42 protein-coding genes, 1 tRNA gene and 2 pseudogenes are annotated in these 57,671 nt (G+C 50.0%); 25 read left to right on the top strand and 20 right to left on the bottom strand.

What is annotated here, in order from left to right; translation table 11 throughout:
- Window positions 1-134: 134 nt before the first annotated feature.
- Window positions 135-2,099, bottom strand: a pseudogene (ftsH, locus tag NATSA_RS06640) (ATP-dependent zinc metalloprotease FtsH); the annotation flags it as partial.
- A 380-nt stretch (window positions 2,100-2,479) separates the two neighbouring features.
- On the opposite strand from ftsH, the gene NATSA_RS06635 reads away from it, so the two are divergent.
- Window positions 2,480-2,561 (top strand) — tRNA-Leu (locus tag NATSA_RS06635).
- A gap of 197 nt (window positions 2,562-2,758) precedes the next feature.
- Here the strand turns inward: NATSA_RS06635 and NATSA_RS06630 are convergent.
- Entirely contained in the window at window positions 2,759-2,923 is a 165-nt protein-coding gene (locus NATSA_RS06630; RefSeq protein ID WP_210511229.1) for a hypothetical protein, read from the bottom strand.
- Between the two features lie 888 nt (window positions 2,924-3,811).
- On the opposite strand from NATSA_RS06630, the gene NATSA_RS06625 reads away from it, so the two are divergent.
- The 5 genes from NATSA_RS06625 (at window position 3,812) to NATSA_RS06605 (ending at window position 6,592) form a co-directional block, all read left to right on the top strand.
- A complete protein-coding gene (locus NATSA_RS06625) occupies window positions 3,812-3,991 on the top strand; it encodes a hypothetical protein (protein WP_210511228.1) in 180 nt (59 codons plus the stop codon).
- Window positions 3,984-4,397 (top strand): type II toxin-antitoxin system VapC family toxin, encoded by a 414-nt coding sequence (locus NATSA_RS06620; protein ID WP_210511227.1) that lies wholly within the window; start codon window positions 3,984-3,986, stop codon window positions 4,395-4,397. Before NATSA_RS06625 ends, NATSA_RS06620 begins: the two co-directional genes overlap by 8 nt.
- A gap of 171 nt (window positions 4,398-4,568) precedes the next feature.
- Window positions 4,569-4,808 (top strand): FitA-like ribbon-helix-helix domain-containing protein, encoded by a 240-nt coding sequence (locus NATSA_RS06615; protein ID WP_210511226.1) that lies wholly within the window; start codon window positions 4,569-4,571, stop codon window positions 4,806-4,808.
- Window positions 4,805-5,209, top strand: a complete 405-nt coding sequence (locus NATSA_RS06610; protein WP_210511225.1) for a type II toxin-antitoxin system VapC family toxin — start codon at window positions 4,805-4,807, stop codon at window positions 5,207-5,209. Before NATSA_RS06615 ends, NATSA_RS06610 begins: the two co-directional genes overlap by 4 nt.
- 486 nt (window positions 5,210-5,695) lie before the next feature.
- Window positions 5,696-6,592 (top strand): fasciclin domain-containing protein, encoded by an 897-nt coding sequence (locus tag NATSA_RS06605; RefSeq protein WP_210511224.1) that lies wholly within the window; start codon window positions 5,696-5,698, stop codon window positions 6,590-6,592.
- A gap of 169 nt (window positions 6,593-6,761) precedes the next feature.
- Here the strand turns inward: NATSA_RS06605 and NATSA_RS06600 are convergent, their stop codons facing one another.
- The 3 genes from NATSA_RS06600 to NATSA_RS06590 all read right to left on the bottom strand — a co-directional run bounded on the left by NATSA_RS06600 (window position 6,762) and on the right by NATSA_RS06590 (window position 10,126).
- A complete protein-coding gene (locus tag NATSA_RS06600; RefSeq protein WP_210511223.1) occupies window positions 6,762-7,280 on the bottom strand; it encodes a cupin domain-containing protein in 519 nt (172 codons plus the stop codon).
- Window positions 7,281-7,388: 108 nt separating this feature from the next.
- Window positions 7,389-8,801, bottom strand: coding sequence for a phosphohexomutase domain-containing protein (locus NATSA_RS06595; protein ID WP_210511222.1), 1,413 nt, complete (start codon window positions 8,799-8,801; stop codon window positions 7,389-7,391).
- Between the two features lie 86 nt (window positions 8,802-8,887).
- Window positions 8,888-10,126: an ROK family transcriptional regulator gene (locus NATSA_RS06590; protein WP_210511221.1), complete on the bottom strand. Its 1,239-nt coding sequence runs from the start codon at window positions 10,124-10,126 to the stop codon at window positions 8,888-8,890.
- Window positions 10,127-10,779: 653 nt separating this feature from the next.
- Here NATSA_RS06590 and NATSA_RS06585 point away from each other — a divergent pair.
- Window positions 10,780-11,853, top strand: coding sequence for a LacI family DNA-binding transcriptional regulator (locus tag NATSA_RS06585; protein WP_210511220.1), 1,074 nt, complete (start codon window positions 10,780-10,782; stop codon window positions 11,851-11,853).
- On the opposite strand, the gene NATSA_RS06580 is transcribed toward NATSA_RS06585, so the two are convergent.
- Window positions 11,788-12,729, bottom strand: a complete 942-nt coding sequence (locus NATSA_RS06580; protein WP_210511219.1) for an endonuclease/exonuclease/phosphatase family protein — start codon at window positions 12,727-12,729, stop codon at window positions 11,788-11,790. The genes NATSA_RS06585 and NATSA_RS06580 overlap by 66 nt on opposite strands.
- A gap of 485 nt (window positions 12,730-13,214) precedes the next feature.
- Here NATSA_RS06580 and NATSA_RS06575 point away from each other — a divergent pair, with 485 nt between their 5' ends.
- From NATSA_RS06575 to bglX, 6 genes are all read left to right on the top strand, one after another.
- Window positions 13,215-16,226, top strand: a complete 3,012-nt coding sequence (locus NATSA_RS06575) for a SusC/RagA family TonB-linked outer membrane protein (RefSeq protein WP_210511218.1) — start codon at window positions 13,215-13,217, stop codon at window positions 16,224-16,226.
- Window positions 16,227-16,276: 50 nt separating this feature from the next.
- The gene (locus tag NATSA_RS06570) at window positions 16,277-18,124 is read left to right on the top strand and encodes a RagB/SusD family nutrient uptake outer membrane protein (protein ID WP_210511217.1); all 1,848 of its coding nucleotides are present in this window, start codon (window positions 16,277-16,279) and stop codon (window positions 18,122-18,124) included.
- A 40-nt stretch (window positions 18,125-18,164) separates the two neighbouring features.
- Window positions 18,165-19,592 (top strand): glucoamylase family protein, encoded by a 1,428-nt coding sequence (locus tag NATSA_RS06565; RefSeq protein WP_210511216.1) that lies wholly within the window; start codon window positions 18,165-18,167, stop codon window positions 19,590-19,592.
- 72 nt (window positions 19,593-19,664) lie between these two features.
- On the top strand, window positions 19,665-20,294 hold the full coding sequence (locus NATSA_RS06560; RefSeq protein ID WP_210511215.1) for a hypothetical protein: 630 nt from the start codon (window positions 19,665-19,667) through the stop codon (window positions 20,292-20,294).
- 12 nt (window positions 20,295-20,306) lie between these two features.
- On the top strand, window positions 20,307-22,058 hold the full coding sequence (locus tag NATSA_RS06555) for a metallophosphoesterase family protein (RefSeq protein WP_210511214.1): 1,752 nt from the start codon (window positions 20,307-20,309) through the stop codon (window positions 22,056-22,058).
- A gap of 53 nt (window positions 22,059-22,111) precedes the next feature.
- Complete coding sequence (bglX, locus tag NATSA_RS06550) at window positions 22,112-24,460, top strand: beta-glucosidase BglX (protein WP_210511213.1); 2,349 nt, start codon at window positions 22,112-22,114, stop codon at window positions 24,458-24,460.
- Window positions 24,461-24,858: 398 nt separating this feature from the next.
- On the opposite strand, the gene NATSA_RS06545 is transcribed toward bglX, so the two are convergent.
- A complete protein-coding gene (locus NATSA_RS06545) occupies window positions 24,859-26,214 on the bottom strand; it encodes a glucoamylase family protein (RefSeq protein ID WP_210511212.1) in 1,356 nt (451 codons plus the stop codon).
- A gap of 84 nt (window positions 26,215-26,298) precedes the next feature.
- On the bottom strand, window positions 26,299-26,454 hold the full coding sequence (locus tag NATSA_RS06540) for a hypothetical protein (RefSeq protein ID WP_210511211.1): 156 nt from the start codon (window positions 26,452-26,454) through the stop codon (window positions 26,299-26,301).
- A gap of 138 nt (window positions 26,455-26,592) precedes the next feature.
- On the opposite strand from NATSA_RS06540, the gene NATSA_RS06535 reads away from it, so the two are divergent.
- The 8 genes from NATSA_RS06535 (at window position 26,593) to NATSA_RS06500 (ending at window position 37,900) form a co-directional block, all read left to right on the top strand.
- Entirely contained in the window at window positions 26,593-27,468 is an 876-nt protein-coding gene (locus tag NATSA_RS06535; RefSeq protein ID WP_210511210.1) for a T9SS type A sorting domain-containing protein, read from the top strand.
- A 212-nt stretch (window positions 27,469-27,680) separates the two neighbouring features.
- Window positions 27,681-30,410: an endonuclease/exonuclease/phosphatase family protein gene (locus tag NATSA_RS06530; protein ID WP_210511209.1), complete on the top strand. Its 2,730-nt coding sequence runs from the start codon at window positions 27,681-27,683 to the stop codon at window positions 30,408-30,410.
- A gap of 69 nt (window positions 30,411-30,479) precedes the next feature.
- Window positions 30,480-33,170: an endonuclease/exonuclease/phosphatase family protein gene (locus NATSA_RS06525; RefSeq protein WP_210511208.1), complete on the top strand. Its 2,691-nt coding sequence runs from the start codon at window positions 30,480-30,482 to the stop codon at window positions 33,168-33,170.
- A gap of 9 nt (window positions 33,171-33,179) precedes the next feature.
- Window positions 33,180-33,515: a MoaD/ThiS family protein gene (locus tag NATSA_RS06520; RefSeq protein ID WP_210511207.1), complete on the top strand. Its 336-nt coding sequence runs from the start codon at window positions 33,180-33,182 to the stop codon at window positions 33,513-33,515.
- On the top strand, window positions 33,442-33,621 hold the full coding sequence (locus NATSA_RS15750) for a Mut7-C RNAse domain-containing protein (RefSeq protein ID WP_210511415.1): 180 nt from the start codon (window positions 33,442-33,444) through the stop codon (window positions 33,619-33,621). Before NATSA_RS06520 ends, NATSA_RS15750 begins: the two co-directional genes overlap by 74 nt.
- Window positions 33,622-33,709: 88 nt before the next feature.
- Window positions 33,710-34,150 (top strand): hypothetical protein, encoded by a 441-nt coding sequence (locus NATSA_RS06510; protein ID WP_210511206.1) that lies wholly within the window; start codon window positions 33,710-33,712, stop codon window positions 34,148-34,150.
- Window positions 34,151-34,232: 82 nt separating this feature from the next.
- Window positions 34,233-36,443, top strand: coding sequence for an AMP-dependent synthetase/ligase (locus tag NATSA_RS06505; protein ID WP_210511205.1), 2,211 nt, complete (start codon window positions 34,233-34,235; stop codon window positions 36,441-36,443).
- A gap of 305 nt (window positions 36,444-36,748) precedes the next feature.
- Window positions 36,749-37,900 carry a transporter substrate-binding domain-containing protein gene (locus NATSA_RS06500; protein WP_210511204.1) on the top strand — a complete coding sequence of 384 codons (1,152 nt, stop codon included), beginning with the start codon at window positions 36,749-36,751 and terminating at the stop codon, window positions 37,898-37,900.
- A gap of 6 nt (window positions 37,901-37,906) precedes the next feature.
- On the opposite strand, the gene NATSA_RS06495 is transcribed toward NATSA_RS06500, so the two are convergent.
- Window positions 37,907-39,214, bottom strand: coding sequence for a purple acid phosphatase family protein (locus tag NATSA_RS06495; RefSeq protein ID WP_210511203.1), 1,308 nt, complete (start codon window positions 39,212-39,214; stop codon window positions 37,907-37,909).
- 355 nt (window positions 39,215-39,569) lie between these two features.
- On the opposite strand from NATSA_RS06495, the gene NATSA_RS06490 reads away from it, so the two are divergent.
- A complete protein-coding gene (locus NATSA_RS06490) occupies window positions 39,570-41,276 on the top strand; it encodes a capsule assembly Wzi family protein (protein ID WP_210511202.1) in 1,707 nt (568 codons plus the stop codon).
- Window positions 41,277-41,361: 85 nt separating this feature from the next.
- Here NATSA_RS06490 and NATSA_RS06485 read toward each other — a convergent pair whose 3' ends face one another.
- From NATSA_RS06485 to NATSA_RS06475, 3 genes are all read right to left on the bottom strand, one after another.
- Window positions 41,362-41,868, bottom strand: a complete 507-nt coding sequence (locus NATSA_RS06485) for a hypothetical protein (protein ID WP_210511201.1) — start codon at window positions 41,866-41,868, stop codon at window positions 41,362-41,364.
- A 537-nt stretch (window positions 41,869-42,405) separates the two neighbouring features.
- Window positions 42,406-43,662: an outer membrane beta-barrel protein gene (locus tag NATSA_RS06480; protein ID WP_210511200.1), complete on the bottom strand. Its 1,257-nt coding sequence runs from the start codon at window positions 43,660-43,662 to the stop codon at window positions 42,406-42,408.
- Window positions 43,663-44,116: 454 nt separating this feature from the next.
- Entirely contained in the window at window positions 44,117-45,976 is a 1,860-nt protein-coding gene (locus tag NATSA_RS06475) for a polysaccharide biosynthesis protein (protein ID WP_210511199.1), read from the bottom strand.
- Window positions 45,977-46,692: 716 nt separating this feature from the next.
- On the opposite strand from NATSA_RS06475, the gene NATSA_RS06470 reads away from it, so the two are divergent.
- The gene (locus NATSA_RS06470; RefSeq protein WP_210511198.1) at window positions 46,693-47,904 is read left to right on the top strand and encodes a hypothetical protein; all 1,212 of its coding nucleotides are present in this window, start codon (window positions 46,693-46,695) and stop codon (window positions 47,902-47,904) included.
- Between the two features lie 224 nt (window positions 47,905-48,128).
- Window positions 48,129-48,800, top strand: a complete 672-nt coding sequence (locus NATSA_RS06465; RefSeq protein ID WP_210511197.1) for a porin family protein — start codon at window positions 48,129-48,131, stop codon at window positions 48,798-48,800.
- Here NATSA_RS06465 and NATSA_RS06460 read toward each other — a convergent pair.
- From NATSA_RS06460 to NATSA_RS06425, 8 genes are all read right to left on the bottom strand, one after another.
- A complete protein-coding gene (locus NATSA_RS06460) occupies window positions 48,797-50,368 on the bottom strand; it encodes a capsule assembly Wzi family protein (protein WP_210511196.1) in 1,572 nt (523 codons plus the stop codon). The two genes, NATSA_RS06465 and NATSA_RS06460, sit on opposite strands and share 4 nt — an antisense overlap.
- Window positions 50,352-51,269: a D-2-hydroxyacid dehydrogenase gene (locus NATSA_RS06455; protein WP_210511195.1), complete on the bottom strand. Its 918-nt coding sequence runs from the start codon at window positions 51,267-51,269 to the stop codon at window positions 50,352-50,354. Before NATSA_RS06455 ends, NATSA_RS06460 begins: the two co-directional genes overlap by 17 nt.
- Window positions 51,270-51,285: 16 nt before the next feature.
- Window positions 51,286-52,110, bottom strand: coding sequence for an aldolase/citrate lyase family protein (locus NATSA_RS06450; protein ID WP_210511194.1), 825 nt, complete (start codon window positions 52,108-52,110; stop codon window positions 51,286-51,288).
- 151 nt (window positions 52,111-52,261) lie between these two features.
- Window positions 52,262-52,918 (bottom strand): sugar transferase, encoded by a 657-nt coding sequence (locus NATSA_RS06445; RefSeq protein WP_210511193.1) that lies wholly within the window; start codon window positions 52,916-52,918, stop codon window positions 52,262-52,264.
- A 21-nt stretch (window positions 52,919-52,939) separates the two neighbouring features.
- Window positions 52,940-54,088: a glycosyltransferase family 4 protein gene (locus NATSA_RS06440; RefSeq protein ID WP_210511192.1), complete on the bottom strand. Its 1,149-nt coding sequence runs from the start codon at window positions 54,086-54,088 to the stop codon at window positions 52,940-52,942.
- On the bottom strand, window positions 54,081-55,190 hold the full coding sequence (locus NATSA_RS06435; RefSeq protein ID WP_210511191.1) for a glycosyltransferase: 1,110 nt from the start codon (window positions 55,188-55,190) through the stop codon (window positions 54,081-54,083). The genes NATSA_RS06440 and NATSA_RS06435 overlap by 8 nt, the downstream gene beginning before the upstream one ends.
- A 271-nt stretch (window positions 55,191-55,461) precedes the next feature.
- Entirely contained in the window at window positions 55,462-56,205 is a 744-nt protein-coding gene (locus NATSA_RS06430) for a hypothetical protein (protein ID WP_210511190.1), read from the bottom strand.
- 303 nt (window positions 56,206-56,508) lie between these two features.
- Window positions 56,509-57,102 (bottom strand): polysaccharide deacetylase family protein, encoded by a 594-nt coding sequence (locus NATSA_RS06425; RefSeq protein WP_210511189.1) that lies wholly within the window; start codon window positions 57,100-57,102, stop codon window positions 56,509-56,511.
- A 109-nt stretch (window positions 57,103-57,211) separates the two neighbouring features.
- On the opposite strand from NATSA_RS06425, the pseudogene NATSA_RS06420 reads away from it, so the two are divergent.
- Window positions 57,212-57,671 (top strand): annotated as a pseudogene (locus tag NATSA_RS06420) (helix-turn-helix domain-containing protein); the annotation flags it as partial.

Genomic DNA, 57,671 nt, shown 5'->3' with positions numbered 1-57,671 from the left:
ATCAGATAAATCACTCAGGATTTATTGTCCTTGTTGCTTCCGCTGTTTTTCTCAGATGTCCAGGAGGCCTCAGACTGATTTTCGTTATTTTCAGATTCATCGTCGCTTTCATTATCAGCGTTATCTTCATCAGATTTGATCTGTCCGTCGGTCTTCCCATCACGGGCTGACTGGTCTGAAGATTTTGTCACGGAAGTTTCTTCGGAACGGTCATCCTTTTTATCTCTTCCCGATCCGTTTTGTCCTCCGATGCTTCCGGCGACCGTTGTTTTGGCAGGTGCTTTCGGCTTTTTGCCTACAAGTTTGAGTATTTCGTCTCCGTAGACCTCTTCGCGGTCCAGAAGCATTTCTGCCAGGGTGTCAAAGGCTTTTTTGTGCTTTTTCAGCAATTCTTCAGCGCGGTTATAAGCCTCTTCCAAAATCGCATTAACTGCCTTGTCAGCCTCACGTGCCGTTTCATCACTGTACTCTCTCTGAGAACCCATTTGCTCACCAAGAAATACTTCTTCGCGCTGGCCGCCCAGTGCCGTATACCGGAACTGGTCACTCATACCCCAGTCAAGTACCATTTTCCGTGCCAGTTTGGTGACCTGTTTGAGATCATTTTCTGCCCCGCTCGTAGCGGTGTTGAAGATCATCCGTTCGGCGGCCCGGCCTCCCATAATTACGGCAAGGCGATCCAGAAGATGCTCCTTACGGTACAGGTACTGATCTCTTTCCGGAAGCTGTTGTGTGACCCCCATTGCCTGTCCGCGCGGAATGATGGTAACTTTGTGGACAGGGTCGGTATTATCCAGAACGGCAGCCACGATGGCATGTCCGGCTTCGTGATAGGCCAGCATTCTGCGCTCTTCTTCTTCGAGAACAACGCCTTTGCGCTCCAGGCCCATGATGATTTTATCCCGTGCAAGGTCGATATCACGCTGTGTAATTTTATCCCGGTTGTCGCGGGCCGTCAGCATGGCAGCTTCGTTTAGCAGGTTCTCCAGGTCAGCCCCGCTGAACCCGGGAGTACCTCTTGACACATTTTCGAAATCGACATCGTCTGCCATCGGTTTATTGCGTGCATGAATCTGCAGAATCTTGACACGGTCTTCCTGGGACGGGAGACCGACCTCAACCCTCCGGTTGAATCGGCCGGGTCGCAGCAGTGCTTTATCCAGAATGTCCGGACGGTTGGTTGCAGCCATGATTATTACGCTCTCATTGGGCTCGAATCCGTCCATTTCAGAAAGCAACTGGTTGAGTGTCTGTTCACGTTCATCGTGACCACCTCCGAGACCGGCTCCGCGACGGCGTCCGATGGAGTCAAGCTCGTCTATAAATATAATAGCAGGAGCAGCTTCTTTTGCGTTTTTGAACATTTCCCGAACGCGTTTGGCGCCGACACCAACCAGCATTTCCATGAAGTCGGAACCCGTGATGCTGTAAAACGGAACACCTGCCTCACCGGCCACGGCTCTGGCCATCAGGGTTTTACCTGTTCCCGGGGCACCGTATAGCAGAACACCTTTGGGCACTTTAACCCCGAGTTTTTCAAACTTTCCGGGGTCTTTCAGGTAGGAAACGATCTCCTGAAGTTCGCGTTTGGCTTCATCGCCGCCGGCGACATCATCAAATGTGGTCTGTTTTCCGTCACCTGGTTTATGCAGTTTCGCCTGGCTTTTGCCAATCGAAAACATTCCCTGCCCCTGTGAGTTCATACGCCGGTACCAGGCAATGGCGATGATCAGAATCAGCAGGAATGGCATGGTCATAAAGAGGAAGTAAAGCCATGTATTATCGCTTTCAGGCACGGTGGTTACTTCCACTTCGCTCTGTTCGAGCAGCGCCATAAGTTCGTCATCGCCGAAAGATGGTATGTAGGTAATAAATTCGGTGTAGCTGATAGTATCCCCTTCAACAGACCTGCGCTCGGCTGCCTCTTTCAGTTTTCCTTCGATGCGTTCACCCTGGACGGTAATTTCCTTTACATTATTATCCTTAAGCTGGGCCCGGAATGTGCTGTAGTGAATCTGGTCAGGAGAGAGTTGTCCTCCATAATAGGAATACAGGATCCAGATACCGAGTATGGCGGCAATAAGGAAATAAAAAATCATAATCCGTGAAGGTCCGGCTGGTGGTGTGCCGGGAGTCTGTCGCGGAGATGATGATTGGTTCCTGTCCTGAGACTGCTGTTTGTTATTTTGCTTTTCTGACACGTACTATGATTTTAGATACGGGGTAAAATGACTAAGATAAAAAGTATGGGCCTCAAAAAGTACCGGAATTGCAAAGTATCTGATGCAGCGCTCCGCCTCTCACAGATGGAGAACAAGTCAGAATACCCTGGCCAAAACCAAGGCCTGTATGGAAATTTGAATTTATCATACTTTATTTACGTAAACATATAACGTTCTCATTCAACGATAGGTTTCCGTTCATTATTGGAAAATAGGGTTTACTTTTACTCTGTGGAATTTGTAATTTTAAAATCTATGCCAGAGTGGCGGAATTGGTAGACGCGCACGACTCAAACTCGTGTGGCTTCGGCCGTGTGGGTTCGACTCCCACCTCTGGTACACTATTAAAGCCGCATGGTGTTAATCATCAACATTTTGCGGCTTTTGTTTTTAATATTGGTGTAACTATGGTGTAACATTTTCAGGATTATTCCGTCCTGAAGGGGGTTTTCAAAAAAAGCATTTCATTATATAAAGCTGACGCTCATTAGACTTTTCCAAAACAGTATTTACTGAGTATAGTTAAGTGGACTGATTCATTCATCCTTGATGCAGCACAAAGAGGGTCCGTCTGCCCGATAGGTGACGGATATGCCGGCATAGCCGCTATCGAAGTCCATGATCCACGTGTCAGAACCAGACGGCACGGCACTTGACCAGTAGAGCCCGTCGGGAATAGAACCCGTCGGAGATCGTACCACTGACGAAGCCGCGAACGCCCGTTAGGGGCAATTTGACCGGGGCGGCTACATTGGTACATACTCCCTGCACTCAAACGATGTATTGCCCCTGTGAAACATTACCTCCAAGAGCAACCTGTATCCAATTACTGCCTGCACTAATTTCGGCCTGTCTGCTCAGCACTTTTTGACTCAGAATATTGTAGATTTCAATCGAAGCCTGCGTATACTCCGGGGCATGAAAAGGAACGGTAGTTCGGGGATTGGTCCTGATCAACCAGTGTGCCTCTTATCTCAAACTCGGATGATGAACTGATGAATAAAAAAGCCAGCAATATGATTAAAATAATATGAACCGGAACAGCTGCATGGACACGTAACTTGGGCTCCCTCTCTGCACTATTTTCACATAATGTAAGTTATTTTAAATCAGAACAGTGAATTCTGAATACTCTTTCACAAATTCACAAAATCGCATTGTTAAGGTTTCGGCTCTGTGAGCGGTCTATCAAGTAGCGACTTTACCTCCCGGATTAAAGTCAGCAGCTATGTGAAAAAGAGAAAATATGAGTATTGTGAAGTGAGGAGGCTGAAATATAAGGCAGTCCATATGAATATTTTTGACATGTAATAACCAGCTAGACGCTTGGCATATTCACAACCTTTCGATCAACTTCTGTAAATCGAGTATTCCGTTCTTACCGCGTTTTTCTCCCAATTCATTTACGCTCATATCAAGCTTGCATCATTAGATCCTTCTTTTTTGCCTGTAAATGGCTAAATACACTTCCTCTCCCATTTTATCTCTGTTTGCCTCTCCCGCCTTTTTTGGTCGGGATTGGTCATCATACTTATGATTTTTCGTTTCCGTTAGCTAAATTAGCAGTAGTAAACCAACTCATTTGCTATATGACTACCAAAGACAAAGTAAAAAAAGAGATTGATCGGCTTTCTGAGCACGATGTGCAAAAAGTGTATCTTTATCTTGATACACTGAAAAAGCAACAAAAGGATAACCGCAATATTCGTGCACTTCATTTAAAAGGGAAACTCGATCAGGTCAACCTTCGCTCTGCCGCTTATGAATAGGGTTTTGGTGGATACCAATATCCTGATTTTCGCCATTGATCAGGACTCCAGGTTTTTTCATCAAGCCCGGAAAATACTGGATCATCCCGAATTTGTCCTCACTACCACTTCTAAAAACCTTTCCGAGTTCCTAGCCGTTGTCACCAAACCAAATGGATATGGCCTGAGCAGTGACGTTGCCTCTGATATTCTTGGAGAAATCATCAATAACTTGCAAATCCTCTTCCCGAACCAAGAGTCCTTGGATCTTTTCAAAGAGCTCTTGTACCGTTATCGGCCAACAGGGCTAAAAGTTCACGACTTTGAAATCATAAGTATCGGCCTGGCAAATGGAGTCCGTCATTTTGCGACTTTTAACTCCAAGGATTTCCAGATCTTTGATGAAATTAAACTTGTTGAGCTTTAATTATAAGTACGCGTGCAACATGCGCATCAACCGGGCGTGTGGGGCTTTTTCGCCCCATGATAACCGGTTGCCCACGCCGGTTATGCGTTTGCCGTTATATGGCTACACCCCTTGCAATATTTCCTCCTCTTTTTTAGTTTCATATTTACACCATAGCGAAACCTAAAGACGATGCCAAGTATAACCGTCAAGAATATACCCGAGTCTATTTACAACAAACTGAAGCAACAGGCAGAAGCTCAACATCGCAGCATGAATAGCGAAATTATCACTTGTTTGGAGCGATCTGTGGAGCCGAAGCGTGTTTCTCCCGATGAAATTCTTCGTCAAGCCCGGATGATGAGGAAAAAAGTTAGAGGAAGTTTGTCTGCTGAAGAGATCCAGGATGCCATTGATCAAGGCAGGCCATGATTGTTGTTGACACAAACATCCTCGCCCATTTTTGGTTGCCATCAGATCATACGGAACTTTGCGAACAGTTATTTCAGTGGGATCCGGAATGGGTTGCTCCTATTCTGTGGAAAAGTGAATTCAGGAATGTTGTCATTCTTTACATGAGGAAGAAATTAATCGATCTGCCGGAAGCAATACAAATAACTGAAAAAGCAGAAAATCAAATGAAAGAACGGGAGTTTCACGTAAACTCAGTTCAAGTTTATGATCTGGCAGATAAATCTGATTGTTCTTCCTACGACTGTGAATTCATCAGTCTTGCAGAGGAGCTGGATATCAAACTGATAAGCATGGACAAGCAGATCCTTCGTTTGTTTCCTGAGCGATCTGCTAAACCTTTAGATGTCTTAGGCTCTTAATATCGCCACATAACAGACGGTTACTCTTAGCCAAGAATCAAGAATCCGGCAAAATATCTTATTATCAGGCATACCTCTGTTAAAGGGTGATTCCCCTGTTTTATTTCATAATTAGGTGCTTGTCCGGCGAAGTTACTCTGTCTGGATGATGATCACCCTTTGGCAATGGTGACCGGGCATGAACTCCTGGCGCTCTCGATGGTAATATTCACCCAGCATGTCATCTTTACGTGTGAGCGAAAAGACAACTTATCCCAACAACTTGCGCAATAACACCCGGCCTTTTTTTCTGTTCATGTTGCGAGGATGCCTTGTAGCTCACTGGATCACATAAGGATAAATTCACATTTCCAATTTTGTGTCTGCTGCGCTGATCTCAGAAAAGTAAAAAAAAACATCTGCCGGGGAACGATGTACACATTTTTTCTCTTCTGTGTCCTGTTCATATACGTTAGCAATTCTAACAGACAACAAACCCCTGTAATTATGAAATTGAGCAATATATCTTTACTTGCACTGTTCCTGGCGGCGGCCCTGATTCCGGCAGCCTGCTCTGATGATTCAACGACCCAGTCAGATACCCGCGATCCTTCCATTGCAGATGTTGTGGTGGATGATGACGAATTCTCAACTCTTCTGAATGCTCTTCAATCAACCGGACTTGATGGCGTTCTGGACGAAGACGGTGATTATACTGTTTTTGCACCGACCGATAAAGCTTTTGAAGCACTTCCGGAAGGTACACTTGAGTCGCTTTCATCCGACCAGCTGGAAGAAATTCTTCTGTATCATGTTCTGGGAAATGAAGTGTTCTCAGGCCAGCTGGATGCAGAACAGTCCGTCGAAACATTATCCGAAGAGGACATCTTCATTGTGGCCGGCGGATCAGGAGTCACAGTCAATGGAACCGCATCGGTTACCAGCGCTGATATTGAAGCGCGGAACGGTGTCATTCATGTGATTGACAACGTTATTCTGCCGGATGCCTACGGAACCATAGTGGATAACGCAGTCAAGCGCTACTTCCTGTCATCACTTGTCGAGGCAGTGATTGATGCAGACCTTGCAGAAACGCTTTCCGGGGACGGACCATTTACCGTCTTTGCTCCGACCAATGAAGCATTTGCAGAAATCGAGGATGTCGCTGCGGGGCTTTCGGTGGAAGAGTTGACAGAAGTTCTTCTCTATCACGCAGTTGACGCACAGGTGTTTTCTTCCGACCTGCAGCCGACCCAGGAAGTGACTACTCTCAGCGGTGAATCCATCACCGTAGAAGTTGCTGACGGAGCTGCGACAATCAATGGCAGTTCAAATATTTCAACCGTTGATATCGAAGGTGTGAATGGTGTGATTCATATCATAGACGAAGTGCTGCTGCCGTAAAGATTATCATTTGAAATAGATTGTGCGGAATAATTTCCGGCCTTCTGACAACAGTGACGCCACATCATGATAGCTGCATCGGTATGATCGTACTGGTGCAGCTTTTTTTTTTATATAATACGACTTCTTTTACCATCAAAAGAAAATGCAACCATCCGCCGGATGGGCATTACCGGCCGAAATCATCCTGTACGCGCACTATGTCATTTTCATCGGAAGGATGTGACGGGTCGGTGTGACGCCAGATCTCTGCAACTATCCCCCACTGATCCACTCCTATCAGTCTGTGACGCTGTCCTTTTTCGAGCTCAACCACCGTTCCTTCCGGCAGAAGACGGGGTTCGGTTTCATCATCATTGTCACTTACTGCAACAGCTGCGGCCCCGCCAATTACTTTCCATATTTCAGACCGGCGGTGATGATATTGCCATGAGAGCCGCTGGCCCGGGGCTACCATCAGAAATTTGGGACTCAGTTTCCGGTATCCCTCGAAATCAGAAAGACTCAGGTGCGGGAAAAACGTGCTGATAAATTCGGATGTCTGGCTCTCCTCAATTACAAAAAATCCGCCCCACGGACGCTGGTCATCTTCATCGGCGATGGTAAAACCACACGAGTCCACATAATTACGTACGGCTTCAAATACCTCTTTTCTGGATGTATATAAGTCGAAATTCAGTTTCTGCATATCATAAGCTGGTTAAAATTATTGCGGAATTACAAAAATCCGGCACCTCATATAAAAAAGCAGTCGTTGTACGGGAGTCCCATATCCCCTCCTGTTTGCTTTCTGAACTTATTCGAATTGTTTAATGATTGCTGCGATCTGATCCCGCTTTTTCTCCATTAATCCGAAGTTTTCGCGGGATTCCACATTGAGTCTGAGCAAGGGCTCGGTGTTGGAAGCTCTGAGATTAAAACGCCAGTCGGAAAATTCCATTGATAGTCCGTCTGTATAGGAAACGACGGGTGCCGGACTGCCGGAGCTGTTGCTTTCGGCCCCCTCTTCCTGCCGGACCGAGCGCTCTACTTCCCCGAGAACACGGTCAGCCCGCTCTGCAATGGTGTAGTTGATTTCACCGCTTACAGGATACCGCCGGATGGCTTCATCAACAAGTTCCGAGAATTTTTTACCGGATGTACTGAGCAGTTCCAGAATAAGAAGGAAAGGCAGAATTCCGGTGTCGCAGTACCAGAAATTTCTGAAGTAGTGATGTGCTGACATTTCTCCCCCGTATTCGGCTTTTTCCTGGCGCATCCGCTCTTTAATAAACGCATGACCGGTCTTGCTTTCGACAGGTTTGCCGCCGTGGTGTTTAACTATATCGATGGTGTTCCAGGTCAGCCGTGGATCGTGAATGATTTTGGCTCCCGGATTCTTTTTCAGTACCTGTCCGGCCAGCAATCCGACTATATAATATCCCTCAATAAAGCGGCCGTTTTCATCGAAAAAGAAACACCGGTCGAAATCGCCATCGAAAGCCACACCGATATCAGCTTTATGTGATATTACAGCGCCGGCGGTATCGGCGCGTCTGTCGGGAAGAAGCGGATTGGGCACACCATTTGGAAAATTGCCATCGGGGTTTGAAAAAAGATGTGTAAGCCGGCAGGGCAACTGTTTGGAAAGGGCATTTACGGTTGGTCCGGCAGCCCCGTTTCCGGAATTTACGGCAACATGCAGGTTCTGGTTGATCCGCACGGAAAGCTGATCAAGAGTATAGGACAAAAATGTTCTGGTGATATCGGTTCGGTTATAATCGCCTTTTTTTTCTGGTGTTTCAGCTTCCACATGCTCGTAAGGTCCGTCACCAGCAACCCGTTTTTTGATTTCGTTCATTCCGGTATCAGCGCCAAGCGGGACCGCATCCTCGAGCACCATTTTGCATCCGTTATACTCTTTGGGATTATGACTGGCCGTGATCATAATTCCGCCTCCGGTCCGGTAATATCCGGTGGCGAAATAGACCATTTCTGTGCCGCACAGGCCAATGTCCATCACATTTACACCTGATTCGCGGAATCCTCCGGCAAGTGCTGCTGACAACTCCTCGCTCGAAAGCCTCGCATCGTGACCGATTACGACGGTTTTTGGCTTGATGACAGAGGCATATGCTTTTCCAAGTGAACGCATGAAATCCGCATTGACAGAGTCGGGCACGATTCCCCGAATATCATATGCTTTGAATGCAGAAACGTCTCTTGTCATAAAATGATGATTTCTGGGTTATGGCGATTCAATTATGATTGAGATTCAGGGATTATGCCTCCCGGACAGGCCTCCTGATTGGTATGTCAGGCAGGATTCGGTCCGAAGTAGTCGGAATGCGGAGTTTCCTGCTTCATGAGGAGTTCGGGAACGGGTGCCAGCGATGTGTAAAGCGGCAGCGTTGCTACTCCAAGGGCAGCGGCATCAATGCCGGAAGAAGCAATTTTCAGCTCTGGCCTGGTTAACTTTCTGGGAATCTTGTGAGGCGGAAGCGCATCCGTTATTCGCTTTTTAAGCCAGCCAAGCACGTTTTCCGGAAGTCTACCTCCCAGAAAAATAACTTCGGGATCGATCAGGTACTCAACAGCTGCAAGAAGCGGGATGAGTTGTCCGGCCCCGGTGTCGAGCCATTCCATGAATATGGCATTTCCCTCATCGAACAAGGCGGCCAGGTCTTCCTGCGATGCGGCATCATGTCCGGCATCAGAAAGTTTTTTCTTCAGCTTCGGCATGTTGAAGTATCCTCCCAGGTGGTCATGTTCATGGGAGCCATCAGAACCGGTCTGAAGGGAAGTCGGAAAATAGCCCAGTTCGCCGGCATTTCCGGTGTGTCCTGAGTAGAGCTGCCCGCGGATGACAAGCCCGCCGCCGAGTCCCGCGCCGAAATAGAGATAAAAAAAGGAATTGATTCCGCGTCCGTTGCCGTACCAGTGCTCTCCGATGGCAGCAGCAGACGCGTTGTTTTCAATGATGACGGGCATATTCAGCCGCTCCCTGAGCTTTTTAAATACGGGTGCATGATGCCATCCCGGCAGAGCATCAGGGTTGAAAAGTTCCTGAGATTCACCGTCGCCGGTGGGTCTGTTCAGAGGTCCGGGAAGCCCTACTCCCACACCCCAGACTTTTTTCCGGCTTACTTTTTTATAAGAGACGGCCTTGTCAACGGCATCGGTCATCAAATCGATGGCTTCCTCCGGGGAAGGAAAATCCAGTTCCCTTGATGTCTCATAGATAATCTCGCCATTCAGGTTGAGCATCACGGTAGTAAGGTGGTCTTTGTCAAAATCAATGCCAATGGAATAGGCGGCGTCTGCATTGATTTTCAGAAGAAGAGCCGGTGCTCCGCGTCCGCCTGTATGCCTGGAATCTTCGAGCACCAGGCCGGAAGACATCAGTTTTTTTGTGATATTGGTGACGGTCTGAACAGTAAGATGTGTCTTTCGTGCAATATCCATTCTCGACAGTGGTCCGTAAAGACGGATCATTTCAAGAACAATGCGGTTATTGTATGAATTGGCATACTGCAGGTTGGTTCCGAACAACATATTGGTACCAGGCGGTTTGATAATAATGTGGTAACATAAACAACGGCAAAGAATAGTTTCTAATGTAAGGAAATAATTGTCATTTATCCTTAATGAATCGTCTTTCTTCGGTCAGGAATCGCCTTAAGTGCAAATTGCTGCATTCGGCTGATCACGCGGGAGGAGGGTATGAATGCGCTGCCCGGAAAAAAAAATCGCGAAGAGGGGTCAGCCTCTTCGCGAACATTACAGGGACATGTAATTGTTATGATCTAAAACAGTTTCAAATAAACAAGCAGAGACACTTGTGATTTGAGTTGGTTTAAAGGTAAAGAATCGATTGTACTAATTGCAAGTATTTTTTAAAAAAAATTGATTTAATATAGGTTAACTCAATGAATATCAGCTCCCCGTAAGTATTTTTATGTGCTATTTGTGCTGATTTGGTTTTAAAACCGGGTTTTACCCGGGTTTTCCAATGTCCAAAATCAACGCAATAAGTACCAGGAACTGCTTATTGTTGAAATATAAGACATATTTTCAGATTTATTAAATTAAATTCAGTTAATTTCTTCGGGCTTCGGAAATCATGCATTTTTTAACAAATTATGAATCCAGTTGCATAAATATTATTTTTGCATTAATTCATTGAATAGTTTGAGTAACTTGTTGCCATGAAACCAACATTAAAGCAGATTGCGGAACGGACCGGTTATTCGATTTCGACCATTTCGCGATCACTGGCTGATTCACCAAGTATCAGCAAGAAAACAAGAGAAGATGTACAGCGGGCTGCTTCAGATCTGGGTTATCGTCCGGCAGTCAAAAAAAAGCCTCAGCGCAAAAAGAAAAAGAAGCTTCATTTTGCATTGCTCTCAGACTTTCGTATTGGTGAATTTTATGCATCACTTTTTTGCGGATATCGGGATGCGTCTTATAAGGAAGATGTCCGGATATCATTGCTGAGTGTAAAAGACCAGCGTGAAGAATGTGTCCGTTTCATTCAGCAGGTCCACCGGGAAAACAATTATGACGGCTTTATTCTTTTCTTCCCTGCACTGGAGCGTGATCACTATGAAGAGATTCTCAACGTTCTTCCCAAAGGTTATCCGATTGTTTCCAATGCCCTGATTGACAATCCGAATGTTGCTACGGTAACATTTGACAGTTACAGTGGCGGACACCTTGCCGCTTCCCATCTGCATGAGAAGGGCTTTACGCGTCTTGGCATCATTGACGGTCCTGTAAACAGGCCGGAGAGCAGGTTTCGTTCTAATGGCTTTCTGGACTATATACACCAGCAGCCCGGGCTGGAACTCAGCTGGCGTATCAGCGGGGATTACGATTTTGAGTCCGGTGTAAAAGCGTTCCGGGAGTTTGACCAACATTTTGAAAAGCGTGTTTTTCCTGCTGATGCGATTTTTGCCACCAATGATTCCATGGCAATTGGCTTTCTCGAGTCGGCCAGGTCGTCAGGTGTGCACATTCCGGGAGATATAGCCATTCTTGGTTATGACAACCTCCCGTCGGTGTTGCACCGTTCTCCGGAATTATCCTCCATCGATACAGATTTCATCGAACTGGGCATCTCTTCCATCAAGGCACTCAAAAACAAGATCCGCAAACAGGGCTACAAGCACGGCACACTGAGCCTGGTCCCGGTACAGTTGATTGAGCGCGCATCAACGGGCTTCATCCGCAAGAGTGACCTCCACAAGCACCGGGAAATGGTCAGAGGGGAATCGTAAGCCGTCGAGCAGATACGTATCGGTCAGCACACCGTACCGATGAACATCGAAATGACCGGTGACGAACAGATAGTCAATTCGCCGGTCCGGTTCCCTGTTTATATCAAAACCGTTGAATGTTCCTTCAGGGCCGTGGGGTGACAATTTGCTGATATCGTACACATCTTTCAGCAAACCATGTTCGGTTACCTTTTCATAAGCCCGGTTACCGGGAACAGCGTTCAGGTCGCCCATAAACACCACAGGTGTACCTTCTTCCACGTTTTCATCAATATGTTCGAGAACCATGCGGCTGCTGTTTTCCCTGGCTTCCTGGCTTTCGTGATCGAAGTGCACATTATAAGCGTAGAATTCGATTCCCGAATCAATATGCAGAAACCTGCCCCAGGTACATATCCGGTGGAAATTTACTCCCCAGTCCTTTGAAGGCCGGTCGGGTGTTTTAGAGAGCCAGAAGGTTTCATCTTCAAGAGCCCGGAATTTTTCAGGGTCATAAAAAATAGCGCTGTGCTCCCCTTCTGTGTCACCGTCATCCCGTCCGTCTCCCACATATTCATGACCGAGCATCTCACGCAGGTCCCGGAGCTGATTGTGCTCTCCTTCCTGAGAGCCCCAGAATGCAATATTATGGAACCGGATTATACGTGCCACGTGCTCCCGGCGCTGTTCCCAGCTGTCTGAATGCTCCGGCGGTGTATAATAGAAAATATTGTAAGTCGCCATATTGAAATGTGCCCGGCCGGAATGATCGTCAGGCAAATCCCGCGCCGTTCCGGACGGCAGCAGAAAACCTGAAAGCAGAATTGCGGCTGAAAGAAATGCCGGTATGCAGTAAAGACCAAAATTCAGGTGATCAGTTAGTTTGTTGTTGCGCATGGTTCCTTTTTCAGGTTTTTGTTTAACCGGACGGATGGCTGTTCAGATCCAAATTATTCAAGAACAGCTGAGTCGCCCTTCTGACGGTTGTTTTTTCAGCTGCAGAACAGCTGCAGTTATTATGCAATTAATGAAAAAATACACACTATTGCATGAATTTTCTTCTTGACATTGCATGGCGGTTCAGATAAGTTACCTTTTGCATGAGCAATCCGGCAACAGATCTTCTCTGCATTTAACATTGTGAGATGACTTTATAAGCAAAACCGCTTTTTTATTCCTGCATAAATGAATTATATGATGCCTGCCTTTAGATATACCAATTATTACAAGGAACACCGGGAGGTATTACACCAGAAGAAATATCTGCTTTCGTCTGATATATAATTTATTATTTGCATTGTTTTTTGCACTAATATAATCAGCTGGTTCCATCATGTGCCGGCAAATGCAGCAACTTCACCTGAACCATAACCAGAGCTACTATGAACCATCGACTACTATCACGTAACGTGTTCTGCAGTCTCAGCCTCACCCTTATTATGATATTCAGTACTTCGCTGGCAATGGCCCAGCACGATGTACGGGGGTTGGTGACCGATGCAGAAACCGAAGAACCCCTTCAGGGTGTCAATATTATTGTGGCAGGAACACAAATCGGAACCACCACCAACGATGAAGGCCGGTATGAGCTCAGGGCTCCTGAGGATGATGCCACACTTCAGTTTTCCTATCTTGGTTTTGAATCCAAGGAAGTACCTATAGAGGGCCGTGAGGAAATAAATGTAGCATTGACTCCGGTCGAAATAGTCGGCGAAGAGATGGTGGTTGTCGGATACGGGGTACAGCGCCGCCGTGACGTTACCGGCTCCATATCCCGCGTCGACGGAGAACGCCTCAGCCGGATACCCACCCAGTCGGTGGATCAGGCGCTGCAGGGTGTGGCATCAGGACTGCAGGTGACAGCCTCTTCCGGTGCTCCGGGGGCCAGTTCCGTTATCCGGATCCGTGGTATCGGCACGCTGAACGAGGCATCTCCCCTGTTCGTAGTTGACGGAATGATTATGGATAACATCAACTTCCTTAACCCCAACGACATCGAATCGGTGGACGTACTCAAGGATGCATCGGCCACGGCCATCTATGGAGCCCGGGGAGCCAACGGTGTTATTCTGATCACCACGAAAAGCGGCCAGGTAGACCGCCCCACCGAATTTGATCTTAATTACTATTACGGTTGGCAGGAAGTTGCCCGGACCGTGCCCGTAACCAACGCCCGCGAATATGCCATTCTGGCAAATGAAGCAGCCGAAAACGAGGGACGCTCGCTGCCTTTTGATGATCCGTCCGAGTTTGGAGAGGGAACGGACTGGCAGAATGAGATCTTCCGTGTTGCTCCCATTCAGAATCTGCACCTGCGTGTTTCCGGCGGAACCGAGCGCACCGCATATAATATCAGCGCCTCCTATTCCGGTCAGGAAGGGATCATTTATGAAAACTATCTCGACAGGTTCTCTTTCCGCCTGAACAATGACTATTACCTGACCGACAACCTTGATTTCGGGCACAACATCGCCCTTGTCTACGAGGATTATCAGGATGCGCCGGGAGTAGTGGGCAGTGCCTATCGCGGCGATCCCACCATTCCGGTATTTACCGAAGACGGAGATTACTCGCCGACAGACGAACGTGCTTCTGTAGGCAATCCGGTGGCCGACCTTGATTACAACAGTAACAATGCCAACAGCCGCTTTCGATTGTCCGGGAACGCCTATATGCATTATTCATTTCTGGATCACTTCCGTTTCCGTTCCAACCTCGGGATAGATGTCGACCGGACCGAGGGGCGCAGCTACTCTCCGATCTTCTTTGTATCCGCCATTCAGCAGAGCGAAGAGACATCTATAAATGTAAACAACAACTTCATGTACAACATCCTGTGGGAAAACACGGTGCAGTATCAGCAGACCATTGGTGACCACAGGCTGGATGTGCTCGGCGGTGTTACCATTGAGGAGTACAAGAGCGAAAGCCTGGGCGGCGGGCGCATCAACGTGCTTGGCGACGATGAATCCCTCTGGTATCTGAATGCAGCCGATGACAGTGAAGGTATGACCAACTTCAATTCGGCCGGAGACTGGGCAATGGCATCCTTTATCGGCCGGATAAACTACACTTATCTCGACCGGTATACGGCAACCGTGACCAACCGGGTCGATGGTTCTTCGCGCTTTGGCCGGGACAACCGTTACGGATGGTTCCCTTCCTTTGCGCTGGGCTGGGTCATCAGTGATGAGCCTTTCTTTCCGGAACCTGCCTGGCTCGATCAGTTCCGCTTCCGCGGAAGCTGGGGTCGGACCGGAAACGACCAGATCGGTTTGTACCCTGCTACCGCGACCATTACCGGCAACCTGAATGCGGTATTTGGTCCGGACGAGCGGATCCGGTTCGGAGCTCTGCAGACCAGTCTCGCCAATCCGCTTCTGCGATGGGAAGAGACAACGCAGTGGAACATCGGAATTGAATCCTCCTTTATTGGCGAACGGCTGACCATAGATGCGGACTACTACGATCGTGTCACCGATGATATTCTGGTGCAGGTGCCGATTCCCGGATACATCGGAGTGGTTGGAGACCCGTTTGAAAATGCTGCAAAAGTAAGCAACAGCGGCTTTGAGCTGGACATCAACTGGCAGGACAGCCGTGCCGGGTTCTTCTACAGCATCGGTGCTAATGCCACCACGGTTAAAAACGAAGTACTTTCCCTCGGACGGGGCAACGAAGAAATCTTCGGCGGCGGTGTTGGAGTCGGCGGCATGCTTGCCACAAAAACCGTTGTCGGTGAACCGATCGGTTCCTTCTTCGGATACAAAACCGACGGCATTTTCCAGAACGAAGAGGAAATTGAAGCCGGTCCCCTGCGCGGCGGCGAGGAGCCCGGTGATATCCGGTATCTCGATGTCACGGGTGACGGTGAGATCACTACCGATGACCGTGTCTTCCTCGGTTCGCCCTATCCTGATTTCATATTCTCCTTCAACGTGGAGCTGGGATGGCGCGGATTTGACCTGAGTGCCTCCTTTACCGGCCAGACCGGAAATCAGATATACAATGCAAAGAAACAGGCGCGCTTTGGTACTCCGAATTTTGAAGAGTCCGCGCTTGACCGGTGGACCGGCGAGAATACCAGCGACACCTACCCGCGGATTACCGACGGCGGGCACAACTACCAGGTTTCCGACTTCTTTATAGAAGATGGTGACTTCCTGAAACTTCAGAATCTTACGCTGGGATACTCACTGGGCACGGACATCACCGAGCAGATCGGCCTGAACACGCTGCGCGTCTATGTAAGCGGCTCAAACCTGCTTACGCTTACCGGCTACGACGGGTATACACCTGAGGTGGCCAGCCAGAGCGTAATTGCCAGCGGCATCGATGATGCTTTCTATCCGTTTGCACGCACGTTCAACGTAGGTGTAAACGCCACATTCTGATCAGAACATATCGCCGAAACCCATTTTATTCGACCTAAACGTCACTTACTATGAAAACTCTATTGAATGCTACCATACAACCGCACCGGCTGATGCGTCTGCCACTGATGGCGGCTGCGGCATTACTGGTACTGACTGTTGCCGCTTGTGACAGCTTCATCGACCGCAAGCCTCTCGGAGAACAGACCAGCGAGAACTTCTTCCTGAATGAAGAGGAAGCCATTCAGGGCACCAACGCCACTTACAACAAGCTGCGTGACTGGAATATCCACGTGTTCGACTATCTGGGTCTTACGGATATGATCTCCGATGATGCCACGAAGGGAAGCACACCGACAGATGCCGCGCATCTGCTGGAACTTGAAAATTTCACCTATGATGCCGGGCATCAGTCATTCAATGGCTGGTGGAACGGCAATTACGAGGGCATATACCGCGCCAACGTCAACATCCGGAATCTGCCGGATGTGGACATGAATCCTGAACTCCGCGACCGGCTGTTGGGTGAAAACCGGTTCCTTCGGGCCTATTTCTACTTCAATCTGGTCCGCGGCTACGGGGATGTTCCGCTGATCACCGAGCCTCTGACTCCGGAAGATTATGAACAGGAGCGCGTGCCATCGGAGCAGATCTACGAGCAGATCATCGATGACCTGGAATTTGCGGCAGAAAACCTCCCGCTGAAATCGGAATATGCCTCCGATGACCTCGGCCGCGCCACACGCGGAGCGGCGGAATCCATGCTTGCCCGGGTCTATCTTTATCTTGAAGACTATCCCAATGCGGAATCCTATGCCCGTGATGTCATCAATTCCGGGGAATATGAGCTGCTCTCGGACTACTTCACCATTTTTACGGATGACGGTGAAAACTCATCCGAATCCATTTTTGAAGTCCAGGCCACCGCAACCGAGGAAGATGCCGGTGGAAGTCAGTTCGGTCAGGTTCAGGGCGTTCGCGGCACACCGAACCTGGGCTGGGGATTCAACCGGCCCTCACGTAACCTTGATGCTGCCTTTGAGCACGGAGATCTGCGCCACCAGGCCACCATTCTCTTCCCGTGGGAGGAACTTCCCGACGGATCCGGTCAAACAGTCATCGAAAACGGAAGTATGGAAGATGAACGGTATAACAAAAAAGCCTTCGCCCCTTCGGATCATCCCGGCGGACGGGGCAACAGCCCGGTCAACATCCGCCGTTTCCGTTATTCGGACCTACTGCTCATTGCCGCTGAAGCAGCCTATCAGAACGGCAGCGATGGTGATGCCCGCAATTTCCTGAATCAGGTCCGCGAGCGTGCACGGGTCGGACAGTCGCTGACCATTGGTATCCTGCCTGAAAATGCTTCGCCCAGCATGGAAAACAACCTTGATCTTGATGATCTCGATACCCGTGTATTTGCCCGGCTGGTACATGCCGATAGTCCGGCCGATCAGGCAGGCATTGAACCATTTGATCACGGACTGGACCGCGGACGTGTTCGTGCCGATCTGGTTGATTTCATCGTATCGGTAAATGGTATTTCCATCACCGACCGGCAGTCATTTCTGGATGCCGTTGAGCAGCAAAGTGCCGGTGAAACGGTGCCGGTGGAAATCCACCGCATCCGTCACGGTGAAGACCCTGAAGAACTGACAGTGGATGTAGCAATCGCAGAACTGCTACCGGATGTCACCGCTTCCGGCGATGATCTGCTTCAGGCCATCTGGCATGAGCGCCGGGTTGAGCTGTCAATGGAACAAAAGCGCTGGTTTGATCTCATACGCCAGGGCCGCGCCGCCGATGTGATGCAGGCGCTTGACAAACCCTTCGAGGCGGGCAAGCATGAACTCTTCCCCATCCCGCAGAACGAGATAGATCTCAGCGCAGGAGCGCTTGACCAAAATCCCAACTGGTAACAGGATTAATTCACAGCGGTTCGCTGACTTATTTCTGAATATGAATATAAAAACATTGTTGCCTGTACTGGGACTGGCATTGCTGGTTGCTTTTGCCGGGTGCGACGACAACGGACGTCCGCTGATGGAGGTTCCCAATGACGAAGATCCCCCCTGGCAGCCTGATGAAGAGCAGGAAGCCTTCCTCGACATGCTCCAGGAGGATACCTTCGCCTATTTCTGGGAGCGCGCCAATCCGGACAACGGAATGATTCCGGACCGTGCTCCCGGCAATTCGGCCGCCAGTATTGCCGCAGTCGGTTTCGGCCTGACCACCTACATTGTCGGCGTGGAACGCGGCTATGTGTCGCGCCAGGCAGCTGCCGAACGGACCCTGAACACTGTCCGCTTCTTCTGGGAGGCACCGCAGGGAGAAGAACCAGGCGGCACTGCAGGGCACCGGGGTTTCTTTTATCACTTCCTGAATATGGATGACGGTTTGCGGGCCGGGCAGAACGAATTGTCGACCATCGACACCGCGCTTCTGCTGGCCGGCATGCTTACCTCGCAATCCTATTTCGACCAGGACACTCCGGTCGAGAATGAGATCCGCGAGCTGGTTGATTCGGTCTACACCAGGGTTGACTGGGAATGGATGGAGTCACGCAGCAGTCCGCCGCTGATCGGCCACGGCTGGTTTCCGGAAGAAGGGATGATCCCCCATGACTGGACGGGATATGATGAGGCGATGATTCTGTATATCCTGGCACTGGGCAAGCCGGACAGTTCGGTTGAGCCCGAAGCCTGGGATGCATATACCGAGACCTACAGCTGGATCGATTATTACGGTTATGAGCATGTCAACGCCAGTCCCCTGTTTCTGCACCAGTACTCGCACATGTTCGTTGATTTTCGCGACATTCAGGACAGTTACATGAGGCACCGCGGCATCGATTATTTTGAAAACTCCCGAAGGGCCACATTGTCGCAGCGTGAGTACGCCATTGACAATCCCAATGAATGGATCGGTTATGATGAGCATATATGGGGGCTCACTGCCTGCGATGGTCCGGGGGAGTTTACCATATCGGTCGACGGTGATCAAAGGGAGCTCTTTGGTTACCGGGCGCGCGGTGCCAGCGCGCTGTATGTTGTTGACGACGGTACCATTGCCCCTACTGCCATCGGCGGATCGGTACCTTTTGCTCCGGAAGAAACCATTACTTCCCTGCATCACATGTATAAAGAGCACGGAGAGCGGATCTACCGCGACCAGGGTTTCCGGGATTCGTTCAATTTGACTTTCAGGCCCAGTCAGCTGCCCGACGGATGGGTCAACAGTCAATATCTCGGCATCGACCAGGGGCCTATCCTGATCCAGATTGAGAACTTCCGCAGCGGGTTGATCTGGGAAATCATGCGGGAAAACGAGCATATCCGGCGGGGTCTTGAACGGGCCGGATTTACCGGCGGTTGGCTGGATGACTGAACAACCGGAACTGTCTGGTTGTCTGCTCAAAAGGTGCAGCACATAACCTTGAATTATTATCACATGTTCTTTATGAAGACATTGCTTAACATTAAATTGCCATTTCTGTACCCCGTTATTTTCATTTTTGCACTTACGTTGCCGGGCTGTGACGGTTCCGGGACGGATAGCCGGGGACCGGATGCGGAAGGTCCCGATTATCTGTTTACCATGGATTCGGATGAGGAAGTGTCGGCATACGACAATGACGGAACCGGAGCGCGTTTCGATCTCTCCGGGGAGGTCTACAGGGTCGGAGGAAAAAGCGTAAAAGTGACCCCGTCCGGTTCGGCTGATGAAACCAAACTTGCACTGCCGCTTGAAGGCAGCCGTGTGCAGCAATGGCTGGGACACGATGGCGCGGCAATCCATGTCTATCGGCCCGAAGACAACCGGCTCAACCCGGACCATTTTTTTCTGGGGATGTCCGATGAAACCGGAGGTGACTGGAGCTGGGTCGAGGGTACATTCTGGGATGAAGACAAGCTTTCCGAAGGCTGGAACAAAATCAGGTTTACCCTTCCCGATGAAATGAAGCAGATATCCGCCGAGGGTGAATACACGATCTTTTTCTTTTTCATCACTCATATGCCACCGCGCGAAGACGACATTCCCCTGCCCCTGTACGAGCCGTTTTTCATTGACAGCATTCACATGCTGTAAGAATTCCAACCTATGATTACACTTATTCTCACTCTGTTACTGATACTTGCTCCGGCCGCGTTTACAGCCAGTGCCGCCAAAGCCGGAGCTGACGGCACCGGCACATCCGCCGGAACCGGTTTGTCCGAAAGTGATGCGTCCGGCCATATAACGTCATTCGGCACGGAAAAACCGCGTCAGATTGTCCTCACATGGAAAGATGACACCCGCACGACCATGACCATTTCATGGCGGGCCGACGAGCCGTATGCCCGTACGGTCGGCATGAAACGCATCGAAAATGCCATGGAAAATGCGGGGACGGAAATCGATTTTGCTGAAAAAAGGAAGTTGCTGGCGGACAACGGATGGCGCGATGCCGGATACGAAAGTCCCGAGGATGCCTTCATTGATCTTTGCATAGGTGTGATGAACCACAGCGGACGCGGCTCCGGATTTGCATACCGGTTTCTGGTTGAAAACTGGTACACCTATTCTGAAGAAATCGGCCTGGAAGCAGAACTGATGCCCGACCGTGACGAATGGAACCGGGTTTTCGACGGTGTCGGCGACAATCACCTGCTCTACTCGTCCGAAATATCCGCATTTGAGCAGACAGAGCCGTTTCGTTCAGATCAGACTGACGGATACGCCGAACACATCCGCTCAGCGGAAGCCGAAACCTATACCTTTCCTGAAACCAGCGCCTGGCTGCACAAAGTGACGATCCGTGACCTTGAGCCCGGGCAAAACTACCGTGTCCTGATACGACGGAAGAACGACGCGGATGAAACTTCGAAATATGCGCTTGCGGAGCCGTTCCACTTCCGGACAGCACCTGCTCACAAAGATTCCGTAACGTTTATCATGGGTGCCGACACGCAAAGTGAAACCCGGGAGCGTAAAGAGATGACAGAGCTGGCGGCCGGCCTGGATCCCGAATTTGTCGCCATCGCGGGCGACCTGGTTATGAATGGCATGGCCGAATCCGAATGGGATGCCTGGTTTGACGAATGGCATGAGCTGATGGTAACCGATGAGGCCCGGCGCGTGCCGGTGCTTCCGGCATTGGGAAATCACGATGTCAGAGGCTGGGTTGCGGGTGATTTTCAGACCGATGCTGCCTTTTATGCCAACCGGTTCCACCTACCCGACCCTGAGCGGTATTATGTCGTCGAGTTCGGCGAGGGGCTGGTTCTGTTTACGCTTGATTCGGGCCACACTTCGGCCTTCAACGAGGAACTGGACTGGTTTGTCGACAGCGGCAGTTACGAGGCGGGGCACGGGCCGCATCGTGTCCGTGATTCCCATGACGGAAAGCAGAAACAGTGGCTCCGGGAGACACTTGACAGATACCAGGACCGTCCGTGGCTGCTGGGACAGTATCACATCAATGCCTTTGCCACATCGCCTCATTACTGGGAAAAGCCCCGTTACGGGCGGCGGCTGATGCATGAGCACTGGGTGCCGCTGTTCGAAGAGTACGAGGTAGATCTGATCCATGAAGGGCACGGGCACCGGCTGAAGCGGACGCACCCGGTGAAGGACGGCGAAATTAATGAAGACGGTGTGGTCTACATCGGCGAAGGCGGATGGGGCACGCACATGGGCGAGCCCGATGACATGTGGTTTGTGGCCGACAAGGGCTCGGATCATCACTTCTGGAAGATCTCTCTGGATGAAGGTTGGAACAACCTGACCGGACATCCGGTCAAATGGATTGACGGGGAGGCTGTCCGCGGTGCTTCATTCAGCCTGGAACGCCGAAACAAATTGGAAAACTGAACAAACGCGGTGCGGTGTGATTCCGTGACCGCTGAACCTAACATACTACCAAGATGAAAGAAAAAAATATACTAACTCCGCCATTATCAGTATTACTGCTGTCGCTGGCCCTGCTGATTGCAGCGTGCGGTACGACCGACACCGATCAGCTGCAGGCTCAGGATGAGACTCAGCAAAACGAAACCGTGACGGATTCCGGCGAAGAAGCGCGGCCCGGAAGAAGCAGCGATTCACCGGTTCGTTTCACCGAGCTGCGTCATCCCGAAAAAGTGGACTCTGTGCTTTCGCTGATGACGATGGAAGAGAAAGTGGGTCAGCTGAATCTGCTGAGCAGTGGGTTTGCAGAAACCGGACCGGTGCTGAGTGATGAATACCGCGACATGATCTACGAATCCAAACTGGGTGGCGTTTTCAATGCGCACACAGTGGAGCACACCCGCGAGCTGCAGCGTATTGCCGTGGAAGAAACCCGGCTGGGCATCCCGCTGCTTTTTGCTTTTGACGTAATTCACGGACACCGGACCATTTTTCCGGTTCCGCTTGGCGAGTCGGCCACATGGGATCCGGAGCTGATCAAAAAGGCGTCCCGTGTTGCGGCGAAGGAAGCCTCCGCGGCCGGCCTGCACTGGACCTTCACCCCCATGATCGATGTCTCCCCTGATCCGCGATGGGGCCGGATTGTAGAAAGCCAGGGCGAAGATCCCCTGCTGAACAAGCTGTTTGGCGTTGCGCGCATCGAAGGTTTTCAGGGTGATGACCTGTCGGATGTTCACACCATCATGGCCACGGCCAAGCATTTCGCGGCATATGGCGAACCCAATGCCGGCCGTGATTATCACACCGTGGATATCTCCGAGCGCAGGCTTCGCGAAGTCCACCTCCCCCCCTTCAAGGCGGCCGTTGAGGCGGACATCCGCACATTTATGACCGCGTTCAACGAATACGACGGTGTTCCGGCGACGGGCAGCGATTTCCTGTTCAATCAGATCCTCCGGGATGAGTGGGGTTTCGACGGCTTTGTGGTGACCGACTACACTGCTATCATGGAGATGATGCCTCATGGCTATGCCCGTGATGAAGCGCATGCCGCAGAGTTGTCCATCAATGCCAATGTCGATATGGACATGATGAGCCAGATATTTCTGAACGAACTGCCGGGACTTGTAGAAGAAGGCGTGGTCCATGAAGAGCAGGTGGACATGGCCGTAGCCCGTATTCTGGATATGAAATTCGAGCTTGGTCTTTTTGATGATCCCTACCGCTATTCCGACTACGACCGGGAGGCCGAGACCATCATGCGCGATGATTTTCTTGAGCTTGCCCTGGAAGTGGCGCAAAAGTCGATTGTACTGCTGAAAAATGATGATGATCTGCTGCCGCTTGCAAAAGATCATGACCATGTCGCTGTGATCGGTCCGCTCGGGGACAATCAGTATGACCTGCTTGGCTCATGGTCGGCAGCCGGTGAATATCCGGACAATGTGACGCTGCTTAAAGGCATTGAAGACATGGTTTCCGAAAACACAAGGGTCAGCTTTGCCGAAGGAGCGGAACTCGATCTTGAAGGTGACTCCAGAGATGGTTTTGATGAGGCGCTGGAGCTGGCGCGCAAAGCTGATGTGGTGATCATGGCTCTCGGTGAGGGGCGTCACATGAGCGGCGAGGCGGCATCACGCACTTCCATGGACCTTCCGGGAATGCAGCAGGAGCTGCTTGAAGAGATTCATGCGACCGGCACTCCGGTTGTGATGGTTTTGATGGCGGGCCGGCCGCTTGATATCCGTTGGGCCGATGAGCACATCCCGTCTATTGTCAATGCCTGGTACCTCGGAACGCGCTCAGGCGATGCGATTGCTTCTGTTCTCTTCGGAGATCACAATCCCGGCGGAAAGCTTACTTTCAGCTGGCCCCATTCGGTCGGACAAATCCCGAATTACTATTATGCAAAGAATACGGGACGTCCGAAGGATCCGGATGAACGCTATACCTCCAAGTATATTGACGCGCCCAATGCGCCGCTCTATCCGTTTGGATACGGAATCAGCTACACTGACTATGACTATGACAATCTTCAGCTCAGTACGGATGAGATTGACGATCAGGGAAGTCTGACCGTAACTGTGGATGTGACCAATACCGGTGATGTTGCCGGAGACGAGGTCGTTCAGCTGTATACACGCAAAATGGTGGCCAGTGTGACACAGCCGATACGTCAGCTTCGCGACTTTGAAAAAATATCCCTGGAGCCGGGTGAAACGCAGACGGTGACGTTTGATCTGCAGGCCGAGCAGCTTTACTACCTCGACCAGCAGCTTGATCCGGTGCTGGAGCCCGGAACCGTCAGGGTCTTTGTAGGCCCCAATGTTGAAGAGACCCTTGAGGCTGAATTTGAGGTACGCTGAAACCGTTAATTAACAGCTTCCTGATCCGATAACCCGGCTGAAATTTTTCAGCATGCCATTTTCAGCCGGGTATTTTTTCCGGCCCGGGATTACGGACAGCAAATTATAGAACAGATAAAGAAAGAGCCGCTTCGGATGATACAGGTCATATCCGGAGCGGCTCTTTTCGTTTTGCCGTTGTAAGAGATAACCGCCCGGTCAAAGACGATTACCCCGGTTCATCAAGAAGCATGTATCCCTTATCCTTTACATGTCTGTATGATGGATAAGGATCATTCAACATCCTTACAGGCCGGAAAGCAGCCATTTTGTGCTGTTTTCCGGCGCCTTGCGGGCAAATTGCATGGTAATAGAAAGCAGAAGCAGTGCGGAACAACAATTATCCCGGAATCATCGCATCAATAGCTGAATTCAAGCCTCTCAAGTCCCTCCTGCACCTCCTCACTGCTCATGAACAGATCCCAAAGAAGGCCGCTTCTGTGGTTTTCGATCATCACGACAATCGGTCCCTGGTCGATTGCCAGATAACGCTGGGGAAACCAGTCGTGCTCAAGACTGAGGGCATCATAGAATCCGTACGGACCGAAGGTTTCATCATAAAAGTTTTCATAAAGATTGCGCATCACCTTCATGGACTCTTCCGGCGTATACGGAATGGATGACAGAGCCGCGGTGGGTGTGATGACGCCGTGGTCGTCATAATGAGGGGTGTGGGCGACATATCCGTCCGGGTTGTAACTGGATGTCAGCCCCCACAGATCTTCTCCGTATCCTTTGAAGTCAAACGGGTTGTCTTTCGCATACTCATACTGGATCAGGCTGTGATAGCGGTTGTTGTCCCAGTAGTTTGCATAACGGTCTTCCAGATTTCTGGGGTCAAGACCAAGGTAGGAGTAATGTGCCCAGAAAAGGGGTCCGCCATACTGTTCGCCGCGATTATGCTGCAGTGGAAGCGAATATCCGTAGGCTTCCAGGCCTTCGGCGACGATATCACCGCCACGGGCCCATCCTTCATGATATACTTCCGGATCGATCGGATATGTAGGGGAAGAAGCGGCCAGAATATAGGTAACAAGACATTCATCATATCCGGCAATCGGATGATCCATTGCCCAGCCATGGTTTGGCGACCAGTGCCAGTAGAGTATGTTTTCCTCCCCTTCCCGTGTATGCCAGTTCCAGTTCACCTCACGCCACATGGTATCGATGCGTTCGGCGATCTGCTGTTCCCGTTCGGTTCCGTCGCGCAGATACTGCCGTACGGTCAGCAGCCCCTGAATCAAAAAGGAAGTTTCTACAATATCAGCTCCGTCGTCTTCGGGACTGAAAGCAAGTGCCTCACCGGTAGTGCCGTCCATCCAGTGTGCCCACAATCCGTTGAATCGTTCGGCTTCCTCAAGAAAGCCTACAATCCGTTCAAACCGGTCGACGCCTTCTTCTCTTGTGATGAATCCGCGTTCAATACCGGTAATGATGGCCTTGAGCCCGAAGCCGGATCCGCCGCTGGTGACGGTATTACCATTATCGTGCGGATACTCTTCGTCCAGCCAGTAACGCTCCCTTGCCATTCCGGACTGCGGTTCTGCCCCGTCCCAGAAATACTGGAACGTATAGTATTGCACGGTATCGAGCAAGGCCTCGTCGGAAAGCCGGTCTGTATTCACGCTGGAATCCGTATCGGCATGGTTGCATCCAGGTGTCAGAAAAAAAGCAGCGGCCAGTGCTGCTGCGGAGAAAAAAGTAAAATTTCGCATTAAAGCAGGATTTCGGATTGTTATAAATATTAAAATAATAGTAACAGGTAATATTACTCAGAATACATAAATGCAAATTTACTTTCAAGCAGCATTGTTGCATAAATATATTATGGCCTGCATTGGATTATCTGCGCCAATCAGTTCCTGTGTCTTTTGCGATAATTTTCTGTTCGTATAAAATGGTTTATCATGTACAAGCTTATCAGGTGGATATAAACTATGTTTTTTTGCTTGCATGAATGTCTTCTTTTCACTACACTAAAGAAGTGTTTGCAGGTAATTTTGCAAATTTTATTTGCATGCTATTTGCACATCACCACTGGAGATCCCAGACAATCATGCAATTATATCAGAAAAGAAAAAAATGGAGTGACTATGAAGATCAAATTACTGTTGTGTCTGTTCGTTGCGGCTTTTTTCGGAATGCAGCAGGCTGCGGCTCAGAATTACATTGTTATAGAGGATTTTGAAGATCCGGATGGTGTTACGATTCCGCTGAATGACATGACCGGCGGTGAAGCGGTTGAAGAAGATGATGTTTACGAGGTTGTAGAAAACCCGGATCCGAGCGATGTCAATCCCTCCGACCAGGTCCTGCAGTACACCAGAGCTCATGACGGTGTGCCCTGGGGCGGTTTCTGGAGTGAGGTTTGGGAACCGCTTGATATGGATGAAATGAAATACACCCATTATCAGGTCTGGAAACCCCGTATCAGTCCGGTAGTATTCAAGGTAGAAGGCAGTGAAGAAACGGAAGACTTCGAGTTTGAATCCATGGAAGAGCAGACCGTAACCGAAGGTTGGGAGACCATGACGTTCCACTACCCCGATGCCGCAGGTGAATACCCGGTTATCGCTGTCATGCCGGATTTTGCCGATCCCGTAGATCTGGATGAAAATATTGTTATCTATCTGGACAACATCATCCTCAGTGATTCACCGGATGATCCGATTGCCACTGCTGCCGAGCAGAACGAGCTTCCCGTTCACCTGGCGCTCAAGCAGAACTATCCCAACCCGTTCAACCCGACTACGAACATCCGGTTTGAACTGAACAGTTCGGATCACGTAACACTGAACGTGTACGATATTCAGGGCCAGCGCATTACAACGCTGATCAATAATGAATTCCGCAACCCGGGCGAACATGAAGTCCATTTCAACGCCGAAGGACTCCCGAGCGGAAAATATTTCTATCGCCTCGAAACATCCGAGCGTTCCATCACTCGTGCCATGACCCTGGTCAAGTAATCCCGGCACCATCAGCCCTATACCACGACCGCCCCGGCTCCTGTGTGACCGGGGTGGATCCGTGCCTCGTTCCTTGACTTCTGCGATGACACGGCAAACCCACTCATCGCACTCCGAGTAAAAATCAGGAAGCCTCTTCCCTGACCTTTTTGTATCCGCTGCCTGTCCTCATTTCCGGATACAAAACCGAAATCTTCTAATCCATTATTTCCATGAAACACCGCTTACTTTGCCACCCGTCCGCCATCTTCTTTGTGTTCATTACAGGTTTGCTCTTCTTTTCTCAGGCTGCCGCCCAGTTTGCCGTAACTCCTGATGAGTTCGAATTTCCGCCCCAGCAAATTGGTATCAGCTCTGAGATTCAGGAGTTTACGGTCACCAACGAAAATGATGAGCCGTTCACCCTGCATCCGGGCCAGATCGGCATCAGAGGAAAAGATGCCCTGAGTACCGAACTCTCTGTACTTTCCTATAACATTGAAACCGACGACGGAGACTGGCCGGCGCGGTTTGCCTATATCCTCGAAGAAGTCAGGGAGCTGGATGTCGATGTTATCGGACTTCAGGAGGTGATACAGCGGGCCGATCTTGACAACCAGGCTATGCAAATGGCCGATTCGCTGGGCTTCTACTATTACTTTGACTCGGTGGATGATGAAGGCCGCGACCACCGGTTCGGAAATGCGATTGTATCGCGCTATCCCATTGAAGAAACAAACTTCCGGGCCCTTGAACCACTCAATCAGTACCGCAAGGGCCTGCATGCCCGCCTGGATGTCGAAGGCAATACCGTAGACGTATACACCACCCACCTGCACCATGTCGGACTGGATCATGACATCCGGAAGACCCAGATAACAGATTTTCTGGATTTCATAGATGAAACCAACAGCGGCGGGTACATTTTTGTGACCGGTGACTTCAATGCCAATCCGGACTGGGAAGAAACCAGGCTCATGTATGATGACTTCACCGATGTCTACCCCCTGTTCCACGAAAACCACCTCGATCCCGAGCACGGGACACTCAACCCGCGGCTGGGGCATCAGCAACGGCGAATCGATTACGTCTTTTTCAACAGTGAAAGCATTGACCGGCTTGCCCCGCTGTCTGCAGAAATCATACTTGACAAGGAGCACGAAAATCCGGACATGGAGTCCGACCATTTCGGTGTATTTGCACGTTTTGAGTTGCTGTCGGATGACACCGACTTCGTCCTGCATAATCTTGAGGAGTCCGTTGAGCTGCAACCCGAAGAGCAAACGACGGTCGAGCTTTCTTTCCTCCCTCAAACCGAAGGTGTCAAAGAGATTATTTTGACAATTCAGGAGCACGATATTCCTGTCAGCGGCGAAGCTTTTGATGCCACCGTCACCGATCTGCCCTGGTCGGAGGATTTTTCCGGTGCCGATGAGTTTGAGGTTCCCTTTGGATGGAACTCCAATGCTGAAAACTGGTATGTGTTCAATTCAAGCCATGCCGGAGGTGAAGCGCCTGAGGTGCTCTTCTGGTGGGAACCTGTCAGCGAAGGGCGTTTTCATCTGCGCACCCCGCCGTTCCGGACCACCGGACTTGACAGCCTCGAACTGACGTTCCGGCATCAGGTGGACAATTTCGAAGATCCGGGCATTTATGATCTTCAGCTGGTCAGTATTGCCGATGGTGAAGAGCATCTGATAGCCGAATGGGCAGATCCTGATAATATCTCCGCAGAGGAGCTCTCATTTGAGCTCAACCGCACGGATCATGGCGTCGGAGCCGACAGGCTGTTTCTTGCCTGGGTGTTTGACGGTGCTTCTGATAACATTGTGAGGTGGAGCATTGATGATATTGTCCTGGGTGCCTTTCCTGCACTGGCCATGTCACCCGATGGCTACGACTTTGAGCGGCAGCAAATCCATACCTCCTCCGACACGATTACAGTCACTATGGAAAACATAGGCGGCGGTGTAATTGAACTGGAACCGGAGGATATCCGCATTGATGGTGACGATGCCGGCAGTTTCATGCTTGAGGGTCCGTCAGAAGCCGTTGCGCTTGCATCCGGTGAATCCATTGATGTCCGGGTTGCCTTTGTGCCTGAAGAAGAAGGACAGCTTGAGGCTATGTTATACGCCGGCAATACGTTTGCAATGCTTACCGGAGAAAGTTTTGATCCTACGATTACTGAGTTGCCCTGGGAAGAAGATTTTTCGAAGCAGGTACAGGGCGGTATTCCGGAAGGATGGGAAAGTGATACGCGAAACTGGGAGACATTCAATCTGAACAATGCCGGCGGCGAACCTCCGGAAATGGTATTCTGGTGGCAACCGGAAAAAGAAGGCCGGTTCTATCTCAAAACTCCGGAATTTGATCTTGCCGGACGGGACAGCCTGACACTTTCCTATAAATATCGCGTGCGTAATTTCGAAGATCCGGGCGAGTATACGCTCAGTGTGATAGCCATTGCCGACGGCGATGAGCACGTCATCGAAGAGTGGGTTGATCCCCCCTTCATCAATGCCACCGAATTCAGTGGTGTGATCACACGTGACGATCATGGCCTTGGCAGCGAAAGTTTCCGTCTTGCATGGGTGTTTGACGGCACCACCAACAACATGACATCATGGGACATTGATGACATCCGGCTGGCGGATGAACCGATTGAAACCCGTTCCACTGCCGATGCCGATATTCCATCCGAATTCGCGCTTGGCCAAAACTATCCGAACCCGTTCAATCCGGCCACAAACATCGCCTTTCAGGTTCCGGAAAACAGCCGGGTCACACTGGAGGTCTACGATGTGACGGGCCGCAGGATCACCACGCTGGTTGATGACCAGCTGGATGCGGGCTATCACGAGGTAACCTTTGATGGAACGCGTCTGGCCAGCGGGGTATACCTCTACCGCATGCAGGCCGGCGATTTCGTGCAGACACGCAAGTTTATGCTGGTGAAATAACCCGAACCCTAACAACAATGGCGGCTGAGATTACTTCAGCCGCCTTATCACCCCAAAAAGGATCATAATATGAAAAACAATATACTGCTTGGCGCAGTGATATTGCTTCTGATGCCAATGGCAGCCTGGAGTCAGTTTTCAATATCGCCGCCATCACATGAATTTGATTCACAACAAATTAACCTGACTTCCGAGACACAGGAATTCGTTATAACAAATGAAGGCACGGAGGCCGCCACCCTGGCTCCGGAAGACATTACCATTGCTGCACCTGCCGGTCAAACAGTATCTCTTTCGTTTCTCAGTCTCAATATCTGGTTTGATAATGAGGATTGGCCTGCACGTTTCGAACTGATACTCGATCAAATTCGGGAATTGGACCCCGATATCATTGGATTGCAGGAAGTGATCCAACGTGAAGACCTCGACAATCAGGCCATGCAGATTGCCGACTCACTGGGATATTACTACTATTTTGACTCTGTCGATGATGAAGGGAGGAGTACCCGTTTCGGAAATGCCATCGTTTCCCGCTACCCGATAGAAGAAAGCAATTTCCGTGCCCTTGAACCGCTCGATGCATACCGCAAGGCGGTGCATACACGTATTTCGGTTGATGGTAACGAACTGGACGTATACAACACACACCTTCACAACCCCGGTGATGCGACCGAAACCAGAAAGACCCAGATACAAGACATGCTTGATTTTATCGATGAAACAAGCACGTCCGACCTTGTTTTTGTCACAGGTGACTTCAATGCCAATCCCGATTGGGAAGAGATGGAAGTAATGTATGAACGTTTTATCGATATTTATCCCCTTTTCCATGAGAATCACCTGGATCCGGAACACAGCACGCTGAACTATCACCTCGGGCACTCACAGCGACGGATTGACTATGTGTTTTTTGAAGAAAAGAGCAGTGATTTTCTGACACCTGTTTCAGCAGAAATTGTACTTGATGAACCGGATGAAAATGATGTCTACCCATCCGATCATTTCGGAGTACTGGCCACTTTCGATGTCAGCTGGGATATTGGTAGTTTCGGGCTGCATAACATCCCTGAGTCTGTCGAACTGCAGCCGGACGATCAGGTCACAGTGGATGTTACATTTGAGCCGATGACCATAGGACATAAAGAAGCACTGCTGAAGGTCGCCGGCGAGGAGGTGCCGCTCAGCGGAGAAGGAATTGATGCTTCCATTACCTCGTTTCCATGGAATGAGGATTTCAGTGATACCGATGAATTAGATCTGCCTTTAGGATGGACAACCAATGCAGAGAACTGGTACGTATTCAACTCTGACTATGCCGGCGGAGAAATTCCGGAACTGGTGTTCTGGTGGGAGCCGCAGCAGGAAGGTCGCTTTTATGTGAACACACCGCCCATGCAGACGACCGGGCTGGACAGCCTCACCGTTCAGTTCCGGCACCAGGTAGACAATTTCGGGGATCCCGGAGTGTATGATCTGCAACTGGTGAGTATTGCGGGGGATGACGAGTTTCTGGTCAGGGAGTGGAGTGATCCTGAAAGCATACCGGACGAGGAGATATCGGTGCGACTGTACCGCGATGAACATGGCGTCGGCCATGATCAGCTCCGCCTTGCCTGGGTTTTCGATGGTCCCTCCGACAATATCATACGATGGGCTATTGATGATGCCGAGGTTGGTGCCGAACCGACGCTGGTAGTGACTCCGGAAGAAATTGACTTCGGTTTGCTTGAGGAAGGTGACCAGTCTGATTCCGTGGTCGTTACCTTGACCAACATCGGAGGCGGAATACTTGAGATTGCCCCGGATGACATCCGGCTCACAGGCGAGCATCCCGGTCAGTTCAATCTGAATAATATCAGCGAAACTGCACAGCTTGCCAGTAACGATTCTGCCTTTGTTTCCGTCAGATTCGCTCCCGATCAGGGAGGTGATATGATGGCCAGCCTGAATATTCGTGATGAGCAGATCCCCTTGTCCGGACAAGTATTTGACCCTGCCTCGCATATAGAACGATACATCGATCTCAATCTCATGCGCGGCGGGTCGGATGATGACAGTGAATTCAGCCGTGTCCCGAATCCGGACCCGGATGAGATCAATGACAGCGAAGAAGTTGTGCGCTTTGACAGAAGTCAGCACGGTGTGCCCTGGGGCGGCTTTTTTGCGTTTCTGCCTGTGCCGCTTGACTTAAGTGACAAAAAGTTCATCTATGTAGATGTATGGAAGCCCCGGATCAGTCCGCTCCGTTTCAAGGTTGAAGATGGCGACACTCCGGATCTTGAGATAGAAAGCATGGTTCCGCAAACCAAAACCGAACAATGGGAAACCATCGTGTTTGATTTTTCGGAAAAAGACGGTGAGTGGAATGTCATCGCCTTTATGCCGGATTTTGCCGACCCTGTGGACCTGGACGAGGATATTGTCCTCTACTTTGCCAACATCCGCCTTGGAGACGAGCCGGATATCACCAGTGCTGATGGCGGCGCCGATATTCCTTCCGAGTTCGCACTCGAACAGAACTATCCGAATCCGTTCAATCCGGCAACCAGCATTGCCTTCCAGGTTCCGGAAAACAACCGGGTCACTCTTGAGGTCTATGATGTCACCGGCCGGCGGATTACCACACTGGTTGATGATCACATGGATGCGGGTTATCATGAGGTGACCTTTGACGGAACGCGTCTGGCCAGCGGTGTCTATCTGTACCGCATGCAGGCAGGCGATTTCGTGCAGACACGCAAACTTATGCTGGTCAAATAATTTTGTACCATGGCTTCTTTGGATAAGTCCAAAAAGAATCGCCAACGGAGCCGGACACGGGTCCGGCTCCGGTTTTATGAAGAACTGAACGACTTTCTGCCTCCTCACCGCCGCAAGACCGAATTTGAACGCGACCTTCCCGAGCCTACCACAACAAAGGACCTGATTGAAGGATGCCGGGTCCCCCATACCGAAGTCGATCTTATCCTGGTCAACGGCGAACCGGTCACTTTTGATCATTTGATCGAAGACGGCGACCGGGTCAGCATCTATCCCGTATTCGAGTCGCTGGACATATCCGGTTCCACCAGACTACAGGAGCGGCCGCCTGAAGCCGCTGACTAAACGGCACTACGACACCTTTTCACAATGTACGGGTTGCGGGAAATTATACTGGAAAGGGTCCCATCGCGACCGGCTGCACCCGAAAGTGCAGTCACTTTTGTTCTGAGCCGATATTTACGCTTCACCTGTTCCGGAAAAGTCATTATGTTCCGTACGCAGATGCACAAAATATGCCCGGTAACAGACATCATCCAATGCGACCATCACCACCGCGATTTTATCAGATACGTGCCGCAGTTGACCGCAGCGAAATGGCATCCTATGTAGCCATGCTCCGGGACATTGACCGGTCCGAACAGCGGGTAAAGTGCAGTGTGTACTGCATTTTCAGCAATTACGATGACTCCCGGATGGGAGCTGACGGACCCGCAGAATCCCCGGAATCCTCAGAGACCGCTGCATCCTCAGAGACCGCTGCATCCGCAGAAACCCCGCCCTCCTCAGACACATCCGGATCACCTCCTGCGAAACATACCTCCGGTGATCCCTTTGCCGTCAGCATGCGCATTGACGGGGAAGCGGAAACCGAACTCAGAGCCGCCCGTACCGAGGAAGAACAAAAGCTCAAAGAGCGGATCGAAGCCGCGTACCGGGGAGAGCCTGCAACCATAGCCATCCGTCGCATCCGGCCCTGATTACACGCTGATTTTGTTTTCAATATGGGCCGCATCCTACTATATTGCCGTGTAAACTATTTTTAACCAGAATAATTCCGTCTTGCTTGCATCGAAACCGCAGTATGTTTCTATTACGGTCGATGCGCTCAGAATACGTATTGCAAATCGTTTTGGTATGAAAACACTTATTCAGTTCATCGAACATTATTGCGCGGAGTTTGCCGATAACCCCTACATGTGGGAAAAGCCCGGCAACAAAGCAGCCGGCAGCAGTTCACAGAGGGCAACAGGTTCCGGCGGAGCCCCGGCCGGAGGTCCGCACAAAGGTTTGAACAGAGGTTCGGACAAAGATGCTGATTCCGGTCCTGCCGGTGGAGCCCGGAAGAAGATTTCGGATGGAAGGGACTGGCCCGGCGGCGGCTATCAGCCCACCACCTATCGCGAAACCCTGGACCAGGTGTACGAGCTCGGTGCCGGACTCATGGCGCTTGGCGTTGAACCCGGTGAGCGGGTAGCTCTGCTCTCGGAAGGCCGCAATGACTGGGTGATCAGCGAGATGGCTATTCTTTTCAACGGGGCGATCAATGTTCCGCTTTCGGTCAAGCTATCTCCGGTAGAGCTTCAGTTCCGCCTGTTCCATTCCGATGCTTCGGTACTGATCATTTCGGAGGGACAGCGCCACAAAATTGCCGACATCCGCGAGAATCTTCCTGACCTGCAGCGTATTATCCTGTTGGACGGCAGCGAGAACTATCAGGAGGACGAAATCAGCAAAAAGAAAGTTACCGAGATGGGCCGAAAGCTGCTGGACCGGCGCCGCGAGGAGTTTATCAAGAGGAAGGATGCCGTCAGATGGGATGATGCCGCAAATATCTCCTACACATCCGGAACAACCGCCGATCCCAAGGGGATCATCCTGACGCACCGCAACTATACGGCCAATGTGGAGCAGGCACTTACGCTGATGCACATCCCTCCTTCCTATCGGACGCTGCTGATTCTGCCGCTGGACCATTCCTTTGCGCACACCGCCGGAATCTACTCCTTTATGGCCAAGGGGGCCAGCATCGGGATGGTAGAGTCGGGCCGAACGCCGATGGAGACCCTGCGCAACATCCCGAAAAATATCAGGGAGCTGCAGCCCGACCTGCTGCTGAGTGTTCCGGCGCTGGCCAAAAGTTTCCGGAAGAACATAGAAGCGGGAATCCGCTCAAAGGGCCCGTTCATCCAGAAACTGTTCGATGATGCCATGAAAACGGCTTACGCCTACAACCGTGAAGGCTACAACAAGAACAAAAAAGATATCCTCAGCCGCGCCAAGCTTTTTGTTTACGACAAGATCCTGTTCCGTAAAATCAGGGAGCAGTTCGGCGGCAGGCTGAAATTCTTTATCGGAGGCGGTGCGCTGCTCGACATCGAGCTGCAGCGGTTTTTTTATGCCATCGGGATGCCGATGATGCAGGGATACGGGCTTTCGGAGGCCACCCCCATCATCTCGTCCAATTCTCTGGACAAGCACAAACTGGGGTCGTCCGGTTATCTGGTCAAGCCGCTGGAGCTGAAAATTCTGGATGAGGAAGGCAATGAGCAGCCGGTCGGACAGAATGGCGAGATTGTCGTAAAGGGCGAAAACGTGATGAAAGGCTACTGGAAAAATCCGTCCGCCACGCGGGAGACCATCCGGGACGGCTGGCTGCACACCGGTGATATGGGTTATATGGATGAGGACGGTTTTCTGTATGTGCTCGGGAGATACAAAAGCCTGCTGATCGGCCATGACGGCGAGAAATACAGTCCGGAATCAATTGAAGAAACCCTGACGCAAAAATCGTCGCTGATCGAACAGGTGATGCTGCATAATAATCAGGATCCCTATACGGTCGGATTGGTGTATCCGAACATCGAGGCGATCAGGCGCCGGCTGGGAGAAAACAGTAAGCGGGACAGCAAGGGTAAAGACAGCGGGGGCGGAAAGGCTGAAAATGAGTCCGATGCACCGGAAGCGCGTGGTGCAGCCGTAAATGAAACCGATGAGGCCCTTGCGCTGATCCAGAAGGAGATCGACCGGTTCCGCGAAGGCGGCGAATTTGCCGATTATTTTCCCGACCGGTGGCTGCCCAGCGCGGTTGGGGTTCTGCCTGAGGGGTTCACCGAGGAGAACAAAATGATGAACAGTACGATGAAGATCGTGCGCGGCAAGATTACCGACCACTATGAAGACCTGATCCAGTATCTTTACATGCCTGAGGCGAAAAAGATCACGCACGAACGCAACCGCCGGGTTATGCGCGGACTGCTGGAGAATCATTAACCGCAATGCAATCATTTGGCTTGTCACGAAAAGCGGACAACCGTACCCATTAACTGAAAATAAGGCTGTCATGAGAAACCCGATAACCGTCTGCTTTATCAGAAAACCGCGCTGCCATGATAAATTGTAAATCTTCCTCCGTTAATGGAACATCGTACATTGTTGAAAAACCGGTGGTTCACTGCGCCTTGTGTAATCATGGGAAACCCGGGTTTCACAGCACGTTGTGTATTCGTGGAAAATCGCGGGTTCTTCAGAATCGCCTTCCCGGTACACACACCATGTTATTCCTGTTGACAGCGGGTATGATTGTTCTGTCCGGAATGTTCCTTGCTGCTCCCGCAACTGCACAAAATGACCGTGATGATCACATCCGGCAACTGGCATGGGGCGAAATGCACGGTGTGGCATCAGGCGGAAATACGTTACAGAACCATCAATCCGCCGATGAGCCTGTAATGGTGGGCATCCGCGTCGTTCCTCCGTTTGTGATTGCCGAAGAGGACGGCACGTACAGCGGACTGACCATCGCACTCTGGGAGCACATTGCCGGAGAGCTGGATATTGAATTTGAATATGTCGAGCGTGATATAGCGGGTCTGCTGGATGGCGTTGCAGCGGATCCCGGTGACGATACCACTCCCCTTTTCGCCGCAGCATCGGCACTTACCATTACAGCGGAACGTGAAGAGCAGGTCGATTTTACCCATCCGTTCTTCGTAAGCGGCCTGGGGATTGCCGTCCCCCATCAGCCGGCCGGACTCTGGCAGGCCGTGGTGTCCATTTTTTCAGCAGAATTTCTTTGGATAGTACTGCTGCTGATTCTGCTGCTGTTGTTCTGGGGCGTACTCGTCTGGTTGTCCGAACGACGAGTCAACCAGGATGAATTTGGCGGTTCACCCGCCGAGGGTATCGGAAGCGGATTCTGGTGGGCGGCTGTCACAATGACAACCGTTGGCTATGGCGACAAAGCTCCGAAATCTGTACCGGGCCGGCTGATCGGATTTGTCTGGATGTTCGCCGGTATCATCCTGATCTCGTTTTTCACCGCATCGATTGCATCCAGCCTGACCGTTTCACAGCTGGATACCCGTGTTTCGGGTCCGCAGGATTTGCCTCATGTCCGTGTGGGCGCACTGGAGCAATCCGCCACTATTGCCTACCTCGACGAGCAGCGCATCAGGCACCGCACATATGCATCGATTTCAGACGGGCTCCGGGCGGTTTCGGACGGGGAGCTGGACGCATTTGTCCACGATGAGCCGATCATCAGGTATTACAGCAACAGGGATTATTACGGCGAGGTGCGCGTCCTGCCCAATATTTTCAATGAGCAGTACTACGGCATCGCCATTCCGCTTGGAAGTACGCTTCGCAGTGACATCAACCGCGTGATGCTTGAGTTCATAGCTGATGAGCAGTGGCAGCAGCTGCAGCGGCGCTATCTTGGCGACTGATCCGGATTATCTCGGTATGTATACCTCATCGATATGACGGGCTTCCTCGTCAAACACATCCAGCTGGTATCCGTCGTCATCCATCTCAACCACGATAAAGTGACGGATTTCCCGGGCTTCGGCAAGGTACCAGGGCCGGTTTTCGTCCTCATCGGTACGTATTTCGCGGGTTCGCACACCCCAGGCGCCGTCGCCGATGTAATATACGCCGGTTTCGTCATGCCTGCCCTCGCGAATGGGATATGTACGCTTGTAGGTATGATCGTGATGCTCAAAAGCCACCCGTACGCCGTACTCTTCAAATACAGGAACCCAGTTTTCACGAACGGCACGGACGTTTTTTTCATTAAAGTCCCGCGCCGAGGGCCAGGCCGGAACGTGGTAAACGGGAATCAGATGGCGCACATGCTGTCTTTGATGCATTTGCTGACGCAGCCAGTCGGTTTGCTCCCCTGCCACACAGGTCGCGTGGTTGGAATCCAGAAGGAACAGGCTCAGATATTCTCCGAAATCGAGCACCCCGTAGGCATCGGGTCCGGGAAACGGGATAAAAGTTGAGAAATAGGGCGCTTCTCTTTCCACAAACCCCGGAGAGCGGGTTTCGGACACGGGGTATTGATGAACGAAACCCCGCTTGACTTCGTGATTTCCGATGGCAGCCAGATGGGGTATGGCGCGGCCGTTTTCGGTGACCATTACTTCAGACCAGACCTTGAAATACTCTAACCACCGCCACAGCTTGCGCTCCTCGCCATCGGAATATGCCAGATCACCCCCGACCACGACAAAATCATAATCACCTTCGTCAATGCTCATTGCGCTTATGGCTGTATTGCGCAGCCACTCCACGGTATGCAGCATGTCCCCCGTTGCAATAAAACGCAGCGGGCGGTCAAGCTCTTCCGGCATGGTACGGAAGTAATACGTCGGCTCCGATCCGGTGAAGCGGAACTCATAGCGGGCACCGGGCTGCAGTCCGGTGAGTTCGTGGCGCTGGAAAGTGCGGTCGGATTCCGGTATGCGCACCGTATGACCGGTTTTGGTCGTCCACTCATCAGTGCCTTTAGGACGGTATTCCAGCTGTGAACGGGAGCCCGGTTCGGAGTACCAGTCGATAGTCATTGTGGATGTGGGATCCTGCTGCCAGGAGAGCATGAACGACTCTGTTTCCATTTCGAATGATTCCGAATGGAGGCATCCGGATATCATCAGCAAGGCAAAAAAAAGGTAAACGCGCAGGTGATTGAGATTCGTTATTTCTTTTTTCATTTTTCCGGTGGTTGCGGTCAGATATGCTTCAGGAGCGATATTCATTCAACACGATTTTTATATGGCAAAATATAAATCCATGACCGTATTTAATCATAAACCTGTGCAGCCCGGCGAAAGACCGATTAAACTCATTTAAAATGGCGGATCTGCATTATTCATATTATGACAATACAAACCTTCCGTCTTCATTAACAACCAACTCAGGCTGCGGCTGCGTTCTTGACACCTGCGATTTTGTATTGCGATTTTACATAAATAACATTACATAATTTTGCCATCATTACAGGAAATGTTTCAATATTCTAATGTTCTCATCGCCGGTATAATTATTAGCTTGTAGGTTAACTGAGATATGTTTATGAATGCTATGAAATCATCAACTGTGCGAGTGTTAATTATGATGCCGGCCATACTGACTATTCTGGTGCTGGCCGGAACATATCCGGCTGTTGCATCGGAGCGTGCCGGCTCACCTCCTTCCATGATATCGGAATTCAACTGGCATGCCGAGTTTGCCTTCAGCGCTTCGACGGCGGACCAGCTTCCGCACTGGCACACATTCAACCGGGGAGGCCGGTTCGGTCCCCGTCAGACCGACGGCTGGTTTATCGGCCGGATTGACACCGACTGGACCATCCCGGAAAACAATCGGGTCCGGACAAACCCGCCTTACACGCTCGGGGCACCTTCCCATCCCGGCGGAGGTCCTGTCGCAGAAGGCGGACACATGCCCTTGCGTACCTATGACCCCGTCCATCCCGATTGGTATGATGCTGAAGGCAGATATATCAGGCCGGAAGTTCATCAGCACGAAGACGGCTCCTTTCCTGTAGAACGCGATTACGAGCCCTGGTACACATGGCGACCCGATTACCGTGTCGGTATGGAGTTTCTGGGCAAATCGGCGACCGGCGAATCAAAAGTGTATGAAATATTTGCCCAGCTGCGCTACGGTCCTTTTGAATTTACCGGAGGACGGAAATCCTATACCATCGGCTTCCAGGATGACCGCCTTTCTACCGGATCACTGGCCGTAAGTTCCAATTTTGCGCCAATGCCGCGCCTGACACTGGGCATCCCCGAATACATTCCGGTACCCTTTACTTTCGGGTTTTTCGAATTCAGGGGGCAGTACACTCATGGGTGGTTCACCGATGACCGGTTCATGGACACTCCCCGGCTGCACGAAAAATCCCTTTATGTGCGCTCCCGGAGTGACTGGCCTGTTGAGTTGCGGGGTGGTTTCACCCATTTGGCCATGTGGGGCGGTGAGCATCCCGAGCTGGGTTCTGCTCCCCGGGACTTCAAGGATTATCTCAGGGTTGTCCTTGGCCGTGGCGGATATACCGATGATCCGGCTGACGGACGCAGCACATTTCCTTCCGGATCGGTTGCAAAACACATTGGTGTTATGGAAGGCGGCCTGGCGCTGAGTTACGGAAGTGTCGACTGGGATTTCTACCGTCAGTCGTTTTTCACGGGCGGGGATCCGTTCCGGTTTTTCACCGGCAGTGACGGTTTGCAGGGTGTCCGCGTCCAGCCCCGCGACAACCCCTGGGTTCGTGCCATTTTGATAGAATATCTGAGGTTGAGTGAAGATTACTACGATCACGCCGGGTATACATCCGGTTGGGCCTACCGGGACCATGCCATGGGGACCTCCATGATTCTCCGCGGGGACAGGTCACTTATGTTCTATCCTGATATTCCGTTCGATGAAGCCCGTTTTGTGAATAACCGTGTGCGCGCATTACATATGGGCTTTGAGGGAAATATTGGCGGACCCGCAATGTTTGACACGATTTTGCCCGAAATGATGTCAGATATCATTCACAGATATCGGCTTTTGTTCACCAGAGCCTCTCATCGCGGAACCTACGAAATCGGGCTGCCGGACAATCAATTTGAACCGGAAAACGGAAGCCCGATGGCTCCGTTTGAAGAGAATCCGGTGCAGTACCACATGATGGTGGAGTTGTCGGGAAGTCTTCCGTGGGTTGATGGCCTGAGCTGGACGGGCTCTGTAAGTCTGGATACCGGAGACATGACGGATCAGGCCGGATTCCTGCTGGGAATCCGTTTTGGCGACGCTGTCGGTTTTTGATGTTCGGGTTCTGATGCTGCTGACGCTGAGACCGGCAGTCACTTTCCGGTCCGGGCCCTGCCGGTGTCAGCGTCGGTTATGGCAGCTAAAACCGGTAATGCACTCCAGTCCCGAACATAATCGTACTGAAATTGTAGTTATCCAGATTCACAACACCGAAGCCGAGTTCAATATTCCAGTAAATGGGCGGCAGATTTTCATCAAAAGCACGCCAGTCGTACTGAATGCCGGCCCCGGCCCCGAATCCCAGGGCATTGTCGCTGCTGATTCCTGAAGTACGGTAACTCCAATATCCGACCATGCCGTACCCGTAGGCATCCCAGTGCTGTTCCTCTCGGAAGGTATACAAGCCCCGGCCGGCAACGGTATTAAGATTACCAAGCAGGCCCAGTATGGCCTGGACGGAGATGGTTTCGTTGAGCGTCATCATGCCGCTGAGCCCCCATGCCGGAAAAGAGCCCTGGAAACCGACTCCGTATCGAAATTCATTCCGGGATGTCGGGCCGATCTGCTCAGCAGCGGGCTGTTCCACGGCTTCCTGCAGGCCGGGATAATCCGCACTTTCATATCCGGGATCTGAATCATTATGCATTTGCGCGTCCTGATAATTTACCACGGCGTTTCGTGTTTCCGTTGAATGCCCTGCCGTGGTTGAATCGCGGGATAGTTCACGGGATACTGCCGGATTAGTGACAAACAAAATTATAACTGCCAGTGACAATCCGGCCAACGTGCTTTTGGTGCAGATGACAACTCGCCCACAGCGCACATTCCGGTGCAAATAGAGGGATTTATGTAATGTGATCATGACCAGAGAAGCTTGATTAGGTGGGGATGGAAGCAGGAGGACCTGCCGGATGGTAATGCAAACTGCCCGGCCTGCAGAGAAGCGGATGCAGGTATAGCCGTAATGTACATCAAAATCGGCAACTTGCAAACATGTGCATGTTATTATTTTTTATTTCCTTAGATATGGTTTTTGTCATGCAGTTTGTGCATTCAACCCTGCCGGGCGCGCCAATAAAAAACCCCGGCGTCACGAAAGAAACCGGGGTTTAAATAAATAAAACTCTCTGATCTATGATAAATTCGTAATGTTCCGGCGGAACATTGCCACTTTTACTGATTATTATTGCGGTGTGCGGACAAACGAATCGTCAAACAGGTTCAGGGCGGCTTCGAGCACACCGTTGGCTGCAGGCTCATCATCGAACCGTCCGATTTGAGCTGTAAACAGTCCGCTGGGAACCTGATAAACGTAGAACTGAAGCTCATTCACGTTGATTCCCTCCTCAGCCAGTGTGTCACGCGTCTGCAACAGTGCGCGCTGAACAAGCCGCTTGTTCCAGGCGGCATATACCTGGACATAATAATAACCTTCCGGCATTTCGGTAGTCAGATAAGCCATTCCCGCTGCATTGTGGATATCATCGATGCGGCTGAGTTCATGGTCAAGTGTGGCACCAAGGTCATCAAGATCGTCCTGAAGATCGGCAAGATCATTGAGCAGACGCTCAAGCTGATTTTGGTCGGCCTTTCCTTCCAGATCGCTGACGATACTTTCTATGGTTGCATTTTGCTGATCCACCATGCTGATGACATCCTCCTGCTCTGCTTCCTGCTCGCTCATACGGGATTCCATGCCGGCTTGCCACTGCCTGGATTCATATGAAGGAGAATACCAGCGGGCGTGATTACGCTCAGAGCTGCCGAACTTGAGAGAAAAACCGGTTGAAAATCCGGCGAGCCGGTCATTTTCGAAGGTGTCACCTGTTCCCGCTCCGCCATCAATTTCGTAACCGGGATTGAAGTACCGGTACTGATAATCAAGAATCCAGTCAATACGGCTGCCCAGACGAATTTTGGCGCCGATTCCGAATCCATATGTTGCGTCTCTGGAATCATCATCTTCAACTCCATCAATTCCGGACCAGTCGCTGAAAGCCTGACCGATATGCGCCGAGATATACGGATTGAGCCAGGGGCTGCGTTCGCCGGAGCGCAGGGCATTCAGAGGATAAAAACTGACCCCGGCTGTTACGGCCTGCATGGTGAGTTCAAAGGAATCAAAGTCCTCATCATTTTCGATCATCGAATAGTCGTACCGCAGACGCAGTCCGAATCCGGGTGCTGCCATATATTCAATATCTGCTCCGAAAGAAGGATTGAGATGGCGTGTACGGGTTCCGGCATAACCGGTAAACGGGGTGGCATTCATATCTGTCCGGGCGAGAAAAGAGCCCCCGTAAAGGTTAATGCTCCACTTTCTCAGGTCGGGAGAAGAAGATTCATTTTCCTGAGCATCAACAGATTGCGGAGCTGACAGAAATACTATAGCAAGCAAAGCAGTTGAAAGCAGAAATGAAATACGGTAAGATATATTCATGGCTGTCTTTTTTATTTCAAATAGCGGTAAGTATAAAAAGCGGTATGCTCTTTTTCTCAAGATTTTAAATTGAAGAGTGCCCAACTAAGATATCACATAAAATGTAATAAATAGTTTGACAGAAACAAAAAAAGCAAAAACAATTTGAAAAAGATACTTCTATGAAATGGTGGTTGTTCATGAAAACATCTCTTAATTTGACTGATATTTCCCGGAAAGCAGCGACGAATTAAATCCAACTGACAATGGCTGTAACAGAATAAATTCAGCGCTTGCGTGACTTCAGGAAACCAGGATTTGGAATAGTTTCTGAACACGAAATGCTTAAAACAATAACCGCATTATTTTAACAGGAAGTGACTCTCTTTAATGATAACTGATTTAATTCGGATGTGGTTTCTTTAACTCTTCTATGTATCCTCTGCCATGACGTTTTGTTTACAGCAACTCAAAGCTATGCTGACTTTGTCTGCACATTCGTTGTTTCGAGGGCATACGTTGGAATCATTTTCTTCAACTGAATCCGTATTCCCTGATGGTCTCTTTCCATGGCTTTTGTAAGAAGTTCGTCGAGCAATTCCATGAATCCTTCTTCCGGAAGACCATTGCACCTGGCGGTGAATATTTTGGAGTGGTGAGTAGCTGTAGTTCCCTCCTCTGCCGTGAGCAGCTCCTCATAAAGTTTCTCACCCGGACGAATGCCTGTTGAAACGATCCGGATATCCTCGTATGGTTCGAGTCCGGAAAGGCGGATAAGATCACATGCCAGATCGATTATCCTGACGGGCTGCCCCATATCCAGCACATAGACAGATCCGTTCTGCCCCAGACCACCGGCCTGAAGCACCAGCTGTGAAGCTTCCGGAATAGTCATAAAATAACGCGTCATATTCTCATGCGTGATGGTTACCGGTCCGCCGTTCTGAATTTGCTGTTTGAACAGCGGCACCACGCTGCCCCTGCTTCCGAGCACATTTCCGAACCGGACTGAGACGAATGACTGGTTTTCCTTTGCACGCAGAGACGCCCATTCAACGACAAACTCGGCGACCCGCTTTGAGCATCCCATTATGGAAGTCGGGTTTACAGATTTGTCAGACGAAATGTTGACAAATCGCTTGACACCATATTCAAGGGCCAGTTCCGTCAGGTTCCGGGTGCCGATGACATTGTTGAAGATAGCCTGGTCGGGATTGGCTTCCATCAGCGGCACATGTTTATGGGCAGCTGCATGAAAGATGACATCAGGTCTGAAGTTTTTGAAGTGGGATTCCAGAGTATTGTAGTCCCTGACATCTGCGATCAGAGATGTAAATTGCAGGTGCGGATACTCTTTTCGGCACTCTCTTTCAAATTCAAAAATGCTGTTTTCACCCCGTCCAAGAAGCACAATATGATCCGGGTCAAACCGGGTTACCTGGCGGATGATTTCGCTTCCGATGGATCCGCCGGCGCCGGTTACCATGACAGTCCTTCCGTTGAGGTATTCTGAGATCGGCTCAATATCCAGGGTAACAGGTTTTCTTCTCAGCAAATCCTCGAGATTGACGTCCCGAAGCTGTGAAATTTCAAATTTATCCCCGAGCAGATCGAACATACTCGGGATGATTTTGTATTCGACTTCCGCTTCCTGGGCGTGTTCGACAACAGACCGGATGACATGACCCGAAACGGTGGGCAGTGCAATAATCAGCTTGTCAACGGATTGTTCCCTGACGACTTTTTTCAGATCGGCAAGGCCGCCGAATACAGGAAGCCCCATGAACCACTCTTTTTGTTTGGAAGACAGATCATCCAGAAATCCGACCACTTTGAGATGGGATTCAGGGTGGCGGAGTATGGTGCGTGCAAGCTGGGTTCCTGCTTCCCCTGCTCCGGCGATAAGTACGCGTTTAACCGGCTTCCTGGATTGCCGCACCTCAATATTCATGCTGTTTTCATGCAGCAGCCGGGCGCCGAGACGGACCGAGCTCAGCATGATGATGGCGATAAACGCTTCGATAATCGGAACACTCTGGGGAATGAAAAGCCATGACTGTACGAAGAAAGTAGACAGAAATACACAAAAAGAGACAATTCCGACAGACTCTATAATGTGAAAGAGATCCAGCACACTTATTTTGGGCCAGTTCTGCAGATGCAATCCCAGTCCGTATAAAATGACAGCCTTGATGGGAACAACCAGAGCGGTTATGAGGAGGATGCTTGAAATGTGAGCACCGATGTCACCTTCCAGCCGCAGGATATATGCAACCGGCAGGGCAAGTGACCAAACCGTTAGATCAATGATGAATTTCTTTGTCTGTTTGCTCATAACTGTCTTCGTTAAACTCCTTTTGCAAAGGGCAGCAGATACGCTGCGATGAATCTTCAGTTTTATTCTTTAGTGTCAATCAGTGGAACAAACCCGGTCGTTTTTACATTAGCATACGTGGGATTGTGTGATACCTGAACCTGATGTTTCAACCTGACTAAAAAGTCCTTTAAACCGGCAATCATGATGTTACCGCTGTGTGTCAGAATGTGATGAATAATCTGACATATCCATTGATTGCAAAGGGAATATACAACATCACGTATGCATAAGTAATTAAATTATCGTAATATACCCCTCCGTTCCTGTTAGGATTTTATAATAGTCTGCTCTCCTTGAGCCAAGATATCAGAAAGCTGTAATTCTGTCTTGTTGTTGATTTTTAAAATTATGGCTTACAGGCTGAACGTTATCCCATTTTTTATCTTAGTTATCCTGATTTCATGGTGTGATTTTTTAAGGCTATCATTAGAATATTTAAATATTTGCCAACCCCTTGCCTGCAGAACGGCTCAAATGACACTTATTTATAAGTACATGGAATTATTGAAATAATTTAATTTTTTTCCATTTGAAACTATGATTACTATTTGACTGATAGTATCCGTTTTAAAGCAACTGATAGTATCCGTTTTAAAGCAATTGTTGTACTGCAGTTCATCAGTGCAATGACTATATAACACTTCACGAAGCATCTTAATCAGGAGCGTATAACCATGAAGAAACGTAACTGCTATATAATCGCGCCTTTTCTTATGATGGCACTGTTTCTTTCAAGCTGTGATGAAAGCACCGTTGGCTCTTTTCATGAGAAAGCAGACAAGGTACCCAACTTTTCCGTGATCGAAGGCGCGGAAAATGTGACCCTGCGGGTGGACCGCAATAACGACAGGGGGTATTTTAACGTAAACCTTTCCGGTGTCAGGGCCAACAACACCATTCTGGACGGTGACTACCTTGGCTGGTGTGCCCACTGGAGCGCACCCATTGACACCAGGGGGCGGGAATACGATGACCTTTCGCTTTATTCCACTTACAATGACAAAAACTGGAACAAGCTCAACTACGTTCTGAACAAACGGTCGGAATACTTCCGGACCATTGATGGTGTCAGCTACAAGGAAATTCAGGCCGTTATCTGGACGCTTATCGATTACAAAGAGTTTGATATCGATGAAAATCAGATATTTGACGAACTCAACCGAAGCGCATTCGATGCTGTCCTTGAAGACGTCAAAAAGAACGGCGACGATTTCCGTCATACCCCCGGCAGCATTCATGCCATTTTTGCCGATGCATCGGTACATGAAACCAATGACAAGTCTACCCAGACAGTAATCATTGAAGGTACAGCATGGTCCTGGGCTGCTCCTCACAATTTGAACTCAAATTCATTCAGAGTACACGATCTTGGCCAGCGATGGGGCTGGGTCACCTACTACTGGTTTTATGATATTGAGGAAAACGGTGACGTTGGTGATGAGTTTGGAGAAAACAATCCGCTTATGGCAGGTTTATATGCCGACTGCGGATTCGGCAATCTTCAGAATCCGGAACCATCCGAAATCACGGATTGTCCGCAGGTTGCAGATGTAAAAATGTGGCATGACAATGACGACAAATTGTACATCAACATCTTCAACAAGGAAAATGAGTTTGATTATCCTGCAAACAAGTTTTCGGTCTATGTTGGCCGGGACCTGCCTTCTGGCCTGGGCATTGGTCAGTTTCCATATAAAAAGGAATCCTTTTATGACTCCGGTGATCCGTTTGGATTCGATGTCACTTTCACAATTGATCTTGAAGATGAATTTGACATGACCGGACCGTTTGGCGAGCCAACTTCCGATGATTTCCCGCCGGAATCGGGTGATCTTCCCGTACCGCCACTCTACATTCTGATTCATGGTGATACGAAAGAACAATGAAACGTAACTGAATTATATGTACGTTACTGTCACTCAAGTGATATAAGAGTAGAAACAAAAAAGGGAAGGTAATCTGATTACCTTCCCTTTTTTTAAGCTTAATTTTTTAAAAAACAGCAGAACTTCTGAATATTATTACATTACATCTTCAGGATTTGATGAAAAGCATTATGAAGAAAAATTATATAACAAGATTGTTGTTCTTGCTCATTTTGCCGGTCTTCTTGCTTCCGGCAGAAACGCTTTCCCGGAATGTAGAATACGGATTCGCACTTGGCAGAAATGTCTCATACCTGCATGGCAGCTATACCAATGCCGAAGAGGATATTGCCGTGACAATGGATTCGGATTTTTCCTGGAATTACGATGCCAGCGCCTATATCCGGTTCAATCTGTCACGGGTGTTTTCGATTCAACCGGAGGTCAACTATATCACACGCAGTACCAGTTTCAACGAAGATGTTATTATTCGTGGTCAGGATATGCGTGTTGACGGCAGGCTGACCATGACGCATGTTGAACTGCCCATATTGCTTCGTCTGAGCAACAGGGATCCCATTCCGGAACCACCAAGATATACCAGGCCGGGATATTCATTCAATATCTATTCCGGCGCTTCCATCGCCTACAATACGCGGTCCCGCTTTTCAGGTGATCTGAGCGGCAATGTGTTCGGTGTGGATTTTGATGAGGCCTTCTCAAGTGATGTCAGGGACCAGTTCAATGAAACGGACATCAATTTTATCGCTGGTGCAGGTGTGGAGTACGGCAGACATACCCGGTTAACAGCCGACATCCGATACAAGATAAGCATTATGGATATTGGTTCTGATCCGGAGTTCCGCGAAGACATGCGATTCAGTACGCTATCACTCGGTCTGGGTGTCATTTTTTAGTTCAGTGGCATACTTAAACCAACTTCAAATCCCAGCCTTACCTGTTCATAAAAATCACCGGCATCAACGGATGCGGAAAGGTGCACCGATCCGCTCCTGCCCTCTTTCCCGCTGAGTATAATGGAAGCCGGTCCGAGACCCGGAATCCGGTCAACCGGAAAACGGAGCGTGACCATGGTTGAATAACGATCCCGGCGCAGTTCATGGAAAGGAACATAATCATCCCTTTGCTGCACCGGATCTTCAGCAGAACCGCGGCAACCTCCTCCTGAAGTCTGATCATTACAGATGCCGTAATTTCGGGAATACGTCATGACCAACTCATATGACAAACTGCTGTCAATAGAACCGGAAAATCCGAGATGATGCGCCAGGACGATGTTATTAACCAGAATGCGCTCATCAGTTCCGATTTTTTCAGGATCGATCGTGAAAAAAGGGGTTCCGAGAATCTGTCCATGATGAACCCATCCGTCCCTGTAGACATAGTGCGAATAATACCGGGCCCGACCGTATGCATCCCCTGTTCCGGCATCCTGATTTTTGGTATTGATATGCTCATAGATGATGTATTCAATCAACCGTGATGTGTCGTCACCGCGCCGGTCAAAATAGACTGTCCACATTCCGTCCCGGGGACTTCTGAGATTCAGTGATTCTTTATCATCAATAAAAAACATCCGGTGCGCACCAATCCGCCAACTGCCGGGCAAGCGATACTCCAGACCTGCCTCATATGCACCGAGCCCGTTGCCTACCGGGCTTACATTGTCAAAAACCCTGCGGTCCGGCTGTGCCAGAACGTCGCTGAGCCAATCCCTGAAGGAGCGGTGAACGTGTCCGAGCTCCGGATGCCTGCCGCCCCACATCAGGTTGTGGGCCACACCTCCGGTTATAAATACATTCTCAACCAGTTCCAGCCTCAGATAAAGATACTTCTGGTGCACCCGTGTGTTTTCCACAAAGCGGGTGTCTGTTAAAATTCCCTCCGACCAGCGGGCCCTGAATGCAAGCCGCTCTCCGGTCAGGGGTACTGGACGGAATCCGGTTGTCGACAAGCGAATCTTGAATGGCTGCATGGCATTGCGGCTCATCATCATCGATCCGGTCGTAAGGTGGTCAGGATTCAATCCGATCGTATCATAAAACCGGCCGATATGTAACTGCCAGCCGGCAATGGCTAAATGAGCATAGAGTTCGGTAAAGCGGAGGCGGGTCTCAAGATCTGATGCCAGAAGGTCCAGGCGGAAACCTGCACCGCCATCAATGACCTCGGAGTTTTGAAAAAGAGGACGGTCATACCGTCCGTAAAGGCCGAAATTTCTGGCGGAATTCGGCGGGATGCGGCCGTCGCGATTGGCATGGAGCCAGAAAGGGGTTTCAGTGGTGGAAAGATTTTGCGAAAGACCTATGCGTGCGGTATGATCTGATCCGTTTGCTTTTTGCGGGATAAGAGAGGAAATGAGCAAAATTCCTAAACAGCAGGCGATACAGCGCTGAGCGGAGCCGTAACCGTCCATCGGCCAATCAGACACGTTACGCACAAATCCGTTACTGAAGTTTCTCATGCAAAATGCGAAAGAGATTCCGCATATAGTGCTGTGTCGTACCGGCAACATGAGGGGTCAGCAGCACATTATCCAGCTGCCAGAACGGATGATCCTCAGGGAGCGGCTCCTGATGAAACACATCCAGCACAGCACCTTTTATACGATAATGCTGAAGGGCATCAGTCAGCGCCTGTTCATCAACCACCTCGCCCCTCGAAACATTAACCAGAACGGCAGTTTTTTTAAACCGGCCGAGAATATGCCGGTCAATCAGTCCCTTCGTTTGCCGGGTCAGCGGAACGCAGAGGACGACGTAATCTGATTGTGATGCAACCTCCGGCAATTCGTCCAGAGTGCAAAGAGAGTCGATACCGGTATAGATTCGCATGGTTCGCACACAGCCTGTTACCTGCAGGCCAAGAGCCCTGCATCTGCGGGCCACCTCCATCCCGATACTCCCCAGTCCGACGATGGTAACCGACTGTCCGCTGATTTCGGTGTGCCAGCGCCGTTTCCAGACCTTGTTGTTTTGCTGATCACGATACAAGTGCAGGTTTTTGGCAAATGTGAGGATGCCTGCAATGACATGTTCCGCTATTGTTACGGCGTTCACCCCGGCCGAATTTGTGATGGTAACACCGTCCAGGTCCAGTTCCTGAGACATATCATCCAGCTTGTCGGTGCCGGATCCGGTGAAATGCAGATGCTCCGGCTTGCTTATTTTCTTCATCACCTCAGGGAAAAAATCATGGAAGGATGTAATCACAAGGTGGTAGAAATCCCCGGGTGAAACATCCCCGGCAGACGAAGCAAAAAAGGGTTGGTAACCGGGCAGGTATTCCCGGAATAGTGCTGTCAGCTCAGCCTGCTGGTCTTCAAGGATGTGCTTCTTCTGGAGAAAAAGTGCTTTTTTTTGCATCTGTGCTTGTTATAGATTAGGCTATGGCTTTTTCCCTGACCACGGATCTGACCGCTGCAATAAGATTCTGCCTGTTATCTTCAAGAAGGGATTTGTCCCCGTTTTTGAACCCGTTCAGACAGGCGTCGAGTTTTTCTATTTCCTTCCCGAGGTCGATTTTGCTTTTTAATTCTTCAACACTTCGGGCATTCTGATGGAAGGTACGTGAGAGGATGACCATTTCAGAACCCAGTCTGACGTGCTCTCCCAAAACAAGTTCGGCGGGAACAGCTCCCTCTCCTGTGCGTGCCACACCTCCGAATCCGAACCGGATCCCGGCTTTGTGTACCTTTCCGGCGATCACATCCACCAAACCGCCCGACAGCACCTCAAACATGAAATCAAGCCCGAGGCCAAGGTGCAGGTCATTAAGTCCGACATGCACCTCATCGATCATGTCATGAAGTTCCAGAATTTCATCCAGTCTGGTTAACGCCTGGGGGGTCTCCAGCAGCAGCGAAAATCTGGCGGATCCGGAGATCAGGGCTCCCGCCTTTGCCACCTCTTCCGCGGATGTGAACATGGGCAGCATGACAACATCAACCCCGGCTTTCAGCACATCAGCAACTTCGGCAGGCGTTCGTTCGTGCACCGGATTGATACGCACCATCAGTTCAGCATCCGGTACTGCTTTGCGGACATTCCCGAGATCCGTCAGTGTATGGCGCGCTTTATGGGAGTCGATATGGCCCTGACGCTCCTCCTTGCCCAGGTATTCCATGTCGACAAAAATCCGCTGAACTCCGCACGAAACTGCGTACCGGGCCAGCTCCGGATTATTTGTGATGAATTTATAGATCAATTGCGGATTCCGGTTGGTAACATGATCGATTCAGCCTGATAAGATCATTTATGATTAGCAAGATTATTTTAGAGAAATGAGATCATTTCAGTCTGACGAAATCATTTCAGCCTGCTGATGATTCCATTTGTGATTATGTGGCTCGTTGTGATTACGTGGCTCGCGTATCTTCAGGCAATCCTTTCGAATATTGCTTCCACTCTTTGCGATAGGACCGCCAGTTTCCGGATTCGTCACCATAAATACCTTTTCGTGTCAGAACGACCCAAAATGTGAGAATCAGAATCCGGATGTCATTCCAGACTGAGAAGGTTTGCACATATTCCATGTCGTAGCCGAGCTGCTCTTCCCAGCTCAGGCTGCGCCGGCCCATGACCTGGGCCAGTCCGGTAATACCCGGGCGGACATCAAACCGGGACTCGAACCAGTATGGCACCACCTCAAGCTGTTCGGGAATCACGGGGCGCGGGCCGACAAGGCTCATATCCCCTTTCACCACGTTTATCAGCTGCGGCAGTTCGTCAAGGCTCAGAGCCCGTAAAAAGCGGCCGCTTGTGGTAATGCGGTCATCATCCGAGGAGCTTACCACCTTTTCCTGTTTCTGGTTGATGGATGCCGGATCACGGTGCGTCATGGAGCGAAATTTGTAGACGTGAAATGGCTTTTTATTCCGGCCGATACGTTTTTGCCTGAAAAAAACCGGTCCGGAGGAGTCCGTTTTGATCCACAACGCCAGCACCAGAAACAGCGGCGAAAGTATCAGGAGTCCGGCAGAAGCCGAAAGCACGTCAATTGTTCGTTTGATCATGATTATCCCGGTTTATGGTTGTCAGTTGCTGTCATGATCGCTTGATGTCTGAAGATTCATTGCTTCCATAATGACTTTATTCACCTTCCCTACATCGTATTTATCCAGCGCCCGCCGATAGCTTTTTTTACTCATCCGGCCAATCAGCTCCGGATTTTTCATAAACTTTTCCATTGCTTCGGCAAGCGGGGCGCTTTGTCCTGGCGGGACCAGAAAGCCGTTTTCGCCATCTGCAACCGTTTCGCGGCATCCCGGGGCGTCTGTGGTAATAACAGCACGTCCGGTCGCCATGGCTTCAAGCACCGACCGCGGAGTTCCCTCCCGGTAGGAAGGCAGGACATAGACATGGCACTGTTTGAGCCAGGGCCTTACGTCGGCTTTGTGTCCGATAAACGTCACCGCGTCATTTTGCTGCCACTGCTCATAACGGTGTCTTGACACGGCGTGGGGAAGATTCGGGTCGTACGGACCGATGACCTGGAACCTGATGCTGTCGCCATAGACCCGTTTAAGTTTTTCCGCCGCCTCGACAAATTCAATGATGCCCTTGTCATTGAGCAGGCGGGCAATCATCAGAAATGTCACCGGCTGTTCTTCGTCGGGCAGGGGATGTCTGGTGAACTGATCCATATTTACCCCGGATCCGTTGGTCATGGTGACCGGACTGTTTCCGTTTATGATTTGCATTTCCCGGAACAGCGAGACATCATCAGGGTTCTGGAAAAAAATCCTTTTGCAGCCTGAGAGTGCCTTGCGGTACATCCGGCATGCCACGCGGCGCAAGATCTGCTGCTTCAGGCTTTCCCCGGTAAAAAGATAGCCCATTCCGGTGATCATGGAATATATTTCGCCGACACCTGCTTTTTGTGCTGCCGGAACTCCGAGCACCACCGGTTTGATGGTGTAGGCGAACACTTTGTCCGGATTGAAATGACGGATCATCCGGGCGAGTTCATTGCGGCTATGGCAGGCTGCGAGCGGATTGATGCTTGAACGGTTCAGGTTGATTGTCCGGTACGGAATATCCAGGGTTTCGATCTCCGGCATGAAGTCGTATTCCGGGACAAGTGCACTGACATGATGTCCGGCCTGTTTCATCTGCCTGATCAAATCCCCCCTGTTTGCGATAAGCGAGCGGGTGTTACCTGCGATAAACAAAATGTCAGCCATAGACTTCCAGCCACTGCTTTGCCACACTTTCTATGGAGAATTTGTCCATGGCGTGTTTCCGGGATTCTTTGCCCATGCGCTGTCTGGTTTCATCGTCAGCATCCAGCAGGTTCATCATTGCCCCGGCCAGCGACTCAGAGTCTTTGGGCGGCACGAGAAACCCGTTTTTCCCTTCCCTGACGATTTCCCTCGTGTCTCCCACATCGGTCGCAACGACAGGAAGTCCCGATGCGGTGGCTTCAAGCAGCACAATGGGCATGCCTTCCCAGGATGAAGAAGACAAGTAACCGTCCGCCGCTCTCATCAGATCCTGTATGTCATTTCGCAGGCCGAGAAACCGCACGATGTCCTTAACTTCAAGCTCCTCAGACAGCTGAAGCAGTTTTTTGTCGTTGTCCGTGCCCTGGGGTGCCTTTCCGGCAATAAAGACGCGAAATCCGGAATAGCCGTTGTCTTTCAATTTTCTGATGGCATTCAGTGCGTTCGGGAAGTTTTTCTGTTCGGAAAGGGCGCCTACGGACAGAAAGACAAATGAGTCATCGGCACCGAGTTCCCTGCGCTTTTCCATGCGCTTATCCGACTGTGGCTGAAAGCGTTCCACATCAATGCCATTAGGCATGTATATCAGCTTTTTCCGCGGTGTAGCTTTGCGGCTCAGATGTGCCTGCTCGCCGTCCCTGCTTATGATGGAGACGTTTTCGGCCAGCCCCGAGGTGATCCTGTACAGAACATAACGCAGGGATCCACCTTCAACTGTATTATGTGCCGTATTTATAACCCGGACCGATGGCATGAAGACTTTCAGCAACCGAGCGAAAAGGTTGGAGTGATACATGTGACTGTGGATCAGGTCGGGACGGAATTGCCTGATAATCCGGCGGGCTTTAAGAATGCCGGACGGTAAACCGGCGAGAGAGTGCACATTCAGAAAATGAACATCAATGCCGGATTCGGAGAGCTGATCGGCCAGCGGTTCGTGCCGGTACAGCGAAATTACGGCGGCATCGGTATTGTGCTTCCGGAGTTCCTGGATCAGGCTGATCAGCTGTGTCTCGGCTCCGCCTACTCTGAATGAATTGATAATAAATAGAATGCGACGCATTGGCGGCCTCCGTTATCGGAAAAAGTCAGTTAAGGTGCGGGAGCACGGAAATAATGTGATGACTGGCTGCTGAAAATCCGATGGTAATACTAATTATTAGAACCTGATGATGAAACAGATGCTGCTTATGGTAGAAAGTTGCATCTCCGGTGTAAGAAGAGAGAAAGACAGTGAGGTCTGGATTTGACCCTGACCTCACTGTCTTCTGAAAAAAGTCATCTGATGTGCAAGGAGGCAATCCGTGAGATGATCACCCTGCCCCGGATGCAAATCAGTTGCTCTGATTTACAACAGCGCTGTTGCCGTTGCCTGTCTGCCAAGTGTTGTTCAGATGTCCGGATCCATACTGATCAATGATAGCTGTATTGTCATTTCCTGTTTGCCATACATTGCTTTCATGTGAGGCATCCGAATTCTGGGTCTGGGAAGCGAAATTGCCGTCGCCTTCCTGATCAATCAAGGCATTAAGGTCACCGCCGTTTCCATCCTGGGTCTGGAATGCCTGATTGCCGTCGCCTTCCTGATAAATATCGGCGTAGAATCGTTGTCCGGTACCGAAATTATCCTGAACCTGCTCGGCGTGGTTATTGTCACCGTATTGATCGACTTGAGCATACTGACCGCTTCTGCCGTCATACTGCTCCTGATTGGCGAAGTTGTCATCTCCGACCTGATTAATTTTCAAACTGGCCCTTGAGGAACCCATAAAACGCATGGTCTGATAGGCCTCGTTGTTGTCACCTATCTGATCAACCTCCATCAGAGAGCGAATGCTTCCGCCTCTTGATTGATTCAGTGCAGCGAAGTTGCCGTCTCCTTCCTGGGTTACAAAGGCTTCGTTTCTGTCAGGATTAGCGGCTTGCTGTTCAACAGTGGCAACATTCAATGCGCCTGCCTGTTCAGTGGCAGCTTCATGTCCGTTACCAATCTGCTGAATGCTGGCCGAGTTATCCTGGGCAACTACCAATCCGTAAGAGGCCGCAATCAATATTGGTATTGTTATTATTCTTTTCATCGCACTTTTTTAGTTCTCGATTTTTATGATTGTCGGATTGTCTGCTCAATTTCTCATCAGTATCAATAACAGATTAACATTGATGATCACATACATCCTGTGTGTAACAATACCAACTAAAACGACAGCAAGTCAAGTTATAGTTAATTAATATTGAGTCACTTAAGCCTTATAGAATTATTATAAAATTCTTATATATAAACCATTTACTATGTCAGGCTTAGAATCTTCTAATAATTACCTAATAATTACAATTAAGTCAATACCAAATCTAGAACTACTGAAATTTTGGGTATGAATAACTTAAATTTTAGACTTCACACCATATCCTATAATCTTTTGCACCTTTAAAATTAGTTTTCTGAGAATAGCAATGAGCAAATAGAAACCTCGGGACTCAATAATTTTTGGAATTAAAAGTGTTCCTCGATATTCCTGATACTGTGTTATAGAATTTTTATTTTGTAATGATGATGGAAGAACCGTAGAAAGCGCATATTTTCCCCTATTAAGCAAAAAACGTTTAGACCTCAAATCATTTATTAATTCTGCAGCTTCGCTGATTGAAATTAAACGAACATCATTTTGAGATTTAAGCCAATGTAAGAGTTTTAAAAACTCATGGTAATTGTAACTGTTATGCTTCTTTTTTTTAAAATCATATGCATGAAGCAAAACAACAATGACTGGTTGGGTGTCAGATGAGGATTTTGCTGATATCACCGCTTCACGAAGCTGTGAAAGATCGCAAGTCGCTGGCAGAAAATTAAGCTTAGAGTCTTTTTTTGCTTCGCCTTTCTTGACACTCGCCGAAAGTGTTAGAAAACCAAGCTCCTCAAGAGCCCTTATTGTATTGAAATCGTATCTATTCCAAGGTGGAACAAGGCTAATTAACAATTGAAGTGCCCGATTCTGGGGGAAAAGTTTAAATCCGGGGGGCTAGCCCCCCGGATTTTTCGCGAAGTTTTGTAGCTTCCGTCTTTTCTCCTACCAAAGAGTCGAGCACATGAAGCCATACAAACACCTCGCACTGTGGGTAAGATACCACATCCGCAGCGCAATTCAATTTGATTACCGGCCTGCCAATATTGCCAGAACCTTGAAGCGGGATCCGCAAACCATTCGGCGCGAAATTGCCAGAGGCGGCGGTTATAGCAACTATGATCCGGATCATGCTCATAAGCGTTATAAGAAAAAACGAACGCAAAAACGCCATCCCTACCGCTTTAAAGGTATTTTGAAGCAGAAGGCGCTGCAACTGCTCGCCACTACCGGTCTGGAACCGGCCGGCATTGGCCCCAGACTCACGATGGAACATGGCGAGCATATGAACATCTCTCATATGACCATATACCGCCATATTTATTGTGATGCCAAACACGGAGGAGACCTTTACAAACATCTGAGAACAGCAAGGAAGAAGCCCAAACGCCGCAGAAAGCACAAAACGATACGTGAGTTCATCA

Origin of the sequence: Natronogracilivirga saccharolytica (assembly GCF_017921895.1) — a bacterium.
Classification (GTDB): Bacteria; Bacteroidota; Rhodothermia; order Balneolales; family Natronogracilivirgulaceae; genus Natronogracilivirga; species Natronogracilivirga saccharolytica.
This window is presented reverse-complemented; position numbering and strand designations above follow the sequence as displayed.

Excerpts from the sequence above, each read along its gene's own strand:
- NATSA_RS06625 (WP_210511228.1), top strand. The coding sequence starts at position 3,812 with ATGACTACCAAAGACAAAGTAAAAAAAGAGATTGATCGGCTTTCTGAG.
- NATSA_RS06620 (WP_210511227.1), top strand. The coding sequence starts at position 3,984 with ATGAATAGGGTTTTGGTGGATACCAATATCCTGATTTTCGCCATTGAT.
- NATSA_RS06615 (WP_210511226.1), top strand. The coding sequence starts at position 4,569 with ATGCCAAGTATAACCGTCAAGAATATACCCGAGTCTATTTACAACAAA.
- NATSA_RS06610 (WP_210511225.1), top strand. The coding sequence starts at position 4,805 with ATGATTGTTGTTGACACAAACATCCTCGCCCATTTTTGGTTGCCATCA.
- NATSA_RS06605 (WP_210511224.1), top strand. The coding sequence starts at position 5,696 with ATGAAATTGAGCAATATATCTTTACTTGCACTGTTCCTGGCGGCGGCC.
- NATSA_RS06600 (WP_210511223.1), bottom strand. The coding sequence starts at position 7,280 with ATGCAGAAACTGAATTTCGACTTATATACATCCAGAAAAGAGGTATTT.
- NATSA_RS06595 (WP_210511222.1), bottom strand. The coding sequence starts at position 8,801 with ATGACAAGAGACGTTTCTGCATTCAAAGCATATGATATTCGGGGAATC.
- NATSA_RS06590 (WP_210511221.1), bottom strand. The coding sequence starts at position 10,126 with ATGTTGTTCGGAACCAACCTGCAGTATGCCAATTCATACAATAACCGC.
- NATSA_RS06585 (WP_210511220.1), top strand. The coding sequence starts at position 10,780 with ATGAAACCAACATTAAAGCAGATTGCGGAACGGACCGGTTATTCGATT.
- NATSA_RS06580 (WP_210511219.1), bottom strand. The coding sequence starts at position 12,729 with ATGCGCAACAACAAACTAACTGATCACCTGAATTTTGGTCTTTACTGC.
- NATSA_RS06575 (WP_210511218.1), top strand. The coding sequence starts at position 13,215 with ATGAACCATCGACTACTATCACGTAACGTGTTCTGCAGTCTCAGCCTC.
- NATSA_RS06570 (WP_210511217.1), top strand. The coding sequence starts at position 16,277 with ATGAAAACTCTATTGAATGCTACCATACAACCGCACCGGCTGATGCGT.
- NATSA_RS06565 (WP_210511216.1), top strand. The coding sequence starts at position 18,165 with ATGAATATAAAAACATTGTTGCCTGTACTGGGACTGGCATTGCTGGTT.
- NATSA_RS06560 (WP_210511215.1), top strand. The coding sequence starts at position 19,665 with ATGAAGACATTGCTTAACATTAAATTGCCATTTCTGTACCCCGTTATT.
- NATSA_RS06555 (WP_210511214.1), top strand. The coding sequence starts at position 20,307 with ATGATTACACTTATTCTCACTCTGTTACTGATACTTGCTCCGGCCGCG.
- bglX (WP_210511213.1), top strand. The coding sequence starts at position 22,112 with ATGAAAGAAAAAAATATACTAACTCCGCCATTATCAGTATTACTGCTG.
- NATSA_RS06545 (WP_210511212.1), bottom strand. The coding sequence starts at position 26,214 with ATGCGAAATTTTACTTTTTTCTCCGCAGCAGCACTGGCCGCTGCTTTT.
- NATSA_RS06540 (WP_210511211.1), bottom strand. The coding sequence starts at position 26,454 with ATGCAAGCAAAAAAACATAGTTTATATCCACCTGATAAGCTTGTACAT.
- NATSA_RS06535 (WP_210511210.1), top strand. The coding sequence starts at position 26,593 with ATGAAGATCAAATTACTGTTGTGTCTGTTCGTTGCGGCTTTTTTCGGA.
- NATSA_RS06530 (WP_210511209.1), top strand. The coding sequence starts at position 27,681 with ATGAAACACCGCTTACTTTGCCACCCGTCCGCCATCTTCTTTGTGTTC.
- NATSA_RS06525 (WP_210511208.1), top strand. The coding sequence starts at position 30,480 with ATGAAAAACAATATACTGCTTGGCGCAGTGATATTGCTTCTGATGCCA.
- NATSA_RS06520 (WP_210511207.1), top strand. The coding sequence starts at position 33,180 with ATGGCTTCTTTGGATAAGTCCAAAAAGAATCGCCAACGGAGCCGGACA.
- NATSA_RS06510 (WP_210511206.1), top strand. The coding sequence starts at position 33,710 with ATGCGACCATCACCACCGCGATTTTATCAGATACGTGCCGCAGTTGAC.
- NATSA_RS06500 (WP_210511204.1), top strand. The coding sequence starts at position 36,749 with ATGATTGTTCTGTCCGGAATGTTCCTTGCTGCTCCCGCAACTGCACAA.
- NATSA_RS06495 (WP_210511203.1), bottom strand. The coding sequence starts at position 39,214 with ATGAATATCGCTCCTGAAGCATATCTGACCGCAACCACCGGAAAAATG.
- NATSA_RS06490 (WP_210511202.1), top strand. The coding sequence starts at position 39,570 with ATGATGCCGGCCATACTGACTATTCTGGTGCTGGCCGGAACATATCCG.
- NATSA_RS06485 (WP_210511201.1), bottom strand. The coding sequence starts at position 41,868 with ATGCATAATGATTCAGATCCCGGATATGAAAGTGCGGATTATCCCGGC.
- NATSA_RS06480 (WP_210511200.1), bottom strand. The coding sequence starts at position 43,662 with ATGAATATATCTTACCGTATTTCATTTCTGCTTTCAACTGCTTTGCTT.
- NATSA_RS06475 (WP_210511199.1), bottom strand. The coding sequence starts at position 45,976 with ATGAGCAAACAGACAAAGAAATTCATCATTGATCTAACGGTTTGGTCA.
- NATSA_RS06470 (WP_210511198.1), top strand. The coding sequence starts at position 46,693 with ATGAAGAAACGTAACTGCTATATAATCGCGCCTTTTCTTATGATGGCA.
- NATSA_RS06460 (WP_210511196.1), bottom strand. The coding sequence starts at position 50,368 with ATGAGAAACTTCAGTAACGGATTTGTGCGTAACGTGTCTGATTGGCCG.
- NATSA_RS06455 (WP_210511195.1), bottom strand. The coding sequence starts at position 51,269 with ATGCAAAAAAAAGCACTTTTTCTCCAGAAGAAGCACATCCTTGAAGAC.
- NATSA_RS06445 (WP_210511193.1), bottom strand. The coding sequence starts at position 52,918 with ATGATCAAACGAACAATTGACGTGCTTTCGGCTTCTGCCGGACTCCTG.
- NATSA_RS06440 (WP_210511192.1), bottom strand. The coding sequence starts at position 54,088 with ATGGCTGACATTTTGTTTATCGCAGGTAACACCCGCTCGCTTATCGCA.
- NATSA_RS06435 (WP_210511191.1), bottom strand. The coding sequence starts at position 55,190 with ATGCGTCGCATTCTATTTATTATCAATTCATTCAGAGTAGGCGGAGCC.
- NATSA_RS06430 (WP_210511190.1), bottom strand. The coding sequence starts at position 56,205 with ATGAAAAGAATAATAACAATACCAATATTGATTGCGGCCTCTTACGGA.